Source organism: Virgibacillus sp. MSJ-26, from assembly GCF_018918075.1.
Taxonomy (GTDB): Bacteria; Bacillota; Bacilli; order Bacillales; family Amphibacillaceae; genus MSJ-26.
This window is the reverse complement of sequence record NZ_JAHLPW010000002.1, coordinates 115,343-173,013: the sequence shown is the minus strand read 5'-3', so window position 1 is coordinate 173,013 and position 57,671 is coordinate 115,343. Positions and strand designations below refer to the sequence as shown.

Here is a 57,671-nt window from a genome sequence, read left to right as displayed (position 1 = left end):
TTCAATTTTTCCTCAAGCGCCTTCGCCTGCGCCTCAGTGATCTCGGCAAGCGGCGATATCCCACCAATCGCCTGATAACGCTCAGTTAAATCCTGTAACGCCTCCGGAGACGGCTTCCTCCCATGCCGAATATGCGTATAATAACGCTCAATATCTTCCTCTTTATAAGGCGTCCCATACGCCATCACCAATAATCCAACTTTTTCCTTACTCATTCCCGCACCTCTATTTCAAAAAAATTTTATAAAAATCAATCAATAAACCATACCTTTCACAACTAAATCGAGCCAACGATACATCCTACCCCTAATCCAACGACGGCTAACCCCCATGCTCCATAAAACGCCACAGTGTCAGCCTAACTTAACCACACACGCCGAGCTATCTCTTCGAATACGTATGCACCAAATCCGTCAACCGCTTTAATGTCGAAGGTTTCACGTCTGGCGTCACACCATGCCCTAAGTTAAAGACATGTTTCCCGTCAGCCAACCCTTGATCCAAGATTGCTTTCGTCCGCTTCTCAATTATTTCCCAATCAGCAAGCAGAATGGTCGGATCGAGATTGCCTTGTAATACTTTAGTGACACCGAGTTCTCGTGCTTCCGCGATTGAAGTCCGCCAATCAAGACCAATCACGTCAACGGGCAGGTCATTCCACTCTAATAATAAATGTCTCGCATGGATGCCGAATAAGATAAGTGGCACACCGATTGGTTTTAATGCAGAAAAGATTCGTTCCATCACTGGTTTGATAAAATAGCGATAATCGGATGCATTCAATGCGCCCACCCATGAATCGAAAATTTGAATGGCAGCCGCTCCAGCATCAATTTGAGCCTTCGTATAATCGATGATCATCTCGCCTAATTTATACATTAACTTAAACCAGGCCTCTTGATTCGTGTACATGAACGCTTTTGTTTTACTGTAATTTTTGGACGGTCCTCCTTCAATCATATAACTGGCCAACGTAAACGGGGCCCCACTGAAACCGATTAATGGTACAGTCAACTGCTCTTCTGTTAAGAGTTTGATTGTGTCCAATACATAAGGGATATCTTCTTCCGGATGTAACTCCTTTAATTCTTCAACATCTTTTACTGATGTAATGGGATTATCGATAACAGGGCCAATGCCTGACTTAATCTCAACATCAATCCCCATTGCCGGTAACGGGCTCATAATATCTTTATATAAAATGGCCGCATCATTTTGATAATTTTCCACGGGCAATCTTGTGACATAAGCACAGATTTCAGGATTATGAGTGATCTCGAATAAGGTGTATTTTTTACGGATCTCTAAGTACTCTTTCTGAGAACGCCCGGCCTGGCGCATATACCAGGCTGGTGTATAATCCGTCTGTTCGCCATGATAGGCGCGAATAATCGTATCATTTTTCAAAATCGACATGTTCGTCATCCTTTACAAAATAAGTGTACTCGGAAAATCAGGTAGATAAGTTGGGTATTAACTCGCTCATGGAATATACTAACTTTCCACGGGCTAGGAAGAATTGAACTATATTCTTCTTTCGTGATGAGCCTCCGCGATGTGAGCTACGCTAATTTAGGAGGGGCTCACGTCGCTCTTATTTCGAGGACACTGAAAAAGTCTTCTAAATTATTTCCACACTACATTTCGGCTAATACATCCCCTTTAGCCCTCCTGGATTGGATCCTGAACCTTATTCCAGGTAGTGTACTTGCTTTAGCCTCCCTGGATTTACTCCTGAACCTTATTCCAGGTAGTGTACTTGATTTAGCCTCCCTGGATTTACTCCTGAACCTTATTCCGGGTAGTGTACTTGCTTTAGCCTCCCTGGATTTACTCCTGAACCTTATTCCAGGTAGTGTACTTGATTTAGCCTCCCTGGATTTACTCCTGAACCTTATTCCAGGTAGTGTACTTGATTTAGCCTCCCTGGATTTACTCCTGAACCTTTTTTCAGGTAGTGTACTTGATTTAGCCTCCCTGGATTTACTCCTGAACCTTTTTTCAGGTAGTGTACTTGCTTTAGCCTCCCTGGATTGGCTGCTTATCCATATTCCAGGTAGTGTATTTGTAAAATCCAAAAATCTGTTGGAGATTATACCATAACGTTGAAGCACTTTTTCAATGGCGCCCTTACCTCTCTTAGGAGTCTCACATATTCCATTCGCTAAAATGGGTTTCCCTCTTATATTTTCACACAAAAATCCGAATACCTTAAATTAATAGAAACTCTTATTTCTTAAGTGATGCAAATACTTTTTCAACAGCTTGAATGGTTTTCTCAATATCTTCATCCGTGTGGCTCGTGGATAAAAAGAGACCTTCAAACTGGGATGGTGGTAGAAATACACCGGCTTCGATCATGCCACGATAATAGGCTGCAAACCGCTCGGTATCTGAACTTTGAGCCGTTTCGAAATTAATGACGTCTTGATTGGTAAAGAAAAAACCTATCATAGAACCCGCTCTATTCACTTGAAGAGCGATGTCGTTGTCCTCCGCCGCTTTTTGATAACCTGCAACGAGTCGATCAATCTTTTGATTCATGTGCTCATAATCTTCTTTAGTCAATGCATTTAATGTTTCAAACCCAGCCGCCATGGCTAGAGGATTGCCTGACAACGTCCCGGCTTGATAAATATTCCCGGCCGGGGCAATATGTTCCATAATGTCACGTTTACCACCATATGCCCCAACAGGTAGACCGCCGCCAATCACTTTACCAAGACAAGTGATATCTGGGGTTACGTCGAAATATCCTTGGGCACAGTGATAGCCGACACGGAATCCGGTCATCACTTCATCAAAAATAAGTAACGACCCATGTTTCTCAGTGATTGTTCTTAACTCTTGTAAAAATGAGCCAACAGGAGGCACGACGCCCATATTTCCAGATACCGGTTCAACGATAACTGCGGCAATATTGTCGCCATACTCTTCAAAAGCATACTGAACACTTTCCACATCGTTATATGGCACGGTAATTGTATTGCTTGCGATTCCCTTTGGCACACCCGGACTATCTGGCAGGCCTAACGTCGCCACACCTGACCCGGCTTTAATTAGAAGTGAATCTCCATGACCGTGATAATTTCCTTCAAATTTCAAAATCAAATCTCGTCCCGTGTAGCCTCGAGCAAGTCTTAAGGCACTCATTGTTGCTTCTGTACCCGAGTTGACCATCCGCAACATTTCAATTGACGGGACACGTTCCATCACGAGTTTTGCAAGTTTATTCTCTAAAAGCGATGGGGCTCCGAAACTTGTGCCTTTTTCCGCCACGTCTTTTAATCTATCAATCACACGGTCATCCGCATGACCTAAGATGAGCGGCCCCCAACTAAGGACATAATCGATATACTCATTCCCATCGATATCAGTGATTTTCGATCCTTTACCATGATCCATAAAAATAGGTGACATGCCCACTGATTTAAACGCTCGAACGGGTGAGTTCACACCACCTGGCATTAAATCTACCGCTTCTTTATAAGCATCCATTGATTTTGTAAAGTCCAACCTGATCACTCCATTCCTATGATTTTTGCAGCCAAGTTGCTGCGTCTTTTGCAAAATAAGTCAAAATCAAATCCGCACCCGCACGCTTCATGGCGGTCAATTTTTCCATAACGATTGCTTGTTCGTCAATCCACCCTTGCTGGGCAGCGGCTTTGACCATCGCATATTCACCACTTACGTTATAAGCGACGATAGGAAGATTAAAGTTATCCTTAACCTCCCTCACAATATCCAAATAAGCTAAAGCCGGCTTGACGATAAGAAAGTCAGCTCCTTCATCGACATCTGATTCTGCTTCACGTAGAGCTTCCAAGCGATTGGTTGGGTCCATTTGATACGTTTTCCGGTCACCAAATGACGGGGTACTATCTGCCGCGTCGCGAAATGGCCCGTAAAAAGCAGAAGCATATTTGACGGCATAAGACATGATGGGAATCTGTTCAAAGCCTGCCTCATCTAGTGCTTGCCTGATGACGATGACAAAGCCATCCATCATATTGGATGGTGCAATGATGTCAGCTCCAGCCTTTGCTTGAGACACGGCCGTCTTAGCTAACAGTTCCAGCGACGCATCATTGACGACGTCCTCGTGCTCAATGACACCGCAATGGCCATGTGACGTATATTCACATAAACATGTATCAGCGATTACCAATAAGTCAGGCACTTCCTGTTTAATTAATTTGGTTGCTTCCTGAACAATCCCGTGATCTGAAAATGCGCCTGTTCCTGTCTCATCTTTTTCTTCTGGCACGCCAAATAACATGACCGCCTTAATGCCGAGCTCCATGACCTCTTTCATTTCGTCAGCCAAGTAATCTAAAGACAATTGAAAAACACCAGGCATGGATGGTACTTCGTTTTTTATATTGTCCCCTTCAACGACAAACAAAGGATAAATTAAATCGTCAACCGTCACATGAGTTTCGCGCACCAAAGAGCGCATAGCTGGTGACGTACGTAAGCGTCGATGCCGTTTAAATTGATTATTCAACATAAGATTCACCTCTCTCAATGTCAGTAATATATTCATGCATTTTTTCCATCATCCCTTCCATTGTAAATTCATCTGGGACAAGGATTGTTTGGAATCCGTGACGACGAGCACGTTTTTCCGTCGTCGTGCCAATACAGACAATTGGTGATTGAATTTCGCCCCCGGTTTCCCCAGTTAATTCAACAAAAGCATCCACTGTGGATGGACTCATAAATGTTATAAAATCAAGTGGGTACCTCGCCAACAATTCTTTGAGTTGGGCTTTTGCCTCCCCATTCGTCACCGTATCGTAGACTTTCATACTATCAAACGGTACTTTTTCCATTTGTAAAGCCTCTTCTAAAATCGGACGAGATAATTGTCCTTGCACGAGCAACACTCGACCTGTTGGTTGATATTTTTCTAGAAATTCAGGCGCCATCGTTTTCGCGTCATACCTACTCGGAATAAACTCATCGTGATACCCAAACGCTTGTAGCGCTTGTTTTGTCTTCGGACCGACCACTGCAAAACGGGCGGCGGCCAACCTATCAACTTTACCGGCTTTTTCCACATTCTTAAAAAAGCATCTGACGCCATTCGCACTTGTGAAAACAATCCACTCGTATGCTTCAAGGTGGCCGATAAATTGGTGTTGACAATCAATTTTAATTAACGGCGTGACCACTGCTTGACCGCCGTACTGAGTGATCTGCTGGGCAAATTCACTCGCTTTCGGTTCATTCCGCGTCACCAGAATGCGTTGATTTTTCAATTGAATTGTCATGTTATTGCATCTCCTGTTTGACTTCAGCAATAATATCAAGCGCTCCCCGATCAATTAATACATCCGCCACCTCTTGAGCTAGGGTCATGGGATCCTTGCCTGACGCTTCGTGCTCGACAACTTTTTGTCCTTTTGCATCAATGACCATCCCGTGTAAATAAATGACACCTTCGTCGATATAGGCATATCCTCCAATCGGAGCTTGCTCGCCTTCATCAAAGGAGCTTAGAAAAGCTCTTTCAGTTATGACAGCTTTTTCCGTCGCTTCATCATTTATTTTCATTAACATCCCGCGAACCTCTTCGTCAGCTTCACGACTTTCAATCGCCAGCGCCCCCTGCCCCATCGCCGGAACAAATGTATCAGAGGGTAAACATTCGGCAATAAAATTTTGACCAATCCCTAGTCGATTCAACCCAGCCATCGCCAACACAATCGCGTCAAAATCACCAGCCAACATTTGGTCAATGCGAGAATCGATTGGACCACGAATCCATTTCGTTTGAACATCTGGCCGTTGTCTCATTAGTTGTGCCGCTCGCCTCAAACTACTTGTGCCAATAACAGCCCCTTCAGGTAATTCCATAAGACTCTGACCATCCCGATTTAACAGAGCATCTCGTGGATCCTCTCGAACTGGAATGGACGTGACCTCTAGGCCACCAGGCAACTCGACCGGTATATCTTTTAAACTGTGGACGGCAAAATCAATCCGCTCATCAAGAAGGTCTTTTTCAATTTCCTCAAGAAAAACACCTCCCCCACCTAATTTAGGCAGGGATACATTTAAATTTTTATCACCTTTTGTTTCGATTTCTCTGATATGAATCGGATTTTGGATGCCAGCTTTTTTCAGCTCCGCTAGCACCCATTTCGTTTGGATTAACGCTAATTTGCTTTTACGTGAACCTACGATGAGTTGGCGCACTTTTAGCCTCCTTTATTAATTCGGTCTCTTCGATATACGAGCGGTTTAGGCAGCTTAATTTTGTGGCGGGCATTCAGCTTGATCTAACCGCGTTGATTCGTCTTTGATATGAAGACCAAAAATATCTTTAAAAATCAGCATCTTTTCCCGACCTTCATTGTTTTCGCCTATCTTTTTCGCATGTTTAATGGGCTCTTCTAAAAGTTGATGGATAATACTTTTCGTATGTTTTTCTAATAATTTAATTTCTCTTTCTGTCAAATCAGGCATTTTACGATAAAGACTGTGCAAAATTCCTTCCTGGATCGTTAGTGATTTTTCCCTTAATGCTCTAATTGCTGGTACAGCATCACGCATAGCCACCCAATTACTAAATGCGGATAACTCATATCCAATCTGTGTTTCAATTATAGCGGCTGCTTTGTGCCGTGTTTCCAAGTTTTTGTCCACCACATTCTGTAAATCATCGATATCGTATAAATAGACATGATCCAACTCTTTTGCAGAATGATCGATGTCTCTTGGAACGGCGATATCAATGAGAAATAGTGGGTTTCCTCGTCTTTCCTTTTGAAGAGGCTGCAAGGATTCTTTCGTTAATACCGGTTCATCAGATCCCGTCGAGCTAATTAAAATATCCGCCTCGCGCAGCACATGCAGCAGTTGGCCCATATGAACTGCTGATGCATTGAATGGTTCAGCTACTTTTCTCGCTCTCTCCAGTGTCCGGTTAACCACGGTAATTTGCCTTACACCCGCTCCTTGCAAGTTTCTAAGAGCTAGCTCCCCCATCTCACCAGCTCCTAAAATGACAACATGTTTGTCTTGAATGTTAGTAAAGATTTTTTTCGCTAGTTCTACAGCAACATAACTAATTGAGACAGCTTGCTCACTAATTGCGGTATTTCTATGAGCCTGCTTCGCAAAAGTAATCGCCCTTTTAAACAATTCATTAAAAAGTGTACCGGTCGTCCCATTGCTCTGGGCAGTCAAAAAAGCATCCCTTACCTGCCCGAGAATTTGAGTTTCACCAATCACCATGGAATCCAGTCCGATCACCAGTTTAAATAAATGGTCTACAGCCTCATCATCCACCAAAGACTGAACGTAAGGCACAAATTGATCCTCTGTCACCTTAAACCAATTCATTAAAAAATCGTGAACGGAGTCAATGCCACTATGAATGTCTTCAACCACCGCAAAGATTTCGGTTCGATTGCATGTTGAAACAATTACATTTTCCAGAATAAGATCTTTTGTTTTTAAATTCTGCATAGCCTCCACTACGTCACTTTCAGAGAATGTTAAGATTTCCCTGATCTCTAGAGGCGCGTTCTGATAGTCGAGGCCTACTTTAATAATATGCATGACACATCTACTCCTCTGATTGAAGCTAATTGATAATGGAAATTAACATGATATTAGCTCTCATTTTCATAGTCTAACACATCGGAGCCATATAAATGTGAACGGAGTATGAACAATTACTTAAATTTCGGTTACATCTGATTTTTTATGATATAGTGGGCGTGTAAATACAAAAAATTAAAAGGGAGATGACAATATGGTAGAAGCAGTCGAAACAATGGATGGATGGTACAGTCTGCACGATTTAAGAACGATTGACTGGACCAAATGGAAACAAGCATCAGAAAAAATACAGCAACAAGCGATGGATGATTTACAAAAATTACTTTCTTCATGGGAAATAGTGGAAGAAGAACAAAATGGTAGCCACTGTCTGTATCATATGGTCGGTCAAAAAGCAGACCTCATGTTCATGATTCTCAGACCTACAATGAATGAACTAGCAGCAGCAGAGACTGCCTTAAACAAAACAACCATGGCAGAATTTCTCGTTCCGTCTTACTCACACGTCTCCGTGGTGGAACTTGCAAAATATCGCCCACAAAAAGACGGGGTCGATCCCGAAACATTACCAGAAACGCAAGCACGTTTAAAACCAATATTACCGAAATATGAACATATTTCTTTTTATCCAATGAACCGCAAACGCGAAGGCGACTATAATTGGTACACCTTAGAAAAAGCAGAACGCGGAAAATTACTGTACGAACACAGCTTAACTGGCCGCAAATACGCCGGCAAAGTCAAACAAATCATTACCGGCTCAATCGGATTTGACGACTGGGAGTGGGGAGTCACATTATTTGCCCACGATGTACTCGAACTTAAAAAAATTGTTTACGAAATGCGCTTTGATACCGCCACCTCCCGTTACGGAGAATTCGGGGAGTTTTTCGTCGGTAACCATTTAGCCAAAGGTGACTTAAAAGAATTATTTAATATATAAATCTAACAGAAGCCGCTCGCAGATTTTGTGCGAGTGGCTTTCTTCAGAAATCTAGAGGTGGCGGCTCCGGTCAAAGAGTATGCGGCCTGCATTTCGACGGTCTATGCGTCGTTGATCACGGTTAACCATAATACACTACCTGAATTTGAGGACAGACTACGCTCTAGGGACGATAACCTCAGCAGCCTACCTGGATTTGGGGACGCTCCGCTTTCCAGGGAGGGTATGCGTATTCTTCAAGTGCTATGCGTCTTCACCACGGTCTATGCGTATTAAATCACGGCTATGCTACGTCTTCCCCGGTTTCTATGCGCTATTTTAAAATATTTTTTCTAAAATGGTTTAATTCTATCAAAAACCGGGCATATTAAAAATATGAGTGAGAATAATAGATTTTCACTCTCCCAAACTCATTTTGGAGGTGGATATCATGGCAGAAAAGTACAAGATAGCCGAGACAGCACCCGAAACTAGAAAGTTCAAAGTGGACAGTCTAGTTAACGGTGGTTCACGCGACAACACTACTATTGATATCGAGAAAGGCGAATCCTTTCCACCTTCTCCAAGCAGTAACGATGCTGCTTATTGGGTAAAATCTTAACAGACTCTCCCATTAAAAAAGCCCTTAGCTCTCCCCCCTGAGCTAAGGGCTTTTCGTTTAATTATACCTTTCCACACACACTTCTTTATGATGTATAATTTGGAGTGATTGTGCTGTGCGACCCAAAGATGATTGCCGCGCTACTTTCAAATGGGTATTACCTATCTTTAGAAGGGCGGCGAACAGCCGACTTGATCAAAACAGTACCAGATGACACCTCTGTCATGCCATACAAAAAATGAGCATTTCACCATAAAGAAATGCCCATTTCTCCGTTTCGTATCTATTTCCAGCTAAGAAATTCTACTTTACATTTTTCCTCTTTTCAATCATCTTCCTTACAACGTCTGGATTTGTTCCCCCTGTCACCCGACGTCGGTCAACAAAGTAATAAGGATCAACAATTTCTTTCCAGTCTTGTTCTGAAAGCGTTACGTCTTCCAGCCATTTGTTGACCTGGTCCACAGATAGCTCATACAATTCTTTCCCTACGTCATCCGCATTCTTTGAAATAACGCTTGCTTGATGATGCGCTTTTCTGAATGATACGCCATACTCGCGTGCCAAGATATCAGCAAGTTCTGTAATTGTAATCATATTTTCCCGCGCTTGTTGGTAGGCTCGGTCTTTATCAAACTCCATCGTTGTAATGACAGCTTGCATCAAACGTAAGACACGAATAGCTTTACTAAATCCTGAGTAAAAATGCGGTTGTAAATCATCCTCGGTATCATTAATGTCACCGAATGGTGTGTTATGAACCATATGGATAACTGCCATTCCTTCCGCAGCAGCGCTACTCGCTATTGAGCGCGAATGTTCAATGGAAACAGGATTTCTTTTTTGTGGCATAATGCTGCTAATTTGAACGTAAGCATCAGACACTTTAATCAGGCCAACTTCCTTCGATGACATTCTTAAAAATTCCTGCAGCCAGCGCCCCATGTTCGTCATTAGACTAATTAATGATTGAGCTGCTTCAGTTAAATAATCCCCACTGCCAATCGCATCATAGGAATTTTCAATTAAGCCATCGAAATCTAACAACTCGACCATGCGCTCACGATTGATTGGAAAACCTGACGTCGTAATTGCTGCGGCACCCATTGGAGACTGGTTCACCGTCTCATAGGCTTGCTTCAAACGCTCAACATCCCGTTTCAAATTATCATATAAAGCCAGCAAAAAGTGACCAAAGGTTGTCGGCTGAGCTGGTTGCGTATGAGTATGGGCTGGCATAATCGTTTCGACATGTTGCTCTGCTTGATAGAGTAAGGAATCCGCTAGATTTTCTCCATGCTCAATCGTTTTATCAAGATAATCTCGTAAAACGATCCGGTACATCGCTTCGCCCATATCATTTCTACTTTTTGCAATATGCATTTTTCCTGCCAGTTCATCGCCAATCATTTCACCAATGCGAGACTCGACCAAAAAGAATAAGTCTTCATATTCAGCATGGTATTCGATGGTATCGCGATCCATGTTTTCAACCTGTTCAACACCATGTAAAATCGTTGCGGCTTCATCTTCAGTCAATATTTTTTGTTCAGCCAGCATCTTCGTGTGTGCTTTATGAATCATAAACATTGCATCAAATAAATGCTCTTTCTGATCATAGAAAATAGGTTTTAATAAGGTTTCGCTAAATACTTTACCAGGAAATTGAGCCCCATCTCGCTGCTCAAATTCCTCTTTCGATGTAAACATTGTATAATGCACCTCTTCTAATTATAAAATTAAGTCGAGCGGGAAACGCTTCAACTCGAGCGGGAACGGCCTTAGGTCGAGCGGATTCCATCCCAACTCGAGCGGGAGTCACTCTCAGTCGAGCGGCAGCCTGCTCAACTCGAGCGGCAATGGCCTTAAGTCGAGCGGATTCCACCTCAACTCGAGCGGGAGTCACTCTCAGTCGAGCGGGAAACGCTTCAACTCGAGCGGCAATGGCCTTAAGTCGAGCGGATTCCACCTCAACTCGAGCGGGAGTCACTCTCAGTCGAGCGGCAGCCTGCTCGACTCGAGCGAGAAAGAGTCCCGTTCGAGCGACAATCGCTCCAGCCTGAGCCACTGCCACACTCACTAAACCAAGTCCATATCACCGCTCCTTCAAACACCGTCATCTCAAAACTACCAATCTACAACGTATTCTCCGCCTTCACGTCAAAGAATTTATACGTAATAAACATCACAATCGATATGAGCCCGACTTGGATCATTCCGTAAGCAGCCGCTTGCCCCATGTTGAACATCCTTAATTGGTTCATAATCTCAATAGAAATCGGTCGGTTTCCTAATGTGTAGAGTAAGACAGATGTCGGGAATTCACCGACAGCTTGCACAAAGGCTAACAGCGTTCCACTTAAAACACCTGGTAAAATAATCGGAATAATAACTTTTCTAAACGTATAGAACCATTTCGCGCCTAAGTTCTGGGCCGCTTCTTCAATCGTATCGTCAAGCTGATTAAGTACCGCATTCGTCGAGCGAACGACTAATGGTAGAAAGCGGATGAAATAAGCAAGTGGTAAAATCCAAAACGTCCCTACTAGAATTTTTCCAAATGAAAAGACAGATGGTTCATTAAAAGCTAAAATAAGATTCATCCCGACAACCGTTGCAGGTAATGCCCAAGGAACCATCACGAGAATATCGAGTAAATTTTTCCCAATGAATTTACGTTTAACTAAGGTGTACGATGTAATCAGACCGAACACGAACACCCCAGCACAGGCAATGACCGTCATAATTAAACTGTTTTTAACCGGATCCCAAATATGCGGCGTATCAAATAGGAGTCTAAAGTTTTCCAAGCTGAAAGCCGTTGGATATGTTTGCCACGTCCAGGCCCCGTCAGGCACAAGCGATAATAACAACAGTGTCGCATGTGGTAGTAACAATACGATCATCGCTAAAATTCCAATCGTCACCATCGTCCACTTTAATACAGGGTTATTCACTTCACTCCGGTGAGCACCAATTCCTTTGCTCGCCATACGATAATCCTTACGACTTTCATACCAACGCATAAATAATAAAAATCCGATCGAGACGGCAGATAAAATAATCGACTGAGTCGCAGCCATTTCCAGATCGCCATTAATTTTAGAAAAATAAATCTGTAAACTGAGCACTCGGTAACCACCCGCTAATAAAAACGGCGCACTGAATGATGCCATGGAAACCATGAAGACTAGTAAAGCAGAAGCAACAATTCCTGGTGTCAGCAATGGGAATGTTACTTTCCAAAAGACTCTAAATTTACTTGAGCCCAAATTGGCTGCCGCCTCTTCAAGCGACGGATCAATATTATTTAAAGCAGAAGATGTCGTCATATAAAAGTAAGGATACATCGTATAAGCGTGGACAAGTAAAATTCCAGACACCCCGCCAATACTAAACGGCACCTTCGATAAATTAAATAAATCCTTAATCGCATTCGGTACAAGACCAGCTTCTCCGTATAAAAACATGAACGCCATAACCCCTACAAGTGAAGGAAGCACGATCGGCATAATGGCAATATTAGAGAAAAATTGACGCCCAGGAAAATCATAGCGATTAAAAATAAACGCTAACGGGATTCCAATCAGTGCACTAAAAAATACGGAAAGCAATGAAATATAGACCGAGTTCCACAATGCCTCAAAATTGGCTGCCGCTTTCGATCCGAAGAAATCTTTATAGTTTTCTAATGAAAAGACACCATCTTTTCGCAAACTTTCTAAGAACGTTTCAATCGTCGGATAAAGAACATAACCAAGTAAAATAATAAGAACAGGGATTAATAAATATAATGTTCGTCTACGTTCTGCATTTAACATTTATTGATCACTCCCCGACTGTGGCACAATGCGAACTTGATCTTCAGGAATCAAAATATAGACGTGACTACCTTCTTTCAAGTAAGTTTTCGGACCGCGATTCAAATCTGTTGCTTTAAAAGTGACGTCCTCATTCACTTTCACAAAGGTATGTACAGATTCACCTGTAAATTGAACAAGTGACACTTCCCCTTGATAAACATTCTTCCCTTCAACTGGTTCCTCGCTTAAGTGAACGACCTCAGGACGAATTGAAATAGCAAGCCGATCTGCTTCATCATACTCCGCAATATTCAGCTGCGTTTTATTAACATAAAAAGAGTCAGCCATTTTTTCAGAATGATAGACTGATTGATTGTTAACATCTTTTTCAAATGTCACCGGAAACAAGTTTGTTTCACCAATAAACTTGGCTACAAAATCATTGACGGGTTCATTATAAATTTCCGTCGGTGTGCCTACCTGGTGACACACGCCTGTGTTAAAGACAGCAATTCTATCACTCATTGATAAAGCCTCGACTTGATCATGTGTTACATAAACCATGGAAATCCCGTATTCACGTTGCAACCTTAAAATTTCATTTCTCATCTCGTCACGTAAACGAGCATCGAGATTACTAAGCGGCTCATCTAAAAGTAAAATATCCGGCTCAATGACAAGTGCTCTCGCTAGGGCGACACGCTGTTGTTGTCCGCCACTAAGCTGGCTCACTTGACGATCAATAAATTGATCAAGCCGAACTTTTTTAAGCACATCCGTGACTTTTTCTTTAATGACGGGTTTCTTAAGTTTCCTTACCTTCAATCCGAAAGCGACGTTTTCAAATACAGTCATATGAGGAAAGAGGGCATAGTTCTGAAAAACCATGCCCGTATTTCTTTTCTCAGGAGCCACTTTTGTCATATCTCGATCATTAAATTTTACTTTTCCAGTCGTCGGGTAGTAAAAGCCAGCAATCATGCGAAGAGTTGTTGTCTTACCACATCCACTCGGGCCTAAAAATGTAAAAAATTCTCCCTCTTGGATCGTTAAATCTAAGTCCTTGACTGCTGTCACACTACCGAACTGCTTTGTAATATTAGATAAATAAACTGTTGACATGAAACAACAACCTCTCCTCTATAAAACTTGGGGTTTGCTAATCCACTGCAAATACTTACCAAACCATCTATATAAAATAGGGTTGAGACATCACTAACCACTGTTCTCTACTCTAAGTTAATATAGCACTTGCTTAGCGTAGGAAATATACGTAGACTCCTGCGGGAGCAAAGGCTTCGATGAGACCCCACAGAGCGTAGCTCGAGGAGGCTCATTAGCCGCCCGCGGAAAGCGGAGTATATTTCCGTAGCGCTAGTTATTGCAGTTGTTAAATTTGACATTTAATCTATAAAGCAAGTTCGTCCCAACCTCTGTCTACTCAAACAAAATTACAACATATTACTCTTCCTCATCACTCTTATCTTTATCTGTACTCTTAATATTGTTATCCCAGTATTCCATCCATTCGTCTTGCTTTTCTTCAACGAGCTCCCAGTCGAGTTCCATTGGAATGACTTCAGTCTCTTCAATCCAGTCTGGTAGTTCGTCGATATCGTCACGTGTTGGAATTCGGTAATATTCTTCAGCTAATAATTTGGCCGCTTCTGGTGTGTTCACAAACTCATAAAATGCTTCAGCTGCCTTTGGATGTGGTGCGTCGTTAATGACTGCAATTCCTTCCGTGATCACAGGTGTACCGCTTTCAGGAATATGATACCCAAATGGATAATCTTTTTCCTCAGCTAACTGAACCGTATCAGGCATATTCCAAACCGAAACATTTCCAACCCCTTTAGCAACCTGGTTATACATAATCTCTGGGTTCGCTGAATATTCCTTTGTATTGGCATCTAACTTTTCTAACCAATCATAACCTGCCTGCGGGTCTTCACTATCTTTGTAATCATCATAAATGATCGCTGAGAAAATCGTCCGCATCCCACCTGAAGCGAGTGGGTACCTAATAATAATGTCATCTTTCCATTGTTCATCAAGCAGGTCATCCCAATCTTTCGGTGCCTCGTCTTCATCAATTTCCTTCGTGTTATACATAATCACTTGCGGTGTGATCGACGTACCAGACCATAACCAGTCCGGATCACGGTATAAATCGTCTAACGTATCCGCATAAGTCGGTTCATATTCTGCTAATAAACCTTCATCAGCCGCTTGATTAAAGTTGACTTGAGGCGCGCCCCACCAAATATCAGCCTGAACATTATTTTTCTCAGAACGCACACGATCAAGAATTTCTTGAGAACCCATATCTAAAAATTCCATTTTAATCCCATATTCATTCTCAAACTGCTGCTGAAACTCCGTTAAAATATCCGTTCCATGCGGCGAATAAACAACAACCTTCTCTTCCAATTCATCATCTTCTACATCCGGTGCCGACGAATCCGAATCATTATCTCCATCATCCGAACCACCCGCCATACATCCAGCGAGCAGCGCCGCCAAAACAATACCTAAAAATAATAACCAACTCTTTTTCATAACCTTCACTAAAATTACCCCTTTCACCTTAAATATTTAGTGGTAAATCATGTTCCTCCAAAAACAGAGCCACAGCCCCTATAATCCCAGCCTCTTCCCCCAATGTTGTCTGCACCACCTCACAACGTTGCGGCGTATGCTGTCTTATGATGTCAATCAACTGCTCACTAACCAACTGAAAAGATTTACTGACACCACCTCCTAAAATAACAACTTCTGGATCAAAAAGAGAAACATAATTCGCGATCCCAATACCTAAATTATCAATCGCAAAATCAATCACGCTCACCGCATCAGCGTCGTTCTCAGCATAAAGTTCAAACGCCTCCTTGGCCGTGACGGCTCTTCCTAACCTGCTCGATAAACGATGACTAATCGACGAGCCACTCGCCACACCTTCCAAATAGCCATAACCTTCGTAAACAGGTTTATATTTTTCAACATTCTCACGATCTGTGACAATATACCCCATCTCCCCAGCACTATAATTGCTGCCGCGATATAATTCACCATTGATAATAATGCCACTACCAATCCCCGTCCCAATCGCGATATAAATCAAATTTGTTTTATCATTTGCAGCGCCTTTCCAATGCTCCCCTAATACAACACTATTCACATCATTATCAACATAGATAGGAAAATCAAAAGTTTCTTGAAGTTTCTCTCGCACAGGAAAATGCTCCCATTCCAGCGCAGGGGCTTCAATCACAAGCCCTTCCTCCACATTGGTTATACCTGGGACACCTACCCCCACGCCAAGAATATCAGCATCTTCCAGTCGCAACTGACTCTTCATCGAATCCACGCAGCGCTCAATCTCTTTAAATAAATCACTATGTAAATGCTGTTGGGTCGGAAATTCACGATGCGCACAAACTTCACCATTAAGATCAGTCAGTCCTAATGTGACACTTGTTCCACCTATATCAATGCCGATTAAGTAAGATCTCTTTGCATTGAATGCCAACTGGACTGGCTTCCTGCCTCCACCAACCGACGCATGACCGCTCCCCGTCTCATAAATCCAACGGTCTTCAAGCAATTCTTTTACAATCAAAGATACCGTCGGCTTACTTAAACTCAGCTTTTTCGAGATATCTGATCGTGACAACGCTCGCTCGTCGACAATACAATTAAGCACATTTCTCGTATTAACTATCTTACTACCTGCCACACTTTCTCTTTGCATAACATAAACCCCTTAGACATTTTTTCACTTTAACGACCTTGCTCTAAAATGGAAAATTGAATATTTAAAAAGCAAATCATGTATCCGAGTTGATAACTTACTGTCCTTAGTTTCTTCCACTAGTTGAATGTATTATATATGATGTTCTCTCTTCCAAAATCGTATTTTAGAATTGAAGCTCTAATGATCCATTAGTTAGTAAGCCTAACTAACCAATCACCTCGAGTATAATGTAAGCCCTTGCATTTGTAAAGTGGAAAATTGAAAAAATTAGAATAAATTAATGTAATCCTTATCACTAAGCCAAATTAACCAATGATTAAATAGTATTAATTGACTATTTACATTTTTCTACTAAATTGCTAATTTGAAGTAAGAGATTTGTTTTAACATGTCGTATAATTTACTGTTAGTTGGTTAGTTCACTTTACTTACTATGAATGATTCGTTTTATGGATAGCGACACATTTTCCTTACCCCCCCTTTTTTTAAAAATAATCCATAAAACGAGCGCATACAAACGGTAGAACTCTGACCAGACTATGACTAACAATAAGACGACATGTTAACAAGTCCGAAATAAAATGAAAGGGGTTACATTATGAAGAAACTCATTCATATTTTATTCTCACTCACGCTAGTCCTATTCCTTTTACCGATTCATGGATTAGCCGAAACGTTACCACAACATAGCCAGGTACAAGACACGACGCTCGATATGGAACAGGACGATGAATTGTGGAATGTTATAAATCCGTTAAATACGACGGTGACTTTCCTAAACACGGGTGCTCATCCGGATGATGAGCGAAGTGATTTATTGGCTTATCTTTCGCGCGGGCTAGGTGTGAAGACGTCAAGCCTCATCGCCAATCGCGGGGAAGGTGGACAAAATGAAATCGGCAGTGAACTTGGGGATGGGCTTGGCATTATCCGCTCCAATGAAATGATTGAAGCCGCTGACGTGACTGGTGTGAAGGCTTATCATTTAAGTGAAACGACGTCCGATTCGATTTATGATTTTGGTTTCTCCAAATCTCCTGAAGAAACGCTAGAAAAATGGGGCGAAGATTTAACGTATGAGCGATTTATCCGTTTCATTCGTGAGTATCAGCCGGATATTGTGATGCCTTCGTTCCGTAATGTAGAGAATCAACACGGCCACCATCGAGCAGCAACGATTTTGAGTGAGCAAGCGTTTGAGGACGCCGCCGATCCTGATGTGTATCCTGAACACTTAGACGAAGGGCTATCTATTTGGCAGATGAAAAAATTATATTTACCTGCCGAATCAGAGGACACGGCGACAACGTCACTTGAAATCGGGGATTATGATCCTATTTACGATATGTCATACCCGCAGATTGGCGAGGCGTCACGCTACCTGCATAAAAGTCAGGGGATGGGTAATGACATCCCTGTTGAGCCAAGACAATTTCATTTAGAATTAGTTGACCATTCCGTCGACGATGATGGTGATTTATTCTCAGGCATTCCATACGATTTTAACGACTGGGCAGACCTCGTTACGAATCAAGGCTTGAGCAACCAACTAAGTAAACTACAACAAAAACTAGATACCATTGTCGATGCTTATCCAAACCGCGACGACATCTTCCCAGAAGCACATCAAGCATTAAAAGACGTCGAAAAAGTAATGAAGAAAACGGAAAACACAAATCTAGACGCAGATCTTAAACACGATTTAATACACAAATTAGAAATTAAAGAAGAGCAATTAAACGAAGTCAGCCTCGTCAGCTCAAGCCTTGACATAGAAACGACTTTAAATTCACCCGTCCTCACGCAAGGTGAACAAACAACTGCCACGGTAAAAGTCGAAAACACCGGCTCGCTCACCGTGAAGCATATCGAGTTAGCACTTGCCGCTCCTAATTCTTGGGACGTCGACGGCTCCAAAGACATTAGCAAACTCGAGCCTGGGGAAACAGAAACTCTAGAATTCAACCTCACCGTGCCAGAAGAGGCGACGCTTTACCATCCATATGATGAACCAGTTGTCCAAACAAATGTCTCATTAAAAGAACGAGGCGCCACGTCCGAAAATACTTTGAATTTCGAGGACACGGTCGCTGTATTACCTGATATAAGTCTCACGACACATCCTGAAAACGTCGTTATTAATACCGCTGAACTGCAAGATAGCTACACCGTTGCAGTTGAAGCTAAAAATTACTTTGAAGGTGAAAAAGAAGCAAATGTTTCTCTCAATCTCCCAGAAGGATGGGAAAGCGAACCAGAAAGTCATAAGATAAATTTAGAAGAACGTTTTGATACCGAGCAAGTTGAGTTTTCAATTATTCCTCCTGAGGATATTGACGAGGGTGAATTCGATATTCATATTAAGGTAGTATCGGACGGAAAAGAATATGATTCAACTATACAAGAAATATCGTACGACCATATTAATCATGAATACTTTGAGTACCCTGCCAAAGTACACGCAACAAGTTTTGAACTGTTAAAACCAGACAACTTAAAAATCGGCTATATTGAAAGTGGCTTTGATGAAGTCGCTGATTATTTAGCAAATGTCGGTTTTGATGTAACGAAATTAACAGAAGAAGATTTAAGTTCAGCGGATTTAAGTGAATATGACACAATCGTCACTGGCATCCGAGCAAACTTAGCACGCGAAGATCTCATCGCTAATAACGACCGCTTAAAAGAGTATGCGGCTGATGGGGGACATGTCGTTTTCCAATATCATAAACCAGGGGATAATTGGGATATCGAGGAAACACTTCCCTATTCACTGGAAATTGGCATGCCATCCATCGAATGGCGGGTCACTGACGAGAGTGCTCCAGTCACGATGACACAACCTGATCATGATTTATTTAATTACCCAAATAACATTACAGATGCTGACTGGGACGACTGGGTTCAAGAAAGAGGACTATACTTCCCGATGAACTGGGATGACAACTTTGAAACATTTGTCAGCATGGCAGACCCAGATGAAGAGCCTTTTGACGGTGGTATTCTTATGGCAGATTACGGTGAAGGAACATATCTTTACACAAATCTCGTCTTCTATCGTCAAATTGCCAATCAAGTGCCCGGCGGTTACCGAATCTTTACAAATTTAATAAGTTACGGACAGGACGATGACCAAACAGACCCCGAAGTTGATACTGTCAATGAGATTTTGGAATTAGTTGACCAGTTTGCTGAAGAGGGAGCGATTAAAGATGAAGAAGTTGTTCGTTCATTACAACTCCACCTCATGGCATCGAGCCACTACGAAAATCAAGAAGAAGGTGAAAAGTTAATTAAACATATGAACGGCTTCAAAGACCTTATAAATTTCTACAACGACAATGAGCAAATAGCTAAAGAAGTCCATGAATCCCTTACAACTGCAACCGATACTGTCATTGAAAAATGGGAGTAATATTATTAAAATGACAGCATCAGCCCCTAGATGTGTACTATCTAGGGGCTGATCTTTTTTATTTGGCAATATAGCTCTCGAGCGAGAAATGCTTCAGGTCGCGCGGGATCTGTCTTAGGTCGAGCGGAAACCGCCTCAACTCGAGCGGAAACCACTCCAACTCGAGCGGGATCCACTCCAACTCGAGCGGGATCTGCCCCAACTCGCGCGACAATCCCACAAAGACGATCTGCAGTACCGGGTACCCATGCAAGACTCAAACCAAGCCGCACTCCAAACCGAATTCCATAATAGGTAAAACCTCAGAGCGAGCAACATTTTCAACCTTATCATATAATCCAACTAGGTTTAAAAAAACTCCCCTTATTCTAGCCAAAGCTAATAAGGGGAGCTCCTTTTTTCAACAACCATCTATCGACTACACCATCGCTATTTCGCTATTGGCTCTTCCTCCATTTTGCTCTTATCATCTGTCGGCCGTAACACAGCAAACAATACAGCTAAACTAATAACAACAATACCAAGGCCTATCCACATATTTCCAAATAGTCCTAATCCTAAATAACCCAAACTCGCTATAAATGCCGCAACAAGTGCATAAAGTAGCTGGGTTGTTACATGATCCATCAACTCAGAACCTGCCCCTGTCGCAGATAATATCGTAGTATCTGATATCGGCGAACAGTGATCACCAAAGACTGCGCCTCCTAGCACCGCCGCTAGCACTGGTAATAAAAGAGAAATATCTGTTGATCCAGCAATTTGCCCGGCAATGGGTAATAATAAGGCGAATGATCCCCAAGATGTCCCCGTTGCAAAAGCTATAAAACCTGCCATAATAAACACAATTACTGGCAATAGGGATAAACTTATATTAGATGATTCAACAATCCCCGCTAAATAATTTCCTGTCCCCAACTCACCAATTAAAAACGTGATTGCCCATGCAAAAATTAATATTGCAAAAGCAGGAAGCATTGATTTAGCTCCTTCAATCACACCTGTTTTAAAGTTTCTCATAGATAGTTGTTGACTACGTAAGTGCCTTGAAAACAACAAGAATGTCGTAATCACCCCAATAATCCCACCACAAAATAATGCGAAGTTCACATCCGCTTCACCAAATATATTCATTAATGTTTTGTCGCCCTCAACTGCCCCAAAGCCAGTAATAAATATAATAACTAATGTTGCGATAAATAGAATCCCGATTGGTAAAATTAAATCACTTATTTTATTTTCGTTGCTCATTGGTAGTTTCGTCTCAATGTCTATCTGCTCTTTATTTTCTGGATTGGACACTTCCCCAGTTTCGATTGCACGATTTTCATGTTTCTTCATCGGCCCAAAATCAACTTGTCTGAGTGCAATGACTAGGACGACTCCTAACGCGGCCCATACATACAAATTCATCGGAATCATCTTAATAAAAGCTTCAAATGCCCCATACTCCGTTACATTTTGTGCTACAAGGATAGAAGCAATGATTCCAATAATATAAGCGCCCCAGCTTGATATGGGAGCAACAACCGAAACCGGAGCGGCTGTTGAATCAACAATATAAGCAAGTTTTGCGCGGGACACCCGATGTTTATCTGTCACCGGCCTAGCGATCGGGCCTACGGTTAAACTATTAAAATAATCATCAATAAAAATGACAATCCCTAAAAACATCGTCATAATTTGCGAACTTGAACGCGTTCTCACTCGTTTAATCATCCAATCACCAAAAGCTTTTGTACCGCCCATCATACTAACAAAAGCCGTCATTATACCGAGCATCAACACAAACAACAAAATATACACATTTCCCGTATTTAACGCATTATCTTCCACAAAGACTAATCTAAATGACTCCCATATAAGTGAAAATGATTCCGGGAAATTGAAACTAGCAATAAAAAAAGCTGAAGCAATAATGCCAACACCAAGAGATAACAACACTCTTCTGGTAACAAGCACCATAATAATGGCTAGTATCGGCGGAACTAACGACCAGATTGTATTATCCATCCATAAAGACCTCCTTAGAATTTAATTCACTAATTTAAAAAATAGTTTTACTTAAATGTGATAAGTTCTAATCTTCTGTAAATATTTTCTTTTCCAGAGATACGAGGGAGAACCCAGTGATTGACTATTCAACCACTGGGTAAAATAAAAGTTACTGCCACTTTTTAATTACAGATTGAGTGTCAATTTTTAAAATGCCGTATAATTTATCAGAAATCGACTCCTGATTTTGGTAATGATTTAGTAATAACTCAAAACCTTCCATATGTTTAATAACTTTTGATCCATCTTCCTTTTTCACATAATGATTAACCGACTCTAAATGTATTTTTAGTGCTTTTTTCACATCATCGTTTTCTATTTCACTTTCATAACGATTTACTCGTTCTATCATTCCAGATACAGTTGTCAGATTTGTTTCATCACTGGGATAAATGGCATTTGAAAACAATCTAAACAAATGTTCCGGATGTGCTCTAAAGCTTATTTCCATTCCTATAAATGTGACTCCAGGATGATGACCTTTCGCTATAACTGGCTGTCCCTCTGCTGTTTGACTATTTTTCCAGAAGCCAGCTTGAAAAAAGTCCTCCTCAGCATATGAAGCTACTAATCTATCACTTTCTAAATCCGTATACCATGTTGGGTTATAAACAAATCCAAAATCATTATCTTCATATCCCTTTGTCAAAGACGTATCACGGTAATTAATCTTCACAATACCATTGCTATTACGTCCTCCACTATTAACTGTAAAATCAGCTAAGCCTAGTTCAGTGGCTTCTTCAGATGCATTGGCCCCAATCGCAATGTATTTTCCACCATCATCTATAAATGTCTCAATTCTCTGTTTATATGAATCACTTTTATAATTAGCACTGCCATTAACAACCAAAACATCATAGTCTTTTAATCCTTTATCCTCTACCTCTTTAGGGTCTATTTCATCCACCTGAAATCCAAGAAGATTCAACGCTGTCAGTGCTCCAGGTTGTCCCTGAGTCTTTAAAAGGGCAACTGAGACTTCTTCCAGTAAAGTAGAATGTTCAGGGATTGATTTAGTCTTTAATAAAAGACCTTGTGTCTGCCTTACCATCTCATCTAATCCTTCTTCAGATTCAATATAAAAATGTCCATTATGTGCTTTATAAACTGAATAATTGTTCTGTATCAACTCGTTCACTAATGCGATAGATTCTACTGAACTATTTTTAAGTTCATATGGACCAACCCCGTCTAATTCACTTTCTAACTCAACCTTTTCTACATCACTAAGATCTAAGTCAACTGAAGAATGTGTTGCAATGGCATCAAATCCCCATAATTCAGGTAAACTCCATCCTGAAATATCATACATAGCACTTACTTGATCAGTAATATCCTCTCCGTCCCACAACAAAGTGTTTGCTAATCCTGCTCTTGCTTGGTTCATTTTTACTATATATGTTCCCTCTTCGTAATGCTCACCATCAATAGTGAATGAAGTTTCCGCTTCCTTAACTTCAATTCCGCTTTTCAATAAATGATTCACAGCCTTCATCGTTACAGATGAATCTGCCTCATCAACAGGCAATACATATGCCCTTGGAAAGAAATCATCTTCATTTTGAGGGTGATCAAAGTCAACGCCGCGCCTAAATACTTCTATTTGATCACTTAACATGTCAATCTTATTTTCCGTAGCAAACTTAAGTGCCCCCATAACAGTATGGTAATGCCAGTCAACACCGTCTACACTATTCGTTGGTGTTTCTAATGTGGCGACATACGCTCCATGATACATTGTGTATCCAGGTGTGAAGATTGGTGGATAATCATCCCATCCATCTTCAGCATCGCGATACGGTATATGGGTACCTTCCATATTTCTATACATTTCGTCTTCAAAGTTATCTCTATTTTCAACAACTTCTTCTTCCATTGCTTCTGCCTGTTTTAATGCCCACTTAACATATAAATCATGTTCATTATTAGGGTTATGCGGCGCGGTTGTTGGCTCTATAAGCCCAGGGGTTTCATTTGATCGTATAACATAACCGTGTAAATCCAAATGAACCATCGGCAACCAATCAACAATTAAGTCAATGTTTGCATCAGTTTCCGATTGTGAAATGGTTACAAAATCACGGTTTAAGTCATACCCATTACTATTTTGTCGTGTTCCTAAAACACGTCCGTCTGGATTTGCAACAACATTGAAAACTAATATATTGTTATCAAGAATCTCATTCGTTATTTCGTCATTTTCATAACCAAAGCGCTCAATAAGCTTTAGTACAGCATCTGTACCCGCATATTCATTACCATGAACTGACCCATTGATCATAAATGGAACCTTTACATCAGGATTCTCATCTACGTATTCCTGTGCTTTTTGTGGATTTTCAATCATTAAGTCACGTAAATTTTCTGACTCTTCCATTCCTTCATCATCTTCAGGGTCAAAAATAGTAACTGCATATAAGTCTAATCCAAGAGCAGATTGCCCAATTACTTCTACAGAAATGCGATCACTTTCTCTTTCATGTTGTTCAAGTATTTCACCTATATCTTCATATGGAACAGGATTATAAGTTGTTTCCGCATAACTCGTTTTAACCCCTGGTAAAATAATTAAAGCAGCTATAAACGCAATAAAAAAGGGAAAGATATAACGTTTTTTCAACATATACACTCCTTTTATTAGTAGAAGATTTTTAATAACATCATTATTTCATTTACTTAAACAACTTTTAAACAACCAATGTAAACGCTATCATTATTTTACGTAAATAAATCCCTCCTCATCACCTTTATTACTTTTCATTTCTTTAAGCTAAATATCTGGTTGTAATATTAAGGTTATGGTTTTTCTATGACTGTTATTACTAATGTAAGGTAAATTTCAAATAATTTCAATAGGTCTAAATATACAAAATATTATATCAACTATTAACTCTTACTCATCGGATTGCTGTAACCCATATTTATTTCCAAGAAAAAAGTGCGGATGCCTTTTAACAACCTACACACTCCTCGCTACCAAACAAAAAAGCTATCTCTGAGAACTAGTACAATTCTCATGAGGTAGCTCTTTTGTTATTGTCAAAATCAACTATTGCCAACCACCTAATAAATAATTAGCATATTGATGAAGAATGGATTTTGCTTTGTCGGAAATCAATTCTTGATCCTGCATGACACCAAGCATCTGTGTTAAATTAGTCATATGCTTGCTCGCTTTGTCTTCCTTCCCTGTCTCTGCAAAGTGATCAATCGCGGTCAAATGCATGTCAATCATGCGGGCAGTCGTCGTATCTATGATTTCTCCCTCATCCACCAAGAGGTCAACACGATTTTTCATTTGATTGATGTTTCCTTCATTCACTTCTGTCGCATCAATGCTTTCAATACCCGTCTTTGACAATGAGGTCACCCCGTAAGCATAGAGTTGTTCGAAATCTACTTCTTCGTCAAAGAATGATACAGAATCACCTTCGTTATAGGCAATGCCGACAACATTATCTGGATTATGATAGTCAATAGTCTCGCCCACTTCAGAACGATAGATGGCAAATTTTCTAGCGTCCTCATCTCCATGCTTAATATTGATTGTCATTCCACCAGCCTCTCTGATAAGTTCAACATCAGCTGGTTGCTTGGGAGCTGCTGATCCATTCCACGCAATTTCCGGTGTTAATGCTTTCTTATTGTATATTTCTTCTTGAATAATATCTTGATAACCAATCTCGTTAGCTAATATATCGCGAAGTGTGAAATGCATTTGCCCCTTCACTTCATCGTTACTCCTGTTATCAAGAATCTGCTCAGGCAATTCACGTGGATTTTCCCATGCTTCATCAAAGTTATTGTTCACCTTGTAATCTGCCATCCCGATGTACAGATTGACGTCATAGTCCTTCGTTTCATTGCTCCACCAGTCAAGAAGAACAGAATAACTCGCTATAGCAAGATCTCTAGACCAATAGATTTGTGGGGTGATGTAGTCGATAAGCTCTTCCTGAATCCAATATCGACTATCAGCAAAAAGGGCGTCATAGTGCCCCTGTCCATTTGTCTCGCTTCCCGTTGGGTCTTCTGATACATTGCGCCAAATACCTGAAGGAGAAATTCCGAATTGCACCCATGACTTCATCTCTTTAATTGATAGATTGATATTTTCCACAAGTTCATTCACATTATCACGGCGCCAATCTCCTATATCATCAAATTCTTCACCATATTCTTCATAGGTCTCTTCATCATCAAAGTCAACACCCGGATAAAAGTAATCATCCATATGCACTGCATCAACATCATAAATTTCAACAAGCTCTTCAACCGTTTCAATTAAATAGTCTTGTACTTCGGGAATCCCTGGATCAAGATAATATTGGCTGCCATGATGCACCACCCACTCTGGATGTTTCACCGCAATATTATCCTCATGCAAGTCGTCAAGCGAGTCACTTGCCATTGTCACGCGGTATGGATTAATCCAAGCATGAAGTTCTATTCCGTAATCATGTGTGATTTCAAGCATGATTTCTAGAGGATCATAACCTGGGTCCGTTCCCTGCTCTTCGCCTGTAATATACTTTGACCACGGTGCCAGTTCTGACGGATATAAGGCATCTGACGTCGGCTTCACTTGGAAAATAACGGCATTGAAGTTCTTTCTCTCTAGCTCCTCAATAGTGGACTCAGCCCACGCCCGATATTCTACTTCATCCATACCCGGCTGCAAATCAATATTAGTCACCGTGGATATCCAAGCTGCTCTCATTTCATATTTTGGATAATCGTCCTCGCTATTGAATGCGCTTACATGAAAGGGATTAAAAGAAAACATTGAAAGTAGAAGCACACTCATAATCAACCATGTCAATCGCTTACTTTTCATCATATACAATGACCCTCACTTTAATAATATTTTTTATTATGTTAGGTCTGGTTGATAATGTTAAAATCACATTCCCTGCAAAGTTATTTAACAAAAAACGATCTCGTCCTTTCCTGATTCGGCAGAACGAGATCGTAACTTTTATTGCGAAACATCATGATAGTTGGTTTGGATCATTTTCCTACCAATTGAACTATTAGTTAAATCTTTAGTAGACTTGCTGCCTATTGCTAGACTTACTTCTCTTCTCCTTCTCCCTGAACAGCAGTAAACGTCCACTCTAACTCCAACTCAGCACCTTGCAAGTTGTTCTGATCCTCACCATCATCCACGAAAGTGAACTTTACAACCAGGTCATCTACGTCCCCACCAGCTTCAAGTCCTGAACCTAGTACTGGATCCAGCACGTGTTCACCCACTACTTCAGGGTTCATTTCTTTAAGTTCATACAGTGTCGTTTCGTAAATCACTTCGTCCGCTTTGTCAGCATTATACATAAACTCTACTTGAATATGCTTGGCAAAATTCGCAGCCCCGTCAACTGTGTAATCTGTCTCTAGAAACACTTTGTCAATATCAAGCGTTCCATTGTTTTGCAGTTCAAAGTCGCGTGTAACAGAATCACCAGGAGTCAACTCATCGACATCCACAATTGTCGTTGGGTTAGCTGATAAATCAAGCGTCCCCGCCGCAAACGTATTACTCGTCGTCTCACTATCACTAAAATAAGCGAATGTTCCTCCACCGACTAATGTTAGACCAAGTGCTGCTGACATAATTCCCATACCAATTTGTTTTTTGATTCCCATTTTAACATCCTCCTGTTTTTTAATTTTCATCGATTTTTAGCGCTTTCTTTTCTTTGTCAAGTTGGCGGAAAGCTTGCCAAATCATAAATCCTGAATAAAACAACAACAATACTCCAGGTACAATAAGAAGCAGTGCAGCCCCTTCAGCCGTATTAGTGAAGTTTAGGACATAACCTAGATACGGAATCGTAAATCCTGTATAGGAACCCACGATATTCTCTGACATAACTGGGTCTATATCCGCTGCACTGTTGGCATCACCTTTTGTAGTATATACCTCACCATCTTGCTTAACTTCGGTAATTCTGTGTGTGATGAGAAGGTCGTCTTCTGTCCTGAACGTAATAACGTCGCCTTTCTGATAAGCTGTTGGATCTTTAGTTTCTTCAATGCCGACGATTGAGCCCGTTTTAATGTCCGGTTCCATTGAGCCTGATAACACAGTTTTGAGTTGATAGCCAAATAAGCTTGGTTCCCCACCAGAAGCTTTTGTGGAGATAACTAGAAACAAGGTTAAAAGCAGAACGATGAACAAAACTGTTGTTACTAACGAGCTCATTACTTTTAAAATACGTCTAACCATCATGTTGTTCTCACACCCAATTCATTCAGTTTAAAGGCCATATTATTCCTTTTCATCTGTATCTTCTCCTTGGTTATCCGTTTTTTCTTCCACTTTTTCATCTGATTCAACATCATCTGCCTTATCTGCTTCCTCGTCTTTATCCTCTGTTTCTACTGCCTCAGATTCATCAGCTTCATTGTCCTGTTCATTTTGTTCCGGTTGTTCTTCTGCCTTATCTTTTTCGCTTTTATCCGAATCTTCTTCTTCTTTTTCATGTTCTCCATTCATCTTGTCTTCATCATTCTGTTCTTCCTGATCTTCGTCATCAAATTCATCAGCAACTTCAATTTTTCCCGAAATCGTTTCTGAACTTGTGAAGTGAGCCGTCGTTGGTGCAACCATTAGTGCTGAAATTAAAAATGTGAGATATACCAGGGTAGAAAGTTGGAACCAAATTCGCTTTTTGAAAGAAAATATTTTTAAAATGCTCTGTCTTGATGTTTCCTTTTTATTTTCCAAAAATCTATCGCCTTCCGTCTTTCGTTTCTTTTTAATATGATGATTCAATTTTTTCTCCTCCCTGGTATACCTTTAGAATCCCCAGTCCCTGCTTATCACAGAGACTGATTTGATCTGTTTAATATCTATTAAGCCGCTTCTTCATCTTCACCCGATGATTGCCACTTTTCAATCAAATAATCCGCATGTTCATGAAGCAACTCGGCTCCTGATTCTGTTATTTTTTTCAATTGATGCATTGTGTCAATGAGCTCTTTTAAATTGTTCATATGTTTAACAGCTTTATCAGTGTCCCCTGTATTTTCGTAATGTCCAATGGCCGTGAGTTGCATATCAAGCATGCGCACCATGGCTGGATCATTAATGTCTCCGTCTTGATGAAGTCTTTCAACGACATCTTTCATAACGGCAATACTGGAATCCCTTTCAACTGTTAATGTTTCTATTGTTTCATGACCACCCAAGTCAACAACTTTGAATTCAAATTCATTTGTACCAAGTTCAAGATCAAGATCAACGTCAATGGTCTTATCAAACTCGTGCATGCCGTATGGCTCAGTCTGTTCATGTTTATACACTTCGTCCCCATTGACATACAATTTAATGTCGTCAAAGTTATCTTGGACTTTCACTTGAGCGTTAAGCTGGTCTTCATTCGTTTTCTCAGCCGCTTCCACTTCAATGGATGCTTTTTCTGAGTCTACGAAATAACGACGACCAATTTCAGTTTCATTTCCGGCATTATCAACCGCTTTAATATGGTGGAAATAAAACCCGTCTTCCTCATGAGTCAATGTGTAGCTGAATTCATATTGATCTTCGGCTTCATTGTAGACGAGGTCTGCTTTTTCGCCATCAATCGTTACTTCCTTAACACCAGATTTATCTGTAACGTAACCGGAAAACTCAACTTCCTTACTTGATTCAACGCCTAAGAATTCAGGTGTTAGTAAGTGTAGATCAGGTGCAGTCGTATCTTCCATTTCATTAACGTCGACTGAAGCCTCATTTCCAGCATAGTCAACCGCAACAACTGACAGGATTTCATCTTCCTTCAACTTTTTAACAAGTTGATGTTCTGTATCGTCCTCACCATATGGCTCATCAAGAACAGACTCCCCATCAATTAGCACGTCCCAGTAAGCAAGACCACTACCATCTTCATTATCTTCTGCGTCAACTGTAACTTTTTGTGCATCTTCATCAAAGTCGGCTTCAAGTTCTGGAGCCGTTGTATCTAGGACAACTGGAATTTCAATCGACTGCCATTCAGCTGTATCCCAGTCGATTACAGCTTCCGCTTGTAGATAGTACTGTCCTTCTGGTGCCACCTCTCCATCAATCTTTCCATCCCAAAGTCTAGAAGATGATAGAGAATACATTGGCGCAGCGCCACCATCAAAATAACTCTTTCTTACATTAGATTCGGTTGTAATGGTGCGTACTTTTTCTTTATTTTCATCCAAGACGTTAAAGTTCGCTTCCTTTGCATTTCTCAGGAAGGATAAAATCATCATGACATCATCTTGAACCCCGTTATCATTTGGTGAAAAAGCGATGTTTTCAGGATTGATTTCTCCTGTTTTTATATCTTCACCAAGGAATCCAAAATCATCATCTCCGAGTGACGTCACTGCGCCAGTCATGCCGTAAAACGTGTCTTCATCCCATTCTGGCGTATCAAAAATTGGAGCACTGTCCCACTCACCTTTAAAGCCGACATATGGAACATGCAACTCTGGATTGACATCTTGTGGATCTGTTAAAGTTACAAAACCTTCTAACCAATAACCATTAGAGAAAAGTTCTGACAACTCACCATCTACCTCATTTAAATCAAGCGTAACAGTTATTGTTTCCTTACTACTTGCAGGAATTTCAACTGTTTCAATTTCTTCGCCGTTTACTGATGCAATTCCGTCAAGTTCCATAGATCCAAATAAATTCGGTGCAACGATTTCATCATCACCGTTTTGAACAGGTTGATCTGTCTGTGCATTGGCGTTCACTTCATAAGTGACTGCTTCATCCGTGTAGTTTTCAGCAATCAGTTCAAACGTGACTTCATTTTCCGTTACTTCCTTCAAAGCAACTTTTGCTTCATTTGTTTCTTTTTCAGTCACGATAACAGGTGTTGATAATGCTTTATGCAATTGCATCAATCCCGCACCTTGCCTGCGTGGTGAAACAAATCCTTCTTCAAATTCAACAAGCTTTCCACTATTCATCATAATGTTTTTCGCTTGAAGCACGCGATCTGCATTTTCAAGACCGAATTCTTTATCAACATATTCTAGAACAAGAGCAGCTCCTCCGGCTACATGCGGTGCAGCCATTGACGTTCCACTCATTAGTCCGTATTCATCATTTTCTAAAGTTGATAGAATTTGTCCGCCAGGTGCTGTAATTTCTGGCTTAAAATCAAGGTTCGGCGTTAGACCCCAAGACGAGAAGTCGCTCATCTCGCCTGCATCAGGATTATCGATATACGTCGTTTCACCGGTAAACTCAATCGTAACTTCTTGTCCATCTTTCAAAGCTTCTGCCAACCTGTCTCCATCACTTTTCAACATGAATAATTGCGGAATTTCAAGATCATCCTCTGTCGCCATGTTGATGATACCATCTTCGTTGTTATAGATGAAAACACCTAACGCTCCGGCTGCCTGTGCGTTGAGAGCTTTCTGACCAAATTCAAGCTCACCGCGCTGAACGAGTGCATATTTGCCCTCAACATCTTTTCCTTCAAAATCTTCTGGTGCACCAAGTCCTGCTTCAACCACTTCAAATTCTGTTTGATTAAAATCTGATGGATGTTCATTTCCAGCTGATAAAAATGGTGCGATACCCGATTCACCATCAATTGAGTAATCAACCGCTTCTACTTCCATATTAGAGTTTTCAAAAGAAGCAACTTGTAATGACTCATACGAGACACCCGGTGATCCACTGACACCATAGTCAGGATTGGATGTTAATGGATAATAAAATCCATCTGCGAAAAGCGCTGAATTACCACCTGAGATAGACATCAAAATACCGTTATCTACCGCGCGGCTTACCGCTTGCTGTTCAGGTGATTCGTCACTCACAAACCCAGCAGGAGAACCAAGACTCATATTAAGCGCGTCAACCCCTAACTTGATCGAATCATCAATCGCTTTAATATAAATGTCTCCATAAGTAGAACCCATTTCTGGATCATTACCAAACACTTTTAATGCAAATAACTGCGCTTCCGGGGCAATCCCCATAATACCGCCGTTATCTTCGTCCCCATTCGCTCCAACTGTTCCGGCCACATGCATCCCGTGCATTGAAGCACCTTTTGCAATGTCGCGGATTTCATCATTTTCATCCATGTAGTTGAAACCATAAGGAACTTTATCCGTGTAAAATTTACCCGGCAAATCATGTTCATCAATCGTTTGATTAACAGAGTCTTCTGAGTGAGCGGTTTCAGTATCTTCAGAAAGAACCATGTCTTGGTGATCAGGATCAATTCCCGTATCAATGACACCTACTGTTAACCCTTCACCCTTGTAACCATAGTCACGCCAGGTTTTTTGAGCCTCAACCAATTCCTTACTATATTTCATTTCTGGTTGAACTTCGGGCTGCTTGTACTCATTAACGATATGAACCGACCTAACTCCTGGTAGCTTTTTAACAAGCTCAAGGTCGCCTTGTTTCATCTCGGCACTGAATCCGTTAACAACAGTCGTGAACTCTTGTAAGTAATTCATCTTGACATTACTAGATTTTATTTTAGACTTCACGGTTTTCTGTTTAGCCTTTGCTTGCTTTTCAAGCTGCTGTTTCTCTGTTTCTTTTAAACTATTAAAGGTAACTCCCTTTTGAGTCGCCTTTTCTATCGGAGACAGATCACTTAATTCGACAACGACCCTGACTTCTTTATCCGGATCTTCAGTCTGTTTCAGCTTGTCAGTCTCGCCCTTTTTTTCAAGGGTTTCAGGTAACGTCTTTACGGTAGGTCCAGTATTTGCACTCACATATGTAAAGTTACCTACGATTAATAATAGTGCTAGTAGAAATATAGAAATCCTTTTGAACATAGACTTCCTCCCTATTCTTTTGTCTGTGATTCTATTACTTTGGCACCTCCTTACTAAACTTCTTACTTAATATTCTGTCATATCTAAATAGTACATAATATCACAGGAATGGTCTAGTGCACTAAGGCCTAGTCAATTAGAATTACTGAATGGAATTAAATGGTAATCACCACCCTATTATTGCCTAATTATCTTCGAAGTTTAGTCAATCTGTATATCTATTAAATTGAATTGAAAAGGGTAGTTTATAATTACTAAAGTTGAATATATTTAAAGTTCCGGTTATAACGTCTTACGTATGCAGGAATCCCCTTGGAATTGGTTCTTATTTTCACCATTTTCTAATTTCATCACTCCTAACTTTACAAATTTATATATGATTTACATTTAAACTAACGTTTTTAAAGCGCTTTCACAATAAGGATATTGTTAAGTTTTTTATGTTTATTGTTAAATTGATGAAATAACACCGTTTTTTCTAACGTAAAAAAGAGGTTGGTTCACTTTTATATTAACAAAAATACTTATGTCCCAACCTCCTTATTTTTAGTTTATCAATATAGGAAAATTCTTTCTAACTTAATCCAATTCTATTCAATCATAATATCCTTTGAGTATACCTCATTCCATTCACCAATTAATCATTGCATAATCCACCAAAACCAATTTTTATATCAATTTACTTAACCACTCAAACATTTTAGTTATAATTTGTTCTAACATATAGCCAGATTTTAAGTCTTGTATAAAAAGTCAGCTCCAAACTTCAATCAAATGATCTGCTTCCTCAATCAATCTTTGATATGCATCTTCAGATATAAATTCATTCTCTTTATATTGATCTAGCAGTTGCTTAAAGCCGTTCATATGTTTAACTACTTTTTTATCTTTTGTTTGTTTTTCAAAATGATTTACTGCAGTCAAATGGATATTTAAAGCGTGGGATACTTCACTATTTTCAATTTCCCCTTGATCCTCTAAACGCTGTATAATCTCCTTTATTTCTGATGCGTTTTGAACCGGAGATTCGTTCTCAACCATTAATGTTGTAAATAATTTATTTTCATCTAATGACGTATCTAACTCCTCACCATAGACATTCAATATGTTTAAATTTGGTGAAAACTCTGCCGCTAGATCATATTGACCCGATTCAAGTTCAGGAATCTTACCTTCAAATATAAATGCTGTTCCTTCTTGATTTTTTTGAGTTAATTCCAAAGCAAATTCTTGTTCATTTATTTTTGCATTTAATATTCTATCTCCACTCAGCATCACAAAATCATCAAATTCAACCTTCACTTGAATATTCTCTCCAGCATAATGGGGGACATCTTCAGATTCAACTGTAATGGAATCCATAAAAGGTAAAGGTAACTCTCCCTCTCGGTCCCATTTCAGGTACTCCGGATTAAATTTAGTGAAATCTATATGTGATCCATTTTCATAGAGTAGACCGATGTTACCGTCATTTAAGTTAGTGAGATTCGAGTATCCATATTCACCTGGCTTAACTAATTGAGAGTACTTCCAATCAAATGTATATTTTGTTCGGCCATTATCATATGTTCCATCTTCATTAATTAAACCAGCTCGTACAGTCCCGTTCACTCTTTGCGTTGAATCCCCTGCACTTGCAAAGATAACTGCTTCTTGTCCATCAATCTGACCGTCATATCTGATTGCCGTCATCTGAGAATAAGGAGCAACCAGATCATGTTCTGTAACAACTTCAGAATCCCATGTTTCACCCCCATCAAAACTCGTAGCAATCTGAGCATAACCGGAGTAATTTCTCATAAATAATTTTAGTTGACCATCTGGCATTTCTAAAACCTGTGATTCCGTGATTTCATTACCTACGAAAGTTCTTTCATCTAGCACGTCACCATCAACAATTCGTCCATGGTTAGGAGACTCTCCTCGGTGCCATGTCTCCCCATGATCATCACTATAGATTACTGCACTCGCTTGTTGCCTATTTTCATTTGTAAAATAAACAGGAAATACTAATCTTCCTGCGTTTTCTCCTTCTGTTAACTGAATACCGTTACCCGGTCCAGCTCCAAGGAATGCCATCCATTCTTCTTTTAGTCCCGGATTCATATCTGTAGGACCTTCCCATGTTTGTCCTTCATCATCACTATGCCACAATTCTAGAAAGGAAGTTCCAGCTACTTTAAGGGGGGACTCCTCTAAGAGAACGTTGCTTATTTTGTCACTATTTAAATATAAATTTCTTTTCTTATCCACTGTATAATCAGTTTCTTCATTTTTTTCATCAAAAACTACACCATTGTCTCTTACAGTGTATTCATCACCTGCACTATTATAAAGCGCTAAATAATCATTGCCATCGATTGTCACAAAGCCAGTCCCCTGATCCGCAGTCGGGAATCCTTCTCCTTCAGGAAACGCAAGTACAAGAGTGTATATTCTTTTTGTATCGTTATCTTGCACTAGTAACTGGTCTATATTTGCTGCATTACCAGGATATTCATTAATCATAATACCGTCGTCTTCCCAAGTATCTCCCTGATCCAAACTTCTTCTCACCATAATATCTATATCGGCTGGTGCATCTCCTGCGTGACTTATTCGCTTATCTATACCTGCTATTAACGTTCCATCCATTGTATTGTACAATGCAGGAATTCGGTAGGCGTTCGAATCATACAAACCTGGATGAAAAACTGATAATGGCTCAGTAATCATGGCGTCATCTGGCAACGGATTTAGTATTTCATCCCCATCAGTTACTTCAGTAATATCTATTAATTCTTGATCTGAAAGTGGTTTACTATAGACTTCAGCAAAATCAATTGCTCCATTAAAGTGATAATTGTTATTATTTCCCGATCTTTCCGTTCGACCTAATTGTGCACTATTTGGAGCATACACATTACTCATAAATTTACGTTCTGTTGTTGTATCATGTAAAACCAGATTGCCATTTAAATAGTATTTATACCCTTCATCTATGTCTACAACCATTGCAAAAGTATGGACTTCATGTTCCTTTACATCTACATCTGTTTTAAGGTGGATGTTACTAGGCGGTTCTCCTGGCTTCTCATACCGATTTTCACTTCCAACAGCATTTGGAGTTACATACACTTGAAAGTGACCATTCGAAAGGTCGCTATTAGATAGCGAAAACAATGTCATGACATCCCCTGGATCATGATAGCGGAATCTGATAATAATGGTCCCTTCATCAAGCTCCTTAAGCTCATCGACCTTATCATTTAAATTTGTAAAATTATCTCTTTCTATGAGTTTATTCTCTTCATGGAGTATTAAATCATTCATTTTACTAGTAGAAGCAAATGAGTAGCTTGTAAAACTTAGCAATAGCATTATAAATACAATTGGAATTACAAAATATTTCTTCATTTTTTATACATCTACCTCCTGATCGCTGACTTGAAAAGAAGTTGGAACAAAATTAAGTATCGGTTATTAATGACGAACCTTTTAAGTAAGCGTTATTCGCTTCGGAAAAATATTTCGCTTTCCGTGGGCGGCTGAAGCCTCAGCTCCCACAAATATTTTGGGACGAGCATTCACGCGCAGTCCAAGGAGTCTATGTCATCAACTTTTTCTGTGATCGTATCATAAAAAACTTCTACTTCCTTAAAATTAGGTGATTGAATTGGTTAGCCTTTTAAAATAGAATGGGTAACAGTGTCGAGATTATGTCACTCACAACTGAACCCATTCTATTTCATTTAGTACTTGTCAGTTTTACTCTAATTTGTCAATCAACGTATCCGCACCATCTGTGAGAGTTTCATAGGCTTCATCAGAAACATGCTCTTCTGCTTTATAATAATCAAGTAGATCTTTGAATCCATTGAGATGTTTCACTACTTTTTCGTTGTTGCCACTTTTCTCAAACTGCGCCAACGCTTGGAAATGCATTTTAAAAGCATGAATAGCTTCATCGTTTGTAATGTTTCCTGCTTCAACATGTTGATTATACAACGTTTGTAAATCAGAGATATTCGATATTGCGTTATCTTGAATGATAAATGATTCTTCTAAGGTACCTTCGTATTTGACAATACCCTCAATTATGACTTTAGCTTCACCAACTTCAACATTATCTTCATACGTTACGCGATAATCTATTCCTTCTTCAAGTTCTTTAGAATCTAAAGTTACAGTAGGTTGAGGTGTCTTTTCCTCTCCATCATACGTAAACACATCCTGATCAAGTTCGACCTTTGCATTTTCTAGTGGTTCTTTTTCAACAGGCGCTTTACGAAGTCTGATTTCTCCTGCTGTCATAAATTGGTCTGCTTGACTTCCTTCACCATAAGTTGATAAAGCGGTTAATCGTATGAATTTAGCCTCTCTTGGTTCATCAAATTCTGCCATGGACCATGTATCTGTTTCATTTGGCCAATTACCAACTGATACTTCTTCCCACGTTTCATTATCTAAAGAAGTTTCCACTTTATATTCTTCTACAATACCGTTACTGCTACCACCGCGTGATAAATAACGGAGCGCATCAATTTCTGTTGCTTCTTCCATTTCCAAGGTAATCCAGAAGTTTGATTTATCCGTTCCACCCCATGGCGTATGGAATATGGTTGATGGATCATTATCTACAGCAAAGTTAGGGTCACCTTCTGTTTCGTGATCTTTATGATAATCTCCTGCGGTTGCGGTAGTTTTTCCGTATGGATAATCCCGAGATCCATCATTTGCCGGTAAATCTTCTTCAGGTGCAGGTTGATCAAGATTAATCCTATAAGTTTCTCTAGACTCGTGATCTTCCGATTCTGTTATAATACGAATCACATTTTCAGATGGTTCTAGTACAGTAGCGGCAACGTTTTTATCACTTTCTACTTCAACATCTGCTTTTTGATATTCAGTGTTAATTACTTTATCTTCAAGTTCTGAAGATGGAACACTATTACCGTTGAGCAGAATATTATCAAGCGTTGCTTCACTGTATTCTTCTAGTGAACTATGCTCTTCACGTAATTCTACTTCTGTCAGTCCTACTGCTAAATTCTTACCGGCATCGTTCGTTCCAGGATCACTTGTTAAAACAATTTTAAATGCAACAGCTGGAACACCATCGAAACGATAATTTACTTTAGTAGTATTTGGCGTACCCTCAGAAGTCTCCTCACGAGTTTCTTCGATGTTATCTATTTTTGTCCAGTTCGCATCCTCTGTCCCTTCATTGGACCAATAGAGTTCAACATCTTCAGGTAAGCGTGCAGCCCAATCATCCTGATAGAAATACAAGTCAGCTGAACCTAAAAATTGTGCCGTCGCATAGGTGAAAACTATTTCTGCTTTATTGTTTCCTGTTTGGGCCATATTATAGTTTGTCCAAATAGAAGGATTCGGCCCGCTTTCAACAGTATCAAATCCTGTATCACCATCAACAATGGCTTCTAGGTTGTCGGATTGCAATTCTTCAGGTATATCTTGTGTTAATGTCAAGTTATTTCCAGCTATATTGTCACCTAAAGTCCGCTCTGCATCACTAACGCGAACAGACGCAGTGACAGGTATAGTTTCACCAAATACTGTTGAAGTTCCATTAATCGTTACCTGCCCTGGTTCTTTATAGTCCGCAGCATCTTGGGCGTCCCATTCTACTGGGAATTCAGTTCCTAAAACGTTACCATTCTCTAAAACAAGAGGTCGACTGGAAGGGAGATCAACGTCGTCAACTCCTGTTTCAGTAACAAGTGAATAATTCAAAAGAGCCTCTACTGATTCAATAACCGTCACGTTCGTATAGACTCGCAAATCGAAGTTTTCGACATGTCCTACAAGGCTAACAGTTCCAGGCTCATCAAACATATTATCTTCAATATCCCAAGTGATGTCGTGTGTTTCTTCAGTTCCATCACTGAAAAGTAACTCTACTTCCGATACAAGTTCTGGTTGATATCCTAATTTCACATAGTAATTCTTTGGCATTGTGTAGCCTTCAACATACTGTTCATCTGGTTTTTCAGGATCAGGTGTGGTTTCAATGGTTATACTTTGATCTTTGATGCCATCTGCTTCTATATTAAGGGTCATTGATCCTGCATCATTTGTTGATTTTACGACAGCAACCAACTTTCCATTAAATAAGTTACGCTTACCACTGTCATATGGTTCATGATCCACTTGATCACCATTGTCAAGTGCCATCAATTCTCCATCACCGCTTACATCTGCATGAATCAAGTCAGCGGCATCTTCAACGGTATTACCATTTTCATCGATTGCTTCAATTGTGATATAGGACAAATCACGTCCATCAGCCACAATCGATTCACGATCTGCCTCAAGCTTTAAGTCGGAAGTCTCGTCAAATGTCGTAACACTGTCACGGCCTTCTGTATCAGTGATAACTTTGTCATTTTCATCATACGCCTTGGCATAGACTGTTCCATCTTCATAAGGAACGTCCCAGGTTAAATAAAGATTTCTGAAATCCTCTTCTTTTTTATCCTCACCTTCATATATCTGATACGAGTACCCTACATCTGTTGTATATTCTGTGAAGGTTTTTTTACCTAGAGACTTTTCTTCACCATTGGTATCTTTAAAGAATAATTCAACACTTTGTGCATCACTATAAACATCAACTCGAACGTTCCCCTCATCATCAATCTCAACCATATCTTCTTTCCATGCTGGAAGTACATGGAGTGTATCTACTTCATCATTCCATTGTGATTGATAAAAATAAAATCGGTCTTTTGGAAGTCCGGCTGTATCAACAATACCGAAATAACTTGACTTTGGTGAAGGCCAAGCACCTGTGGCACCTGAACCTACGTTATTCCAAGGCGTTGGTTCTCCAAGATAGTCAAAACCAGTCCAAACAAATTCACCTGCCACAAAGTCACGGGTTATAGTGGTATGCCATGAATCTGCTGAAAGATGACCCCATCCCACGACTGACTCATCATATGACGTTAAGTGCCTATCATAATTGGAAGGTTTGTAAACTCCCCGACTGTTGATAGATGATGCTGTTTCCGCACCATAAATTTTCCAATCTGGATGATTTTCATGATATTGGTCAAGTAGATTTCCATTCGCATAGTTAAAACCAACAGTCCCACCATGTTCTGTCAATTTTTCACCAATTTTTATTGCCTCATCCCAATTTGCTGTAAGTTTGTTGTCGCCATTAGTAGCTGGACGAGTTTGATCAACTTCTTCAACCCATGTCGCGAGTTGGTCTGAAATATCTGGATATTCATCATATGGACCACTGTTACCTTCCATCACTTCATTGCCTATTGACCAGCTAATGATAGACGGTGCATTAATTCCACGACGGACCATCGTCTTAATATCAAATTCTGCCCATGTCATGTCTTCCTCTGCACCTAATAATGGATTATCACCTACTGACTTCTCAAACCATGAAGCATAGTCATGAACGTTACCATTTTTATTGGCTATCCATGTATCAAATGCTTCGTCAATAATAAGTATGCCTTCTCTATTTGCAATTTCAATGAGTTCATCGGCTGCAGGGTTGTGTGTCACACGAATCGCGTTAACACCCATATCTGACAAAATTTCAACTTGGCGTTCCATGGAGCGATGATGTGCTTCTGCTCCCAATGGCCCTTGATCGGAGTGCATGCTTACTCCTTGTAATTTGACGGCTTCTCCATTTAAAGAAAATCCTGTATCTGAATCAAATTCAAACGTTCTAAAACCATAATCTGTAACGTATTCATCGATAACTTTATCATCTTCTATAACTTCTGTAACAATTTCATATAAGTGTGGGTTAGATAAAGTCCAAAGTGTTGGATCATTTATTGTTAGAGAAACATTTGAAGACTCTGAGTCATTAGCATCTATTTCTAGTAAGTCACTTTTTCCGCTAACGATAATATCTTCTGAACCTTTTTCACGAATGCTTTGCTTTACAACCGCTTTAACATCATCAGAGGACTGGTTCTTAATATTAGCATTAACTTCTACATCAACATCTTCTCCTGTTTGTTCTTCAAGGTTTGGAGTTAATACTTGAACACCGTAATGATCAACATGAACATCATCTGTTATTGTTAGATGGACATCACGGTAAATTCCACTTCCTGAATACCAACGACTTGATGGGAATTTATGATTTACACGTACCGCAATGACGTTTTCTCCATCATTATTGAGGTGATCAGTTAAATCATATGCAAACGGTGTATATCCATTTGGATGATCGCCTAACTTATGTCCATTTATATACACACTTGCATTCATATAAACACCACCAAATTCAGCAACGACCCGCTTATTTTCATCTACTTCGTCCAGTGTAAATGACTTACGATACCATCCAACACCACCAAGCTTATAACCACTCTCTGCTTCACCTGCTTGGCTATAAGGGAGATCTAAACTGTAATCGTGTGGCAATTGCACATTATCCCAATTTGAATCATCATAGTTGTTCAACTCTGCATTACTTTTCTCTCCATAACTAAACTTCCAATTATCATTAAATAATTGGCGACGTTTATCATCACTTACGTCTGTTTTATGGATGAATGTTTCAGGCGTACTAAATGAATAGTCTTCTTCCTCTGCAATAACATTGTTTTGATTCGTTAAAGCTGACACTAAAAAAGTCATTATTAACATGACACCTATTACTTTTATTTTCCTAGGCATTTTACACCTTCTCCTCTAAAGTTTAATTAAATTTCATGATAAATAATTAAACCTCTATTTTCACTAGATGTTATTTATATACATTTGTAAATAGCCATACCATTCCACAACAAAACTCTCATAATAGATAACGGGATAATTACGTGTAAATATACCAAAAAAGCTTGCCCTATTAATTTAGCAGCTTCAAACGTTTGATTAGAAATATCGGCATAAAAGTTCCTAAATATCCAAAAAATTAATCTTAACTACTGAGTCAAGATCAACTCCACTCTAGCTGTAATCTTTTTCCATAAGATAGGATAGAAAATACGCTCATTTACTTCCTCAGCAGACATATCTTTTAATTCAGCTAAAGTCGTTTCATAGATAACATCATCTAAATTATCCGCGTTATATAAAAAATCTACTGAATTATGTTCGACAAAGTCTTCGATATTATCTCCTTCTACATCTATCACATAATATTATGTTTATAGGAACACCTTTTCGATATCAAGTATTTCAGCTCCAAATATCCTCTTCGTTTATTCCTTACCACTAAAGGAAGTATAAGCACCTCCCCAATTAACGATAAATCTAAAACTAACGACATGCCTCCTATACTTAGTTGTTTTTTATTTTGAACTTAAACGATAATTCGAAGACTTAACTTTACAAATGTTTCTTCGCTTATAACTTATAACAATTTTCATCACCTCTAACTTTTCAAATTTGTACCGTGTTATCTATGATATACACTTAAGCTAACGTTTTTAAAACGCTTTCACAATAAGGATATTGTTGGTTTTTTTATGATTATTGCTAAATTAATTGTCTTTTTTGTAAATTAGGAAAAATTGACTAGTCGTTGTTATATTTTTTTATATCAAAAGGCCTAAGTAAAAATGGTGAGATTTTTGAGCTAGGAGATTACCAGGGGAGATTTTAAAAGTAAGAGAAGAGGCTGGAACATAAGTATTTTAGTTAATTAAAATCGAAGTTTTTTTCGAAGCAAATAGTACTCGCTTAAAGTTGTTCGTCTTTTAATAACTAATACTTAGTTGTGTCTCAGCCTCATTTTTTAACACCTTATACTAAATTAAGCTTATTTCCACTGATTAACTAAATAATCACTATGACTTAATAAAGTTTCATAAACCTCTTCAGAAATCGCTTCATTTTCTAAATGATATTCAATTAAAGAGTTAAATCCAGCCAGGTGTTTCCGAACCTTTTCGCTATGACCAGTATTTTCATAATGCTCGACTGCTTTTAGATGAAGAGACAAGCTTCTAGCAACTGTTTCATCTTTGAATTCTTCTTTTTTGTTTAAGCTTTCAACGAGTCTTTGCATGTTCTTAGCATCCCAAGCGTATATCGCATTTGCTGTTAGCGAAGAAGTCTTTTTTCGGATCGAATTGGTGGAGACCGTCTCCCGTGTTGGGTGCACTCGATTTGTAAGTAAAATAGCCATTGTATCAAGATCTGGGCTAGCAACCACAGATGTCCCCGTGTATCCTGTATGGCCAAACGTATTTTCTTCAGCTAACACATCCATATACCAATCTTGATTCAAATCCCAACCTAAACCATGATCCTGACCTGGATAATCTGTATTCCAATTTATGTTCATCAAGTTGAATGCCTCATCTGATAAAATGTCAACTTCTTGATAACTTCCTTCATTAAGAAGCATTTGCAAAAATACAGCCATATCACTAGCCGAGCTAAAAACCCCAGCATGACCTGCAACACCATCAAGGGCCCATGCCTTTTCATCATGTACACTGCCCCAGACTAAGCCACGGTCTGCCCATGGTTGCTCCTCAGTCGCAGCAATTCTCGATTTTAAATCCTCTGAAGGGTTATACATCGTATCTCCCATACCTAGAGGCTCGATAATATTTTCCTCTACATAAGCATCTTGACGTTCTCCCGTTAACCGTTCTATCAGAACACCTAATGTTATATAATTAATATCACTGTAGACATACTCTGCACCTGGCTCATTTAAAAGCGGTTCAGCCATTGTAAAATCAAGCAGGTCCGCCCGCGTTCCCTCTATATCATAAAGCGGTTGTGACGGTCCCGCCTTTTCACCTGATGTATGAGTGAGTAACTGTTTAATTGTAATCTCTTCTTTTTCCTCTGTATCATATTCCGGCAAGTAATCAGCAACAACATCGTCCAAATCAAAATGTCCTTGATCCCATAATTGCATGACAGCAACCGCTGTAAACAACTTCGATATGGAAGCCATATCAAAAATAGTGTCCTCATGCATTTCAATGGGCTCGTCCATTTCAGTAAAATCATCATCAACATAACGCGCCGCATAGCCGTATGCGTCATGTTTAACGACTTTTCCATCCCGAGCAATAAGCACGACAGCCCCAGGCATGACTTTTTCAGAAATAGCTTCTTCAATCTCACCATCCAAATCATCAAGCGGTTGCTGAAGCATCTCCACATTTTCAGGACTATCAGGTTGCAACCCTAAAATTTCCGCCTGGGTAGCTTGTGGTTGTACAGATAACATGGTAAAAACTAATACAAACGCATACATAATTGGTATGATCCTTCTTCTCAATTCCATCTCCCCCTTTTAATTTTTTCGTAATGTGAGATCAAACTAAGTATAATGAAGAGGCATCAAAATTTCTGTCATATGCTGTCGAAATCATCTGCCTTTTCTCAAAATGAATAGGAAGAACTAATTGAAGTAGACAATAGAATAGGTAATAAGTCTTTTTTTCGGAAAATAGGCAAGAAGAATGAAGATAATGTTTGTGAGGAAGTGAGAAAACGGGGTTGATAGTTGAGGGGGGATGCCCCTTTTAGTATGTGATTGATTGTCTATTTTAAATCAGGGATAAAAGTAAACGCTCAGGGACTACACCTGAGCGTAATACATACAAAACATGAAATTTTCAAGGTGAATAATTATTACTCACCTTCCCATACCGTATGAAAAATGCCTACTTTATCAACACGTTCATACGTATGTGCTCCGAAATAATCCCGTTGAGCTTGAATCAATTCAGCTCCACTCCTTGAGGCACGATAACCATCGTAGAATGATAGCGAAGAACTCAAGCCTGGTATTGATAATCCGTTTTCCATCGCTTTCATGGCCACACGTCTTAATGAACCCTCATAAGCATTCGCCTTCTCTTGAAAATAAGGGGCTCTTAGGATATTCTTCAGTTTTACATCTGATTGAAATGCCTGACTGACAGAATCCAAAAAATCTGCCTGAATAATACAGCCACCCCTGAAAATGAGTGCAATATCAGCCAACCGGAAATTCCATCCATAATAATCCGAGGCCTGCTTGTATTGCATGAAACCTTGAGCATAGGTACAAATTTTACCCATGAATAACGCTTCTTTAACGAGATTAATCCATTCATCTTTATCAGATACCTGACAATTCATTTTCGGGCCGGCTAAATACTCTGCGGCTTCTACACGTTCATCTTTTAAGGACGAGAGGTATCTAGCAAATACTGATTCTGTAATGATGGAGGCGGGAACCCCAATATCCAAAGCATCTTTACTCGTCCATTTTCCAGTACCTTTTTGCCCTGCTTTATCAAGGATAACGTCAATAATCGGTTGGGATGTGACTGGGTCATCATAATTCAAAATATGACCGGTGATTTCAATCAAATAACTTTTCAGCTCCCATTCATTCCATTTAGAAAAGATGTTTGCAATTTCTTTCACGTCCAGTCCGACGACCTTCCGAAGAAATTGATAAGCTTCTGAAATCAATTGCATGTCCGCATATTCAATCCCATTATGAACCATTTTCACATAATGTCCCGATCCTTCTGTTCCGATATATGAACAACATGGTTTCCCATCGACCTGAGCAGCAATTTTTTCAAGAATCGGTGCCACTTCATCGTAAGCCGCCTTATCACCACTGGGCATTAAGGCAGGACCATTCAGTGCACCTGCTTCCCCGCCAGAAACACCAATACTTAAAAACTGAATCCCTTTTTCTTTCAATAAGCGAAATCTTTCTGTGGAATCTTTGAAGTTAGCGTTTCCGCCATCCATAATAATATCTTCTTTATCAAGCAAAGGGGCAATCGAGTTGATCACCGAATCTGTCACTTCACCTGCTGTTACCATAAGAAATACCTTTCGTGGTTTTTCAAGTGATTCAATAAATGGCTTTAAATCATAGAATACTGTCGCACTTTCATGTGGAAATTCCTCACTAAATTTTTCTGTTAAATCGGGAGTATAATTATAAAGCGCCACACGCTCACCTTTATTTAACATATTTTTAGCAAGACTTGCTCCCATAACTCCTAGCCCGTATACACCGATTGTATGATTCAATTTTAAAAGTCCTTTCTTTATAAATGTAATTTTTATACAAAAAGGCTTAGCAGCATGATGAAACCTAAGCCCACTACTGAAATGACTGTTTCAAGTAATGTCCATGTAGAAAAAGTCTCTTTCATTGTCAAACCAAAGAATTCTTTAAACATCCAGAATCCAGCATCGTTGACATGGGAAGCAATCACACTTCCAGCTCCTGTGGCAAGCACCATTAATGCAAGATTGACATCGGATCCCTGCATCAAAGGAATGACTAATCCTGCGGTTGTTAAAGCTGCAACGGTAGCAGAACCAAGGGAAATACGTAAGATGGCAGCAATAATCCAAGCTAATAAAATGGGTGACATACTACTGTCTGTAAAGATATTTGCAACTGCGTCACCAACTCCACCATCAATTAAAACTTGTTTAAATACGCCGCCACCTCCAATGATAAGCAACATCATACCAATGGAACGAATAGATTCTTCCGCTGAAGCCATCACTTGTTTGACTGGTATTTGACGGGCAATTCCCATCGTATAGACTGCCAGTAATACAGAGATTAACAAAGCTGTTGTCGGTTCACCGATCAAATGAATAACATCAAATAATACACTACTGCCTACACCGCCTATGTCTTGAAGCAATTGGATGATGGTAGAGATGGCCATCAAGATGACAGGGAATAATGCCGTCAAAATACTCGTGCTAAAAGGTGGTGTCTCTTCAATTTCGAACTCTTTAACTTCACCTACAGAGTCAATGCTGCCGGTTTTTTCAAATGCTTCAGGAACTAACTTTTTCGCTAACTTAGTGAATAACGGTCCTGCGATCACTAAAGTCGGTACTGCAATAATGAAACCATATACTAAAACCATACCGATATTCGCTTCATACTGCTGAGCAATTACCGTTGGTCCGGGGTGTGGCGGTAAAAATCCGTGTGTGACGGATAATGCTGCCGCCATTGAAATTCCTAGGTAAAGTATAGATACCTTTAATTGCTTGGCTATCTGATAAACGATGGGAATAAGAAGAACAAGGCCAACTTCAAAGAATAGAGCAATACCGATGATAAATGAAGCGATCACGACCGCCCATTGAATATGTTTTTCACCAAATCGATTGATTAACGTCATGGCAATCCGCTGTGCACCACCCGCATCTGAGACAAGCTTTCCAAGAATAGCTCCAAAACCAAAGATTAATGCGATGCTTCCAAGTGTGCCGCCCATCCCCTCTTCTATTGAAGAAACGATTTCACCAAGCGGCATCCCTAAAGCAAGGGCAACTAAAAATGAAACTACCACTAAAGAAATAAACGTGTTCAAATTCAATTTCATAATTAAAATAAGTAATACAAGAACACCTAAGGCGACGATGAGCAAGGGAAACATATTACCGGCCAAAGACATATCATCCACTCCTTCAAGATTTTTTTAACTTACTTGTCGTGTACATTATTTTGGTAATGTGAAATCTTCTTATATTCCTCACTGAGCACTCTCGATATGTTGATGAAGATTGGAATTAACTGCCTATAAGCAACTTCGTTAGCAGGATTCGGCGTGTGTGTAAAAGTCGAACCAATCAGGTCCTTGACAACTTCAAACGAATCTATTTTCCTTTCGGCATATAATCCTAATAAACACGCACCCAAACATGATGATTCATAACTTTCCGGAATGATGACTTCATGGTCAAATATATCAGCCATCATTTGGCGCCAAACCTCAGACCGTGAAAATCCCCCTGTGGCTTTGATAGAGGTAACCTCTGTACCCATAACCTCAGTTAAAGCTAAGAACACAGTATAAAGATTAAAAATAACCCCTTCCAATGCAGCACGGATCATATGCTCTTTTTTATGATTCAAAGTCAGGCCAATGAATGACCCTCTAACATCAGAACTCCATAATGGCGCCCGTTCCCCAGCCAGAAATGGGTGGAATAAAAGACCGTTGGCACCGGGGACAACTCCGTCAGCGATACGGGTTAATACATCATAAGCATCAATCCCCAACCGGTTAGCTGTTTCCACCTCACTAGCTGCAAGCTCATCACGTATCCAGCGCAACACCATGCCACCATTGTTTACTGGGCCGCCAATCACCCAATGATCTTCCGTCAAGGCATAACAAAAAATACGTCCTTTGCTATCTGTTTTTGGTTCGGAAATAACCGTTCGAATAGCCCCACTCGTCCCAATCGTTACGGCAACTTCCCCTTTTTGAATCGCATCAACTCCGATATTTGAAAGTACACCATCACTGGCACCGATAACAAAGTGCGTTGTATCAAGAATTCCCATTTCTTCTGCCAGAACAGAGTTACACCCGGTAAAGATTTCTTCGGTTGAAACGAGCCGTGATAATTTAGAGTCATCAATTCCAGCAACCTTAAGAGCGCTTTCCTCCCATGACAGCGACTTCAAGTTCATCATTCCAGTAGCAGATGCGATCGAATAATCAACAACATACTCAGCAAAAAACTTATTAAAAATGTATTCTTTAATACCAATATACTTTTTAGTCTGCTTGGCTATCTCTTTTTCATCATGTTCAATCCACGTAATTTTGCTAAGTGGGGACATGGGATGAATCGGCGTTCCCGTTTTCAAGTAAATGTCATGCCCATGATGTTCGTCTTTTATTTTCTGAGCCCAATTAGCACTTCTATTATCCGCCCAAGTGATGCAAGGGGTAAGCGGTTCACCGTTTTCATCGATTGCAATCAAGCTATGCATTGCACTGCTGAAAGAGATGAATGATAATTTTTCAGGTTTTATTTGTGATTGCCTCATAACATTTCCAATTGACAAAATAACTGCCTGGAATATTTCTTCCGGATCCTGCTCCGCCGTCGAAATATCAGGCGTATAAAGATCATAGCCATTATTTTCCTGAGCAATGATCTCCCCTGTCTCTCGAAATAACACGGCCTTCGTACTTGTTGTTCCAATATCAACCCCAAGCATATACTTATTTCTATCCATGATAATTCCTCGCTTTCTTCATCATTTCCGAATTCGTCCACAAGTCCTCTACACGATTTTGTACATCATCGAAATTATTGAAAAATGCTTTTTTAATCAATTTGTTATCCTTATTCGCCAAAGCTTCAATGATTAAACCATGATTGGCGAGTATCCGATCAAAATCCTGATAATTAACTTGACTTCTATAACGCATGGATAATAGAATGAGGCACTCCATAACTGGTTTTAATTGATTCCAGACCATCAAGATTTGTTGATGATTAATCGACTGAATGATTAATTCATGAAATTCAATATCTTTTAGTGAAAACTCATCAACATCGCCATATTTAATAGCTATTTTCATCATTTCCAAGGTTTTTCTTAAATCATTAAGCAGGCCATCGTTGTCTGATTTAATCAGACGTTTGGTAACAAAAGTTTCAATCATAAGACGTATATCATAAATTTCCTCAATATCTTGTTCAGACAGGCCAATAACCATTGCCCCCATTCTTTCCAGACGGATAAGCCTCTCCTTATCCAGTATCCTCAATGCCTCTCTTACCGGAGAACGACTGACTTGATATTCATTCGCCAGCTGATTTTCCGATAAAACGCTTTCTTTTGGTATATCTTGAGAAATAATCCTCATTCTTAATTCAGTAACTACCATTTCTCCCTTTGAAATAGACGACGACAATCCTTTATCCGGATAAAACTTTTTCATATATATTTATCATCTCCTGAACTAACTTATTAAGCAGTTGGATACTTGTTAACTTGTATACAAGTATAGTTTACTACGAATTATTTTATAGTGCAAGCGTATTCATTCATGGTAATAATTGGTGAAAAAATGTGTATTGATAAAGGTTAAACGGTGGGGCTTAAATGAAATAACTCTTCCATAAAAGCTTAACATTCACTAAAAAGCACGTGGCGTGGCACTTCCAAAAGGTTTATTGTTATCGTCTCCTAAAAAAACTGTTTAAAGTTTTTAAGCTTTTTTCATTTAATTTTTGCCTCGACGAATTAAATCTAAAGAGCAAATTTTGTAATAGAAAATACACGATTTCACCTTATATTCGATAAAAAGATAGCAAAACATTTTCAATATTGAAGTCTAATTCGCTCGCATCTTTTAATTTGTTCGACAAAAGTAAAATATGGATTTTCTGCTTTAAACTTTGAAATAAATATAACTTGAAAAGACAGCAAAATGATGAACCACTCTCATCACTAAAACACATTATGCATCGCTCCCGAGGGTATGGTAATATAAGTGTAAGCATATACGGAAAGGAATGATTAAATGACCATTCCAAATGAAGAAAGAAAATATTCTTATGTAGATTACCTGACTTGGGATGAAGGAGAAAGAGTTGAACTGATTGATGGAGAAATATTCAACATGTCACCGGCTCCTTCACGTCAACACCAACAAATACTTGGGGAATTATTCAAAGCTTTCTCTTCCTTCCTGGAAGATGCCGAATGTGAAGTCTATTTTGCGCCTTTTGATGTACGACTTTTTGCAGAAAATAAAAGTAATGATAATATAACCAATGTCGTTCAGCCTGATTTAACTGTTGTATGTGATAAAGATAAACTTGATGATCAAGGATGTAGCGGATCCCCAGATTTGATTATTGAAGTTCTTTCGCCATCCTTTATTAAGATAGACCGTTGGGATAAATATAAACTTTATGAAAAAGCAGGCGTTCAGGAGTACTGGCTTGTCGATCCTATCAATCAAGCGGTCGAAGTACACTATTTAGATGGCACACAGTATGGATTTCAAGGTGTATTTACAGAGGAAGACACTGTTTCCGTTCAAATTTTGCCAGAATTAACATTACATTTGAATGAAATATTTAATGAAAATGATCATAAATATTGAGAAACTTGATTAAGCGAAGGCATTGCAAGCATTTTGTTACTATTTTGCTTTGATTTGGTTTAATCTTACGAGTTATGAATACATCAAAATTCCTCCAGGATCACCAATTAACAAAATAATGTAATCCACCTTAAAAAAATATTAGGATAATCATTGGATACCAATGATTATCCTAATTCATAGATTAATCCCTTAAATGAATGGATTAATTACTTAATTCATCACTCAACATATCAGCACCATCGATAAGAGTTTCGTAAGCCTCATCAGAAATTTGTCCTTCTTCTTTTTGATAATCGAGTAAGTTCTTAAATCCTTCTAAATGTTTCACGACTTTTTTGTTATCTCCGGATTTTTCAAATTGTGCCAATGCTTTTAAATGAAGATTCAATGCATGTATGGCTTCATCGCTTGAAATATCACCGGATTCTTCGTAACGCTCAACTAGACTTTTTAAGTCAGAGATATCTGATACTGGTTCTGGAACTTCAGATCCTGGATCCAACGCTTTATGCAGCGAAAATTGTGAAGCACTTGCAAAACCATTTTGCCCATCTTCAACAATAAACTTAACATACTTAGCTGTTGTTTCTTTTAGGTCAATTGTTTCCGGATTTGAATTAGCTTTCCATGTTCCTACAGCCACTTCTTCATAGTCATCTCCATCCATACTTACTTCTAAGCGATATTGTTTAATATGTCCGTTATCGCTACCACTTTGTCTTGGTGTATAAACAAACTTACTTAAGTCCGTTTCTTCATCCAACTCAAGATTCACTTCAATTGGAAATGGTGAATTATCATTCCATTTAGAATGCCAAATGGTATCTAAGTTTCCATCAAACGCGAGTTCAATTGGTCCTTCAACTGACTGATCACCTTGCTCCAGTTCTTCATTAGATGCTGAAATGTTCATCGTACCTGGATCAATGATAGTTGGATCCACATATTTTCCTTTTGTAACATTGAAAGATGAAATAACACCGTTCAATGAATCCGTCGCACTTCCGATACGTTCAAGTGGTAGCACTAATGTGTTATATGGCATACTCGTTTCTTCTAATAAAGGGACTTCTTCACCATCGACAAAAAGTCTTGTTTTCTCTAGTTCTGTCACAAAGGTTAATGTTGTTTCTTCACCAGGTGTTAACTTGTAATCATATGAATACGATAGATTACCAAAGTCATATCCAACATAACCATCTTCATCTACAGCATAAATGGTTGCATAATCTCGATAGGAGTGATCAGCATATGTTGCATCATTACTTTTTTCGGCAATCACTTGGACTTCTTCCGTATCTTCAATTGTCAGCGTAACGTCCATTGTAGCGTTAGGACCAAGTTCAGATAATCCTGTTGTTACATAGCTTTCGTCACCACGTAACTTAAGACCTTCTCCTTCAACAATATCTGCATCTACTTGATCTTCTACATCATAACCATTCTCACTTTGATCCCCACTGCCCTTTGTAAATTTATAATCTACAACGGTTGAATCAACTGTCTCAATATCAAATGTCGGATTTGTATTATGGGCATATCCTGTTTTTTCAGCCGCTTTTGCAAATTCTTCATAGGAGACATCCTCATTACTTCCCCAAGTTTTTTGAGCCATAGCCGGGATTGCTTCAAACGTACGGTCAAACATATCATACTGTGTAATTCCATTTTCAAGTTTCCCTACTTTGTCATTCCATAGTGCAAACATTCCTCCAAGGAATTGTGGGTTTGACTCGTCAACAACTGCACCATTTGAAAATTTGGTTGGCTCATAATTATTATATAAATGTTCAGGATTCAAACGATCATAATAATAACCAGCCCTTGGTACCATATAAACTTGAGCATCATCAATATTGATAATATCAAATCCCTCGTTTAACATTTGGATTGGTTCTGCCCATCCTGTATTCCACACCTGAATTTGGACATCCTCTGACGTGATTGGTGTTTTTCCCGATTTATTCGTGAGACTTCCCCAAAGACGGACAGTTCGATCCTTTTCATCCCGAATAAACTTAAGCATGTCGTCAACATACGCCCGGTAGTCTTCTGCACCACCATAATATTCGTCACTACCTATATGAATGGTTGAATCTTGAAATACTGGATTTTCACCATCCAAATATTCATCATAAATTGACTTGATAAATGGCAAGGTATCCGCATGTGACAAATCAAGCATTGCTGCCGCTTCCTCTGGTGGTTTACCATTAATAATTTCCCCTTTATAGTAAAGGTCTGGACGAACTTTAACCATTGAAAGAGCATGTCCTGGTGTATCGAATTCTGGTACGATTTCCATACCATAATCTGAAGCATCAGAGATAAATTGATGGAATTCATCTTTAGTATAATAAGCATCTTCAGATGTTAACGACACCCCATTTTCACCAACAATATCTGACTCCATTCTAAATCCTGCATGACCATTTTCTATAGCATCTTCAATGGAATCAAATAAATCCATTTCAAGCTCATTGTCATTTAAATGAACTTGGAAATCATTCATTTTGTAATAACTCATATTTTTCATGTAATCATAGAGATAATCTAAATCTGTAAATTTACGTCCCACATCTAACATAAATCCGCGGACCTTGTATTTTGGATAATCGCGAATAAGACCATTTTTAACTTCATTTGAATCACTTGTTTTTAAAATTTGAAGTAAGGTTCTTGTCGCATAAAACGCTCCGGTATATTTCTCAGCTACAATCTCGATATTTCCATTGTTGATTTCAATACTATAGCCCTCCTCACCATATATGCCTTCTTCATCCTCTTTGAAAATAATTGCATTGGAATCAGCCACTTGAATTGGAAGCTTCATATTTTGTGAGTCTACCAAATCCTTTTGAAATATCTTCGCCGCCTTTTCAAAAGGTGAATTTTGAACGACTAAACTAGTAGAATCATCAATTGTCATTGAACCTTCTAAACCATGCCACTCTTGTAGGGCAGGAATGACTTCGGGTTTTTCATTCACACCTTCGTCAGAATATACTCCTTTAACCGGAACGGTGAATTCCTTTGTTTCGTCATTGCCATTATCCTTTATTAATTCCAAAGTAACTTTTACTTCCTTATCAATTAACGGGCTGGTTACATTACCATCAAGGTCTATAACTGGGAGACCATTACTCCCAACAACAGATAGTTCACCTGATTTCGCCTTAGGGAGGTCAAGTTTGGCATTTTCTTCGTCAATCGTAAGTTTTGATAGTTGTGAGAGTGAGTCTATTTCATCAACTTCTTCTGTGGTTACATCAGAAAAAACTTCCATCTCATAAATCCCAACATTCGGCCAATCATTTTCTCCGCCATCATATTCTGTTACATCAAGACGTAAATATCTAGCATTAACTGCATTTTCTAAATTTAAAACTTGCCGTTGGATATTGGATTTTTCTGTTTGCTCAAAGTATGGAAAATATTGTTCTCCATCTTCGGAGTAGGTCAAATTAAATGCATTGATATTGCTTTCTTCTCGTTCCCAATTGATAATGATAGATTGCACTTCTGTTAATTCATGTAAATCAATATCCAATGTTCTTATTTCTATTTCTTCACTGACATCTGTAGCCCAATACGTGGTAAAATCACCGTCTACCGTGTTGTCCGCTACAAAGTCTGTATTTGCTTCTTCATTTGATGCTGTAGCTGTTTTTCCTTCAGCCATGTTCTCTGTTCCTTTTACAACAGTATCAACACTTTCCAATACTTCAAATTCATAAACAGAAACAGTTGGCCAGGAAACTTGTTCATCCACTGTTGGAGCGTTTTCATCAAAATCTGTAATAACTAATTTTACAATTTTAGCACTTATTGCTTCATCCAATTTTATCGTTTCAATCCACTGGTGTTTATTTTTATTGGATTCATAGATTGTCTCAAAATCTTCCCCATCATCAGATACTTGGATTGAGTATGCATTTACATTCGCTCTTTCCCAATGAATTTTAAATCCTTCAAACGTCTTCGCCTTAGGATATTCTACCTGTAACCACTTAGGATTCTCCTTCGTAGCAAGAGATGCATCACTTGCCCATCTCGAGTCTTTATCTTTATATCGATTATACTGGCCATCAAAGGCCTTTTCAGCGCCCCATTTAGGATCTTCTGAACCAGAAGAAGTGTAGTGTGGTTCATCAATTTCCTTTGCCTTTGCAACATTCATAGGTGATAAAATACTTGGAAAAACTAAACTCAAGGCTACTAAGATTATGAATAATCGATTATAGGAATGTTCTTTTAACACAATTCATCCTCCCCCTTCAAAAGATTTAATACTTCTCTCAAAAATCTTCAATTATAATCATGGAATCCATGTGTAAGTTTCGATAATATGGTTAAACATTAATTGAGAGAGGGATAGCCTCCTCTCCAATTAATGTTCCCTAATTAAATCATTAGTACCACTTTTAAGAGCTTTATAGACTCCATCTAAATCTGCTCATTTCTTTTTGATGTTCACTCCCTAAAACATTTATTCCAATTCATCACTCAACATATCTGCACCATCGATAAGAGTTTCATAAGCCTCATCAGAAATTTGTCCTTCTTCTTTTTGATAATCGAGTAAGTTCTTAAATCCTTCTAAATGTTTCACGACTTTTTTGTTATCTCCGGATTTTTCAAATTGTGCCAGTGCTTTTAAATGAAGATTCAATGCATGTATGGCTTCATCGCTTGAAATATCACCGGATTCTTCGTAACGTTCAACGAGATTTTTTAAGTCAGAAACGCTTGCTATAGGAAGTAAACTTTTGTTATTAGAGATATTCATTTCATAAATGACTGGCTGAACATCTCCCCAACTTAATTTAATTTCAAAAATATGGTCGTATTCGGTGTTATAAAACGTATTTAGACTATCATCTAGAGTACCTAATTCAACCCACTCATCTTCTCCAACTCTAGCATTCACTGTAGCGTTCGATATAGCATTAGCACCCTGCACGATTGTAATAGCTGTTGCATCTGTCTTTTCCGACAAGCGATATGTTAAAGAACCGTCCGTACGATCCGTCATATTCGGTTTAAAGGCCGTTGTAAGATCACCATCAACCAATAATTCAGGACCATGTCCTTCCTCTTCAATAGGGTCGGCAATAAACGTAGGATTATTTTCGGTTTGGACATATTCGCCATCATTAATGAGAATTTCGTTAATATGAGCAAATCTCACTGAATAATCTGCAGTAAATACTATTCTAATATATTTAGCTTCAACGCCATCAATGTCATCATTACCAAAATAATAGTTTCCTGGATTATCAGAATCATGCGTATAGCCATCCTTAATCATATCTGCATAATCTGGTGTTCCGTCTTTAAGGTTATCCTCACCATCACCAATTGTGGCAACGTCTGTCCAGTTCTTATTATCCATTGATAATTGAACTTTGGCATCACGAATATAGTTGATACTATTTTCCTCGTTATAGATTCGCAAACTATTAAAAATTCTAGGTTCACCTACAGAATAAGTGATGTACTCGCCTTCTTTTTGGTAATCAGCAAAAATCGTCTTTGTTCCTAAATCATTATCAAACACATTTAACAGTGTTCCATTATTTCTAGAATCACTATCAGCATATTGAGGATGGATTCCCAAGGAAGTTTCCACAAAACTTGGTGCTTCCAATTCATTAGACAAAACGCTAAATTCTTCTAAATTAAAGGTGATATCCTCGTCTGTATCGTTCAGTAACCTTACATACCGAGCATTCATTCCTTCTGTAGGCTTTGTCCATTCGACCCCATTCATAGATGCTTGCAATGTCAGGTCTCCACTTGTTTCCTTTACCTCAACACGATCTAATTCTTTAATACGCTCCAATTTCACACCTAAATACTCATCTGGTTTAAGTGTCAAATCTTCTGTTTTATTTAAACTTGTTTCTTCAAGTGTATGTTGAGCTTTGATTGTTTTATAATCATCATTATTTGTATACGTAAATTTAGATGTTCCACCCAAAGTGTCAACTTTAATCCCGCTAAACTTGAGCCAGACTGGAACTTCTTTAAGGTTTTTCAGACGGACATAACGTGCTTCAATTCCAGATAAATCTTCCTTAATCTTATCCATCCCTGGTCCTTGGTCATGATACTCTTTTACTTTAGTGTATTCTTCACCATCCACAGAATACTCCAACTGATAATCCGTCCATTTATCAGCATTATCATGTCCTACAGTGAAAGATACTTCTCCTAAGTCTTGCACTTCTAAGAGGTCCACACCAATGTAATCACCGACAACGGAAGTATCTTTTTTCTCTCCGGATGGGTCATACCAGACAAACGTCGAATCGTCATCATCGAATAAATTATCTTCGTTTCCTTGATACACTGAAAAATGATCGGGAACCATTAATTTATATTCTTGTTCATCTTCACCTTCAGTTTCTTCATTAATAACAATATCTCTTATGCCTAACCACGTATCAGCCCGGTCCTCGGTTGCGATTAAACGGATGCCTCTTACTTTTAAGTCCAAGTCCTCTAAAACAATTTGACTATCATGTCCATACTCAGCGCCTTCAATATCCTTCCAAGTTTCTCCGTCAACAGTATATTGAGCTTTGCTGGCAGTGAAGGTATCTTCTTCATTATCTATTGTTCCCAGTTCAAATCGAGCAGAGTTTAACGTCATTGGTTTCTTATATTGCACCCCGACATACGTACCTGTTTCAATCGTGTTTGGATCTTTATAAACAACTTCAGTCTTCGGGTTATTATCTAATACATTATCCAAATTCCCCGTTGGCGTGTCCGTTCGATTCGTAATAAACTGAACTGGATTTAAATCCGGATTGACGATGGTTTCCACCT

The 57,671-nt window shown here is 39.3% G+C and carries 36 protein-coding genes (2 of these 36 running past the window's edge); 4 read left to right on the top strand and 32 right to left on the bottom strand.

Annotated features, from left to right (window positions below):
• From hemH to hemA, 8 genes are all read right to left on the bottom strand, one after another.
• Positions 1-215 carry the 5' end (the start) of a ferrochelatase gene (gene hemH, locus KQI49_RS01350; RefSeq protein WP_216486041.1) on the bottom strand. 724 nt of this gene lie to the left of the window's left edge, so only the first 215 of its 939 coding nucleotides appear in the window; its start codon is at positions 213-215; the stop codon falls past the left edge of the window.
• Positions 216-381: 166 nt separating this feature from the next.
• Positions 382-1,416 (bottom strand): uroporphyrinogen decarboxylase, encoded by a 1,035-nt coding sequence (gene hemE, locus KQI49_RS01345; RefSeq protein WP_216486039.1) that lies wholly within the window; start codon positions 1,414-1,416, stop codon positions 382-384.
• A 221-nt stretch (positions 1,417-1,637) separates the two neighbouring features.
• Positions 1,638-2,198 carry a hypothetical protein gene (locus KQI49_RS01340; protein ID WP_216486037.1) on the bottom strand — a complete coding sequence of 187 codons (561 nt, stop codon included), beginning with the start codon at positions 2,196-2,198 and terminating at the stop codon, positions 1,638-1,640.
• A 31-nt stretch (positions 2,199-2,229) separates the two neighbouring features.
• On the bottom strand, positions 2,230-3,498 hold the full coding sequence (gene hemL, locus KQI49_RS01335; protein WP_216486334.1) for a glutamate-1-semialdehyde 2,1-aminomutase: 1,269 nt from the start codon (positions 3,496-3,498) through the stop codon (positions 2,230-2,232).
• Between the two features lie 34 nt (positions 3,499-3,532).
• The gene (gene hemB / locus KQI49_RS01330; protein WP_216486035.1) at positions 3,533-4,513 is read right to left on the bottom strand and encodes a porphobilinogen synthase; all 981 of its coding nucleotides are present in this window, start codon (positions 4,511-4,513) and stop codon (positions 3,533-3,535) included.
• Positions 4,503-5,279: a uroporphyrinogen-III synthase gene (locus KQI49_RS01325; protein ID WP_216486033.1), complete on the bottom strand. Its 777-nt coding sequence runs from the start codon at positions 5,277-5,279 to the stop codon at positions 4,503-4,505. The genes hemB and KQI49_RS01325 overlap by 11 nt, the downstream gene beginning before the upstream one ends.
• A 1-nt stretch (position 5,280) precedes the next feature.
• Entirely contained in the window at positions 5,281-6,207 is a 927-nt protein-coding gene (gene hemC, locus KQI49_RS01320) for a hydroxymethylbilane synthase (RefSeq protein WP_216486031.1), read from the bottom strand.
• A gap of 54 nt (positions 6,208-6,261) precedes the next feature.
• The gene (gene hemA, locus KQI49_RS01315; RefSeq protein WP_216486029.1) at positions 6,262-7,575 is read right to left on the bottom strand and encodes a glutamyl-tRNA reductase; all 1,314 of its coding nucleotides are present in this window, start codon (positions 7,573-7,575) and stop codon (positions 6,262-6,264) included.
• Positions 7,576-7,771: 196 nt separating this feature from the next.
• Here hemA and hemQ point away from each other — a divergent pair, with 196 nt between their 5' ends.
• Both hemQ and KQI49_RS01305 read left to right on the top strand, forming a co-directional pair.
• Entirely contained in the window at positions 7,772-8,521 is a 750-nt protein-coding gene (gene hemQ, locus KQI49_RS01310; protein ID WP_216486027.1) for a hydrogen peroxide-dependent heme synthase, read from the top strand.
• Positions 8,522-8,951: 430 nt separating this feature from the next.
• The gene (locus KQI49_RS01305; protein ID WP_216486025.1) at positions 8,952-9,122 is read left to right on the top strand and encodes a YjzC family protein; all 171 of its coding nucleotides are present in this window, start codon (positions 8,952-8,954) and stop codon (positions 9,120-9,122) included.
• Positions 9,123-9,425: 303 nt separating this feature from the next.
• Here the strand turns inward: KQI49_RS01305 and argH are convergent, their stop codons facing one another.
• The 6 genes from argH to KQI49_RS01275 all read right to left on the bottom strand — a co-directional run bounded on the left by argH (position 9,426) and on the right by KQI49_RS01275 (position 16,679).
• Entirely contained in the window at positions 9,426-10,832 is a 1,407-nt protein-coding gene (argH, locus tag KQI49_RS01300; RefSeq protein WP_216486023.1) for an argininosuccinate lyase, read from the bottom strand.
• On the bottom strand, positions 10,807-11,202 hold the full coding sequence (locus KQI49_RS01295; protein WP_216486021.1) for a hypothetical protein: 396 nt from the start codon (positions 11,200-11,202) through the stop codon (positions 10,807-10,809). The genes argH and KQI49_RS01295 overlap by 26 nt, the downstream gene beginning before the upstream one ends.
• A gap of 55 nt (positions 11,203-11,257) precedes the next feature.
• Positions 11,258-12,943 (bottom strand): ABC transporter permease, encoded by a 1,686-nt coding sequence (locus tag KQI49_RS01290; protein ID WP_216486020.1) that lies wholly within the window; start codon positions 12,941-12,943, stop codon positions 11,258-11,260.
• Positions 12,944-14,047 carry an ABC transporter ATP-binding protein gene (locus tag KQI49_RS01285; RefSeq protein WP_216486018.1) on the bottom strand — a complete coding sequence of 368 codons (1,104 nt, stop codon included), beginning with the start codon at positions 14,045-14,047 and terminating at the stop codon, positions 12,944-12,946.
• Between the two features lie 339 nt (positions 14,048-14,386).
• On the bottom strand, positions 14,387-15,487 hold the full coding sequence (locus KQI49_RS01280; RefSeq protein ID WP_216486332.1) for an extracellular solute-binding protein: 1,101 nt from the start codon (positions 15,485-15,487) through the stop codon (positions 14,387-14,389).
• Between the two features lie 28 nt (positions 15,488-15,515).
• Positions 15,516-16,679 (bottom strand): ROK family transcriptional regulator, encoded by a 1,164-nt coding sequence (locus KQI49_RS01275; protein WP_216486016.1) that lies wholly within the window; start codon positions 16,677-16,679, stop codon positions 15,516-15,518.
• 601 nt (positions 16,680-17,280) lie between these two features.
• On the opposite strand from KQI49_RS01275, the gene KQI49_RS01270 reads away from it, so the two are divergent.
• On the top strand, positions 17,281-20,097 hold the full coding sequence (locus tag KQI49_RS01270) for an FIMAH domain-containing protein (protein WP_216486015.1): 2,817 nt from the start codon (positions 17,281-17,283) through the stop codon (positions 20,095-20,097).
• A 41-nt stretch (positions 20,098-20,138) separates the two neighbouring features.
• Here the strand turns inward: KQI49_RS01270 and KQI49_RS01265 are convergent, their stop codons facing one another.
• The 16 genes from KQI49_RS01265 to KQI49_RS01190 form a co-directional block, all read right to left on the bottom strand.
• On the bottom strand, positions 20,139-20,357 hold the full coding sequence (locus KQI49_RS01265; protein WP_216486014.1) for a hypothetical protein: 219 nt from the start codon (positions 20,355-20,357) through the stop codon (positions 20,139-20,141).
• Between the two features lie 169 nt (positions 20,358-20,526).
• The gene (locus KQI49_RS01260) at positions 20,527-22,110 is read right to left on the bottom strand and encodes a Na+/H+ antiporter NhaC family protein (protein ID WP_216486013.1); all 1,584 of its coding nucleotides are present in this window, start codon (positions 22,108-22,110) and stop codon (positions 20,527-20,529) included.
• Between the two features lie 151 nt (positions 22,111-22,261).
• On the bottom strand, positions 22,262-24,778 hold the full coding sequence (locus KQI49_RS01255) for a M14 family zinc carboxypeptidase (protein WP_253286600.1): 2,517 nt from the start codon (positions 24,776-24,778) through the stop codon (positions 22,262-22,264).
• 426 nt (positions 24,779-25,204) lie between these two features.
• Positions 25,205-26,995 (bottom strand): glycoside hydrolase family 10-like protein, encoded by a 1,791-nt coding sequence (locus KQI49_RS01250; RefSeq protein ID WP_216486011.1) that lies wholly within the window; start codon positions 26,993-26,995, stop codon positions 25,205-25,207.
• A gap of 233 nt (positions 26,996-27,228) precedes the next feature.
• Positions 27,229-27,801 carry a TasA family protein gene (locus tag KQI49_RS01245; RefSeq protein WP_216486010.1) on the bottom strand — a complete coding sequence of 191 codons (573 nt, stop codon included), beginning with the start codon at positions 27,799-27,801 and terminating at the stop codon, positions 27,229-27,231.
• A gap of 19 nt (positions 27,802-27,820) precedes the next feature.
• Complete coding sequence (gene sipW / locus KQI49_RS01240; RefSeq protein ID WP_216486330.1) at positions 27,821-28,384, bottom strand: signal peptidase I SipW; 564 nt, start codon at positions 28,382-28,384, stop codon at positions 27,821-27,823.
• 42 nt (positions 28,385-28,426) lie between these two features.
• Entirely contained in the window at positions 28,427-28,933 is a 507-nt protein-coding gene (locus KQI49_RS01235; RefSeq protein ID WP_216486008.1) for a hypothetical protein, read from the bottom strand.
• Positions 28,934-29,013: 80 nt separating this feature from the next.
• A complete protein-coding gene (locus tag KQI49_RS18800) occupies positions 29,014-32,961 on the bottom strand; it encodes a S8 family serine peptidase (RefSeq protein ID WP_216486006.1) in 3,948 nt (1,315 codons plus the stop codon).
• 753 nt (positions 32,962-33,714) lie between these two features.
• Positions 33,715-36,357: a sialidase family protein gene (locus KQI49_RS01225; protein ID WP_216486005.1), complete on the bottom strand. Its 2,643-nt coding sequence runs from the start codon at positions 36,355-36,357 to the stop codon at positions 33,715-33,717.
• A 351-nt stretch (positions 36,358-36,708) separates the two neighbouring features.
• Complete coding sequence (locus KQI49_RS01220) at positions 36,709-41,628, bottom strand: discoidin domain-containing protein (protein WP_216486003.1); 4,920 nt, start codon at positions 41,626-41,628, stop codon at positions 36,709-36,711.
• Between the two features lie 248 nt (positions 41,629-41,876).
• A complete protein-coding gene (locus KQI49_RS18460; protein ID WP_371817493.1) occupies positions 41,877-42,089 on the bottom strand; it encodes a TasA family protein in 213 nt (70 codons plus the stop codon).
• 626 nt (positions 42,090-42,715) lie between these two features.
• Positions 42,716-44,206, bottom strand: coding sequence for a serine hydrolase domain-containing protein (locus tag KQI49_RS01210; protein ID WP_371817492.1), 1,491 nt, complete (start codon positions 44,204-44,206; stop codon positions 42,716-42,718).
• Positions 44,207-44,556: 350 nt separating this feature from the next.
• The gene (gnd, locus tag KQI49_RS01205) at positions 44,557-45,966 is read right to left on the bottom strand and encodes a decarboxylating NADP(+)-dependent phosphogluconate dehydrogenase (RefSeq protein ID WP_216486001.1); all 1,410 of its coding nucleotides are present in this window, start codon (positions 45,964-45,966) and stop codon (positions 44,557-44,559) included.
• Between the two features lie 32 nt (positions 45,967-45,998).
• Positions 45,999-47,348, bottom strand: a complete 1,350-nt coding sequence (locus KQI49_RS01200; protein WP_216486327.1) for a gluconate:H+ symporter — start codon at positions 47,346-47,348, stop codon at positions 45,999-46,001.
• A gap of 47 nt (positions 47,349-47,395) precedes the next feature.
• Positions 47,396-48,928, bottom strand: coding sequence for a gluconokinase (gene gntK / locus KQI49_RS01195; RefSeq protein WP_216486325.1), 1,533 nt, complete (start codon positions 48,926-48,928; stop codon positions 47,396-47,398).
• Positions 48,929-48,938: 10 nt separating this feature from the next.
• Positions 48,939-49,658, bottom strand: a complete 720-nt coding sequence (locus KQI49_RS01190; protein WP_216485999.1) for a GntR family transcriptional regulator — start codon at positions 49,656-49,658, stop codon at positions 48,939-48,941.
• A 585-nt stretch (positions 49,659-50,243) separates the two neighbouring features.
• On the opposite strand from KQI49_RS01190, the gene KQI49_RS01185 reads away from it, so the two are divergent.
• A complete protein-coding gene (locus tag KQI49_RS01185; protein WP_216485997.1) occupies positions 50,244-50,831 on the top strand; it encodes a Uma2 family endonuclease in 588 nt (195 codons plus the stop codon).
• A gap of 205 nt (positions 50,832-51,036) precedes the next feature.
• Here the strand turns inward: KQI49_RS01185 and KQI49_RS01180 are convergent, their stop codons facing one another.
• Complete coding sequence (locus KQI49_RS01180; RefSeq protein WP_216485995.1) at positions 51,037-55,095, bottom strand: discoidin domain-containing protein; 4,059 nt, start codon at positions 55,093-55,095, stop codon at positions 51,037-51,039.
• A 228-nt stretch (positions 55,096-55,323) separates the two neighbouring features.
• Positions 55,324-57,671 carry the 3' portion of a glycoside hydrolase family 84 protein gene (locus KQI49_RS01175; RefSeq protein ID WP_216485993.1) on the bottom strand. The gene runs 1,948 nt beyond the window's last position, so only the last 2,348 of its 4,296 coding nucleotides appear in the window; the start codon falls outside the window, past its right edge — the gene reads right to left on this strand; the stop codon is at positions 55,324-55,326.

What these genes read in the sequence shown, in the direction of transcription:
- hemE (WP_216486039.1), bottom strand. Translation starts at nt 1,416, where the DNA reads ATGTCGATTTTGAAAAATGATACGATTATTCGCGCCTATCATGGCGAA.
- hemL (WP_216486334.1), bottom strand. Translation starts at nt 3,498, where the DNA reads ATGGATGCTTATAAAGAAGCGGTAGATTTAATGCCAGGTGGTGTGAAC.
- hemB (WP_216486035.1), bottom strand. Translation starts at nt 4,513, where the DNA reads ATGTTGAATAATCAATTTAAACGGCATCGACGCTTACGTACGTCACCA.
- KQI49_RS01325 (WP_216486033.1), bottom strand. Translation starts at nt 5,279, where the DNA reads ATGACAATTCAATTGAAAAATCAACGCATTCTGGTGACGCGGAATGAA.
- hemA (WP_216486029.1), bottom strand. Translation starts at nt 7,575, where the DNA reads ATGCATATTATTAAAGTAGGCCTCGACTATCAGAACGCGCCTCTAGAG.
- hemQ (WP_216486027.1), top strand. Translation starts at nt 7,772, where the DNA reads ATGGTAGAAGCAGTCGAAACAATGGATGGATGGTACAGTCTGCACGAT.
- KQI49_RS01305 (WP_216486025.1), top strand. Translation starts at nt 8,952, where the DNA reads ATGGCAGAAAAGTACAAGATAGCCGAGACAGCACCCGAAACTAGAAAG.
- argH (WP_216486023.1), bottom strand. Translation starts at nt 10,832, where the DNA reads ATGTTTACATCGAAAGAGGAATTTGAGCAGCGAGATGGGGCTCAATTT.
- KQI49_RS01290 (WP_216486020.1), bottom strand. Translation starts at nt 12,943, where the DNA reads ATGTTAAATGCAGAACGTAGACGAACATTATATTTATTAATCCCTGTT.
- KQI49_RS01285 (WP_216486018.1), bottom strand. Translation starts at nt 14,047, where the DNA reads ATGTCAACAGTTTATTTATCTAATATTACAAAGCAGTTCGGTAGTGTG.
- KQI49_RS01280 (WP_216486332.1), bottom strand. Translation starts at nt 15,487, where the DNA reads ATGAAAAAGAGTTGGTTATTATTTTTAGGTATTGTTTTGGCGGCGCTG.
- KQI49_RS01275 (WP_216486016.1), bottom strand. Translation starts at nt 16,679, where the DNA reads ATGCAAAGAGAAAGTGTGGCAGGTAGTAAGATAGTTAATACGAGAAAT.
- KQI49_RS01270 (WP_216486015.1), top strand. Translation starts at nt 17,281, where the DNA reads ATGAAGAAACTCATTCATATTTTATTCTCACTCACGCTAGTCCTATTC.
- KQI49_RS01260 (WP_216486013.1), bottom strand. Translation starts at nt 22,110, where the DNA reads ATGGATAATACAATCTGGTCGTTAGTTCCGCCGATACTAGCCATTATT.
- KQI49_RS01255 (WP_253286600.1), bottom strand. Translation starts at nt 24,778, where the DNA reads ATGTTGAAAAAACGTTATATCTTTCCCTTTTTTATTGCGTTTATAGCT.
- KQI49_RS01250 (WP_216486011.1), bottom strand. Translation starts at nt 26,995, where the DNA reads ATGATGAAAAGTAAGCGATTGACATGGTTGATTATGAGTGTGCTTCTA.
- KQI49_RS01245 (WP_216486010.1), bottom strand. Translation starts at nt 27,801, where the DNA reads ATGGGAATCAAAAAACAAATTGGTATGGGAATTATGTCAGCAGCACTT.
- sipW (WP_216486330.1), bottom strand. Translation starts at nt 28,384, where the DNA reads ATGGTTAGACGTATTTTAAAAGTAATGAGCTCGTTAGTAACAACAGTT.
- KQI49_RS18800 (WP_216486006.1), bottom strand. Translation starts at nt 32,961, where the DNA reads ATGTTCAAAAGGATTTCTATATTTCTACTAGCACTATTATTAATCGTA.
- KQI49_RS01225 (WP_216486005.1), bottom strand. Translation starts at nt 36,357, where the DNA reads ATGAAGAAATATTTTGTAATTCCAATTGTATTTATAATGCTATTGCTA.
- KQI49_RS01220 (WP_216486003.1), bottom strand. Translation starts at nt 41,628, where the DNA reads ATGCCTAGGAAAATAAAAGTAATAGGTGTCATGTTAATAATGACTTTT.
- KQI49_RS01210 (WP_371817492.1), bottom strand. Translation starts at nt 44,206, where the DNA reads ATGGAATTGAGAAGAAGGATCATACCAATTATGTATGCGTTTGTATTA.
- KQI49_RS01200 (WP_216486327.1), bottom strand. Translation starts at nt 47,348, where the DNA reads ATGTTTCCCTTGCTCATCGTCGCCTTAGGTGTTCTTGTATTACTTATT.
- gntK (WP_216486325.1), bottom strand. Translation starts at nt 48,928, where the DNA reads ATGCTTGGGGTTGATATTGGAACAACAAGTACGAAGGCCGTGTTATTT.
- KQI49_RS01190 (WP_216485999.1), bottom strand. Translation starts at nt 49,658, where the DNA reads ATGAAAAAGTTTTATCCGGATAAAGGATTGTCGTCGTCTATTTCAAAG.
- KQI49_RS01185 (WP_216485997.1), top strand. Translation starts at nt 50,244, where the DNA reads ATGACCATTCCAAATGAAGAAAGAAAATATTCTTATGTAGATTACCTG.